We start from the raw sequence: 57,671 nt of genomic DNA, 5'->3' as shown, positions 1-57,671 counted from the left end.
ACGATCGAATTCGACGCGCTCAAGCCGCAGCAGGTGGTCGATCGCCTCAAGCCCCTCGCCGTCGAGGGTGCGCCCTGGTTCGGCAGCGCCGGCGAACTGGTTGCCATCGCCTATATGAAGATGCGCAAGCCCGAACTGGCCGGCCCGATGTTCGCGGCCATGGCCAAGGACGAGAATGTGCCCCAGTCGATCCGTTCACGTGCGCGACAGATGGCGGGGCTATTGGGAATTGATGCGGTCGAAACGCCCGCCGAACCGGTACAGGGATAAGCAAGCGCATGGCTAAGCACAGCATCACGAAAATCGGCCCGATGGGCCGTACCCTGACCACCGTCGCCCTGGTTGCGATGCTCGCGGGCTGCGGCGTGGTCGGCGGCAAGAAGGGCGGCCCCAAGACCCCGGTGGTCGGCAATCGCACCTCGATCCTGTCGAACGAACAGGGGATCGAAGTCGATCCGACCCTGGCCGACGTGCCCGTCGCCCTGCCCGAATCCTACGCCAATGACCAATGGTCGCAGCCGGGCGGCGATCCGTCCAAGGCGATGGGTCATCTGGCGCTGGGCGCAGCGCCGCAGCAGGCCTGGACCGCATCGATCGAAGGCAGCACGCCGCAAGCGCGCCTGGCCTCCGCCCCCGTCGTGTCCGGCGGCAAGCTGTTCGTGATCGACGCCGGCGCCCATGTCATCGCGATGGATGCCAACACCGGCCAGAAGCTGTGGCAGACCAGCCTTCCGGCCGAAGGCAATGGCCGCGCCCTGTTCGGCGGTGGCGTCAGCGTCCTGGGCGACAAGCTGTTCGCCAGCACCGGCGTGGGCGACGTCGTGTCGATGAATGTCGCCGATGGCTCGATCGGGTGGAAGGTTCATCCCGGCGGTCCGCTGCGCGGCGCCCCGACGCTGGAAAATGGCCATGTCTATGTGATGGGCCAGGATAACCAGATCTTCGCCCTCAACCAGAGCGACGGCGCCACCCAGTGGACCGACAGCGGCACGCTGCAGGTGACCGGCATTTTCGGCGTGGCCGCCCCGGCCGCCGCGCAGGGCACGGTGATCGCGGGCTACAGCTCGGGCGAGATCAACGCCTATCGCTATGAAAATGGCCGCACCCTGTGGGGCGATGCGCTGTCACGCACCAGCATCTCCACCGCCGTCGCCTCGCTGACCGACATCGACGCCGATCCGGTGATCGACCGCGGCCGCGTCTTCGCGATCGGCCAGGGCGGCCGCATGGCCTCCTATGAACTCACCAGCGGCCAGCGCCTGTGGGAAATCAACATCGCCGGCATCTCCACCCCCTGGATCGCGGGTGAGTGGGTGTTTGCCGTCACCAGCGATGCCAAGCTGCTCTGCGTCGCCCGCGCGACCGGCAAGATCCGCTGGATCAGCCAGCTGCGCCGCTGGCAGAAGGAAAAGAAGAAGGACAAGGCGATCCGCTGGACCGGCCCGGTCCTTGCCGGTGGCCGCCTGATTCTGGTATCGACCCATGGTGATCTGAACTATGTCGATCCGGCGACCGGCACCATCCAGCAGGCAGTGGACATGAACAAGTCCATGTCGCTCTCGCCGGTGGTCGCCAACAACATGCTCTACATCCTTGCCGATGACGGCAAGCTGACGGCGCTGCGTTAAGGGCAGCGATAGAAAGGAAACGGGCCCACATCATGCTGCCCACAGTTGCCATTGTCGGGCGGCCCAATGTGGGCAAGTCCACCCTTTTCAACCGCCTGGTCGGCAAGAAGCTGGCGCTGGTCGATGACCAGCCCGGCGTCACCCGCGACCGGCGCGAGGGCGAGGCTCATCTTCTGGGCCTCGACTTCACCATCATCGACACTGCCGGCTATGAGGATGAGGATCCCCACAGCCTGCCCGGCCGCATGCGCATGCAGACCCAGGCCGCGGTCGAGAATTGCGACGTCGCCCTGTTCATGGTCGATGCCCGCGCCGGCATCACCCCGCTGGACGAGGAAATCGCCCGCTGGCTGCGCGAGGGCGACGCCCCGGTGATCCTGGTCGCCAACAAGGCCGAGGGCAAGGCGACCGAAGCCGGCGTCATGGAAGCCTTCATACTGGGTCTGGGCGAACCTATCCCCTTCTCCGCCGAACATGGCCAGGGTCTGGCCGACCTGTTCCAGGCGCTGCTCCCCTATCTCGAACGCGAGGATGGCGAGGAGCATGAGAAGGAATTTTACGAGGACGAGGAGAGCGCGCCGCTCAAGCTCGCCATCGTTGGCCGTCCCAATGCCGGCAAGTCGACTCTCATCAACCGGCTGCTTGGCGAAAACCGCCTGCTGACCGGACCGGAAGCCGGCATCACCCGCGACAGCATCGCCGTCGACTGGATGTGGACCAGCTATGAGGGCGAGGAACGCCCCGTCCGCCTGATCGACACCGCCGGCATGCGCAAGCGCGCCAAGGTGCAGGACAAGCTGGAAAAGCTAGCCGTGTCCGATGGCCTGAACGCCGTGAACTTCGCCGAAGTCGTGGTGCTGCTGCTCGACGCCACCCGCGGCCTGGAGGCGCAGGATCTGCGCATTGCTGACAAGGTGCTGGAAGAAGGCCGCGCCCTCATCGTCGCCCTCAACAAATGGGATACGGTGGAACATGGCTCGGCCCTCTATCAGGGCATCAAGCAGGCACTGTTCGACGGCCTGGCGCAGGTCCGTGGCGTGCCGATCATGACCGTGTCGGCCGCCACCGGAAAGGGCCTTGATGACCTGATCAAGGTCGCGTTCGAAACCCGCACCGCCTGGTCGCAGCGCATTTCGACCGGCGTGCTCAACCGCTGGTTCGAAGCCGCGCTGGAGGCCAACCCGCCGCCAGCGCCGGGTGGCAAGCGGATCAAGCTGCGCTACATCACCCAGAACAAGACGCGCCCGCCGACGTTCGTCCTGTTCGGCACGCGGCTCGACGAACTGCCCGAAAGCTATCGTCGCTATCTGGTGAACGGCATCCGCAAGGAACTGGGCTTCGGCGCCGTGCCGGTACGCCTGACGCTGCGCAGCGCCAAGAACCCCTATGCCAAATGAGGCGGGCGGCCCCGATGCCGCCCCCTTTCATGTCGACGCCAGGGGCATGAAATGTCCCTGGCCCGTCCTGCGCGCCGCCCGAGCGATGCGTGACGCAGATCATGTGACGATCGATGCCGATGACGCTATCGCCCCGCGCGAACTGGCAGCGCTGGCGCAGCAGCATGGATGGCAATTTTCCGCCCTTTCCCCGCAGCGTTTCGCGCTCAGCAAGGTGCCGGCTTAACCGGCTGTTTACGCCCGCCGGCTAATCTCGCGAGCGTCAGGAAAGGAGTGCGCAGGTGCCCGAACACGCTACCGAACTGGTGGACTGGAACGATTTTGCCCGGACCCGCACGGAGCTGGGTACGGCCTTCATGCGCATTCTGGGCTATTTCCGCGAGGATGGTGAAAAGGCGATCGGCACCATCGAGCAGGCCTTTCGGGACCGCAATGCCGTCTCCCTCGTCCGTCCGGCCCATACGCTGAAGGGCGAATCGGCCCAGTTCGGCGCCCATCGGCTCAGTGCCATGGCCGAAGAGATCGAAATGGTCGCGCGCCGCTGCGTCGAATTTCGCGAGAGCCCGGACGAACTGATCGAGACCGTGGTGGCGCTGCGCCCCTGCTTTACCGAGACCATGGCCCTGCTCGATCGCGACGCCAATCCGCTGGTCGCGCGCCGTCCCACCTTCGGCCGCCGCGTCGAACCACAGGGCTTTGGCCGCGCCGGCTGATATTCGGTATTGAAATAAAACTGACCATGGCCCCATATGGCGGCCATGACCCGCTTCTCCGTCCTTGATCTCGTCCCTGTCCGCGAAGGCAGCGACGTGTCCGCCGCCCTTGCCGACGCTGCCGATCTGGCCGCCCATGTCGAAGCATTGGGCTATCACCGCCTCTGGGTGGCCGAACATCATGGCATGCCCGGCATCGCATCGGCCGCCACGGCCGTCGTGCTCGCCCATATCGGCCAGGCGACATCGTCCATCCGCATCGGCGCTGGCGGCATCATGCTGCCCAACCACGCGCCGCTGCTGATTGCCGAACAGTTCGGCACGCTCGACGCGCTGTTCCCCGGCCGCATCGACCTGGGCCTGGGCCGCGCGCCCGGTTCCGACCAGAAAGTGTCGCAAGCCATCCGCCGCAGCCTCAGCGGCGGAGCAGACCAGTTCCCTCGCGACGTGCTCGAACTCCAGGCCTATTTCGCCGGCGACGATCGGCTGGGCATTCAGGCCACGCCGGGCGAAGGCGCCAATGTGCCGCTCTGGATTCTCGGCTCCAGCCTCTACGGCGCGCAACTGGCGGCCGCGCTCGGGCTGCCCTACGCCTTTGCCTCCCATTTCGCCCCGGCCGCGCTGGACGAGGCGCTGGCCATCTATCGCCGCGACTTCCGCCCTTCGGCCCAGCTTGACCGCCCCTATGCCATGGCCGGCTATAATATCTTCGCCGCCGACAGTGCGGCGGAGGCCGAACTGGTCGCCAGTTCGATGCAGCAGGCCTTCGTGCGGCTGCGCACTGGCCAGCCCGGCAAGCTGCAACCGCCATTGGCGGGCTATTATGAAAGCCTGCCGATGCAGGCACGCGCCATGCTGTCCGATGTCCTGAGCGCCTCCAGCATCGGCACCCAGGCAGATGTCGAGCGCGACCTGGCCGCCTTCATCGACCGCACCGGCGTGAATGAGGTGATCATCGCCGCCCAGATCTTCGATCCGGCGGCGCGCAAGCGCAGCTATGAAATCGCCATGGCAGCGGCGCAGGCGATCGCCGCCCGCGAACTGGCCTGATGCCTCAGGTGGCGGCCAGCCGGCCGCCACTCATCAGCCCGGCCATCGTCGGCGACAGGCGCTGCATCAGGTTGCCGATCAGGATCACCACCGCCAGCACCAGGAAGGGCTGGGCGATCAGATAGAGCGGATAGAGCGGCGATCCGAGCGGACCGAACAATTGCCCCAGTAGCGGCCCGCCCAGCCAAATCAGGATCAGATGGGCGCAGAAGAGGAAGAAGGCATAGGGCTCGACCCGCATCAGCAAGCCCCGCGCCGGGCTTTCTGCCAGCGCCCAGGCCAACCGCCAGAAGCAGAGCGATGCCGCCATGCGCACCGCCATGTCGAGGCTCGCCAGGGCCAGCGGCGCGAGCCCCGCCCCGCCCTTGAGCGAAACATAGAGCTGCGCGCCCATCAGCAGGCCAAAGGGCAATGAAGCTGCCAGCACCGGCACCGCCGCGGCCCGGTCCGCCCAGCCCTCGCGCCGGGCCAATATGCCGATGGTGAAGAAGAAGAGGATCGACGGGCGCATCAGCACCGGCGGCCCCAGCCCCGCAATCTGGCATGATAGCGCCGCCAGCGCGACCGCCATCAGCATCCAGTTGGGCAACCGCACCAGCAAGGGCGCGGCCACCATGCACAGGAACAGGTCGCGCAGGAACGGCATCTGGACATTGATGTCCGGATTGCGGTTGATGATGAACAATTCCTCGGCGATCCAGCCGCCCGACTGCGGCACCGGCGCCGACAGACCCAGCAGCCAGGCCGCGCCCGACACCAGCAGGATCGCCACCGCATTCCACAACAGCATCGGCAGCAGGATCGTCCGCGCCTTGCGCCCGACATGATCGAACCAGTTGCGCGTGCGCACCGAGCCGCCGACCAGCCAGCCGGAGATCAGGCCCAGCAGCGGCACCGCGCTGCGGCCGAAAATCTCCATCAGCACCCAGCGCAGCCCTTCCTGCGGGGAGCCACGCAGCAATTCCAGATCCTGGCCATTCCGTCCGGTCCAGGCATGGACATAGACGACACCCAGAATGCAGATCACACGCGCAATCGCGATCGCGTCGGAACGGCGCGTCGCATTGGCCAAGACGATATCGGGCAAGCAAAAATCCTGATTGTGGCAGGTTTCCAATGCCCGAAACCGGCTCCTGTTCCCCCTCCCTCGCGACGGAGCGAGCCGGAAGCGGGATCATGGGACGCATCGGCGCGGATTTCCGCGCTCCATGGGCCGCTCCGCAAAGGGCATTTCGGCCCGTGGGTAATCCAATATTTACCTCCCCCCGATAGCAATCTGGTCGATTGCCGGACGCGTGCCGGCTGCGGGGGACAATAGAGGCTCATGACCCAGATGCCGGGCGCACATCAATTTTCGCACGACACGGGCGCTGCCGCATCGTCTGCCGGCCTGCACCAGGCGCTGGGCATGGTGTTCCAGATCGCCGGGTCGAGTTCGAAGATCCTAGTCGATCCCAACAGCCTCGCGGCGCTGGCCCATGATCCCGACACCTGCCTCGCCATGGCCGGCCAGGTCGGCAGCCAGGTGAAGATGCGGGTCGGCGATCGCTGGCTGATCGCCAATATCCGGTCGCTGATGCTCGACCGGCGCGATGGTGGCGCGATCATCGCCGATATCGATTTTCTGGGCGAAGGCGATGAGGAAAAGCTGACCGGCCGCATCTACGGCTTCCGGCGCGGCGTCACCCGCTATCCCACGCCCGGCACCGACATCTATCCGGTGTCCAGCTATGACATGCAGCAAATCTATGCCGCCGACGACCGGCCGCATGTCCAGATCGGCACGGTCTATCCGACGATGGACACGCGCGCGGCGCTCTATGTCGATTCGATGCTGGGCAAGCATTTTGCGCTGCTCGGCTCCACCGGTACCGGCAAGTCGACCAGCGCAGCGCTGATCCTGCACCGCATCTGCGACCTGTCGCCCCAGGGCCATATCGTCATGATCGACCCGCATGGCGAATATGGCGCGGCCTTCCAGCAGAATGGCGCGGTGTTCGACGTGAACAATCTCGCCCTGCCCTATTGGCTGATGAATTTCGAGGAACATTGCGAGGTGTTCGTCACCTCCGAAGGCGCCGAACGCACCCAGGATTGCGACATCCTCGCGAAATGCCTGCTCGCCGCGCGGATGAAGAACCGTCTGGCCGAAAGCATCGGCCGCCTGACTGTGGATTCGCCCGTCCCCTATCTGCTGTCCGATCTCACCGCGATCCTGCAGAACGAGATGGGCAAGCTCGACAAGGGCACCGGGTCGCTCCCCTATTTGCGCCTCAAGTCCAAGGTCGACGAGATCAAGGGCGACCCGCGCTATTCCTTCATGTTCTCCGGCATGCTGGTGGCCGATTCGATGCAGGCCTTCCTCGCGAAGGTCTTCCGCCTGCCTTCTGGCGGCAAGCCGATCTCGATCATCGACGTGTCCTCCATGCCCTCGGACATCACCTCGGTGGTGGTCTCGGTGCTGTCCCGGCTGGTGTTCGACTATGCGCTATGGGCACGCGACGAACCGCAACGGCCGATCCTGCTCGTATGCGAGGAAGCCCATCGCTACATTCCCGCCAGCACCGCCGGCGGCGGTCAGGCGGTGCGCCGCATCCTGGAGCGGATCGCCAAGGAAGGCCGTAAATATGGCGTCTCGCTGGGCCTCATCACCCAGCGTCCGTCGGACCTTGCCGAAGGCGTGCTGTCGCAGTGCGGCACCATCATCTCGATGCGCCTCAACAATGATCGCGACCAGGCCTTCGTGAAGGCGGCGATGCCCGAAGGCGCGCGCGGTTTCCTCGATTCGATCCCTGCCCTGCGCAACCGCGAGGCCATCATCTGCGGCGAAGGTGTCGCCGTGCCGATCCGCGTCGCGCTCGACAATCTGGAAGAAGCGCGGCGCCCGGCTTCCGGCGATCCCAGCTTCACCCAGCTCTGGCGCCAGGCCGGCGGCGAGGACGATATCCTCACCCGCACCATCACCCGCTGGCGCAACCAGGGCCGCTGATCGGCGTATCGGCCTCAGCCGGTCGGCGCGATCCGGCCGGCCGGTTCGGTCTCGCTATGCACCGCCTCGCGGCATTCCTCTTCGTGCATCGGCACCATCAGCTTGGCCTTGCGCCAGCCGCCCTGCCAATACACCAGCGCCGCGAGCGTCAGGGACACCGCCGACCCCACCGGGAAGCTCAGCCACAGCGCATCCGCGCCAATCCGGGGATAGGCGAGATAATAGAAGCCCAGCCGCACCGCGAAGAGGGTGAAGACCAGGATCAGCAGCGGCGCCACCACCACGCCATTGGCGCGCATCACCCCGAACAGGATCATCGTGCAGCCAAACAACATGAAGCTCCAACTTGCGAGCAACTGCATGTTCCAGGCCGCATCGATCACCGCCTGGTTATGGCTCAGGAACAGCGCCAACAGCGCTTCATGGAAGATCAGGATGACGACCACCATCGCGCCGGTGATGGCCAGCAGATAGGATATGCCATAGCCGGTGATCCGGCTGATCCGGTCCCACCGACCCGCGCCGATATTCTGCGCCGCCATGGCGCTGACCGCCGCGCCCATCGCCATTGCCGGCATCTGCAGATAGGTCCAGATCTGCTGCGCCGCGCCATAGGCGGCGGTCACCAGAAACCCCTCGCGATTGACCAGGCCAATCATCACCAGGCCGGACGTCGACATGACGATCATCTGCAGGCCCATCGGCAGGCCCTTGGTCGACAGCACCCGCATCTCGTCCATCGCGGGCCTGAGATAGCCAAGCTCCGCGCCGCGAAGCCGCAACGGCAGATCCTTGGCATAGGTATAGATGACGAGCGCGATCAGGCTGACGAAGCCGGCCGCCGCCGTTGCCGCTGCCGAACCGCCAATGCCCATCGCCGGGATCGGCCCCAGCCCCAGGATCAGCACCGGATTGAGCACCAGGTCGATCGCCACCGACAGGATCATGAAGATCAGCGGCGTGCGCGCGTCGCCGGTGCCGCGCAGCCCCATCATCATCATGACGCTCAGCAGCGACGCCGGCATCGCGACGAAGATGACGCGCAAATAGGTCAGCGCCATGTCGAACGCTTCGGGCGGGGTCGCCAGCAGATGGAGCAGCGCCGGCCCACCGAACCAGCCCGCCACCGCCACGCCCATGGCCAGCAGGAAGCAGAAGCCGACCGCCGAGCCGAAGGCGCGCCGCGCCGCGTCCATGTCGCGCGCGCCGACCGCCTGCGCGATCATCACCGTCGACGCCATACCGAAGCCGAACACGACGGAGAACATCAGGAACATGATGATATTGGCGTTCGCCGTCGCGGCGAGCGCCTGCGGCCCCAGGAAGCGTCCGACCCAGATCGCGTTGATCGATCCGTTCAGCGACTGGAGGATATTGGACGCCAGCGTCGGGATGGCGAATGTCAGCAAGGTGGAGGCGATCGGCCCCTGTGTCAGGTCCCGCGCCCCTTGTGCCCCTGCTGCCATTCGCCCTTACCCCTTATCCCCGATTGCGGCGCAGGCTAGGCGGCTCAGCCCAGCCGGTCCAGTGCCGCCTTAAGCCTTTCCGCCTCGGCGGTCTTTTCGGCATGGTCCTCGCGCGCCTTGGCCACGGCCTCGGGCTTGGCCTTCTCGACAAAGGCCGGGTTGGACAGGCGACCGCCCAGCGAATCCCGTTCCTTGGCCGCCGCTGCCAGCGCCTTTTCGAGGCGGGTCTTTTCCGCCGCAATGTCGATCACGCCTTCCAGCGGCAGGATGAAGGTCGCCTCGTCGACGACGATCTGTGCCGCGCCGCCGGCGACATCCTCGCCAAAGGCCAGACTCTCGATCCGGCCCAGACGCGCCAGCGCCGCGCCTTGGCGATCCAGGCGGCCACGGGTTGCGTCCGCCGCATCGCGCACGACCATGCGCAGCTTGGCGCCCGGCGGCACGTTGAGTTCGGTCCGCGCGGTGCGGATCGCGCTCACCAGACGGATCAGCCAGTCGATCTCGCCCTGCGCATCGGTGTCGACCTCATAAAGGGCGACCGGCCATTCCGCGACGATCAGTTCCTGCGCGCGCTGCCCGGTCAGCTGCCACAATTCTTCGGTGATGAAGGGCATGAAGGGGTGCAGCATCACCAGGATCTGGTCGAACGCCCAGCCGGCAACGGCCTTTGTCTCGTCGTCCATCGAACCCTTGGTGAGTTCGATATACCAGTCGCAATACTGGTCCCAGACGAAGTGATAGATGGCGTTGGCGCCCGCGTCGAAGCGCAGTTCAGCCATGGCGGTGTCGATCGCCTGCACTGTCGCCACCGTTTCGGCGATGATCCAGCGATTGACCGGCAGCGTCGCATGCGGCGCTTCGCGGCTGGTCGAGGCGGTGACGCCATTGGCCTGCAGGAAGCGCGCCGCGTTCCACAGCTTGGTCGCGAAGTTGCGATAACCCTCGACCCGCTTCTCATCCATCTTCACGTCGCGGCCCTGGCTTTCCATCGCCGCCATGAAGAAGCGCAGCGCGTCCGCGCCGAACTTGTCGATCAGGCCCAGCGGATCGACCACATTGCCCTTGGACTTGGACATTTTCTGCCCGTCGGCCGCGCGGACCAGGCCATGGAGATAGAGCTTCTTCCACGGCACATCGCCCATGAACTCCATGCCCTGCATCGCCATGCGCGCATCCCAGAAGAACAGGATGTCGAAGCCGGAGATCAGCAGGTCATTGGGATAATGGCGGCTGAGCGTCTCGCTCTGTTCCGGCCAGCCCAGCGTGCCGAACGGCCACAAGGCGGACGAGAACCAGGTGTCGAGCACGTCAGTCTCTCGGTAGAGATCAAACTCCCATGTTTCATCGTCAATCTGGCGAGATCGGCGGCCGTCAAAGCTCCACGATGGGTCATCTTGGTCGACTATTCGGATACGGATATCGAGATTGGTTATTGCAGCATATTTAAGCTTTGCCGCTTCAATAGCCTCTTCTTCCGTTTCGTAAATAAAATCAAACCATGCGTCGTCGTTTGCAGAACCACTCGCGACTTGGGTAACAGAAAACCCATCTTCGGTTTCAATACACTTCGGGCCATACCACGCTGGAATTCGATGGCCCCACCACAGCTGGCGCGACACGCACCAGGGCTGGATATTCTCCATCCAGTTGAAGAAGGTCTTTTCCCAGCTCTTGGGGACGATTTCGATCCGGCCGTCGCGCACCGCCTGCATCGGCGCCACCGCCAGCTTGCCGGCGTCGACATACCATTGGTCGGTCAGCCAGGGTTCGATCACCACGCCAGAACGGTCGCCATAGGGGGTCTGGATCGTGCGCGGCTCGAAATCGGCGGCGACGTCCTCGCCTTCCTTGTTCTTGGTGACATGCGGCACCAGCAGGCCCAGCGCCTTCATCTCGGCGACGACGATCTCGCGCGCGCCGTCCACGCCGTCCTTCTTGAAGCGGTGCAGCCCTAGGAAGCGATCGGGAATCAGCCCATCGGCGGTCTGCACGACATTGGCGTCAGCATCGAACATGTTGAGCATGTCCGCGGCCTTCATGCCGGCGCGCTTGCCGACCTCGAAATCGTTGAAGTCATGGCCCGGCGTGATCTTGACCGCGCCTGAACCCAGCTCCGGATCGGCATGTTCGTCGGCGACCACCTTGAAGCGGCGACCGGTGATCGGCTGGAGAATCTCCTTGTCGATGACCGCCTGATAGCGGGCATCGTCGGGATGCACGGCGATCGCCATGTCGGCCAGCATGGTTTCCGGGCGGGTGGTGGCGACGACGATATGGTCGCTGCCATCGGCCAGGGTCACGCCGTCCGCCAGCGGATAGCGGAAGCGCCAGAAGCCGCCCTGCGTTTCCTTGGTCTCGACCTCCAGATCGGAAATGGCCGATCGGAAATGCGGGTCCCAGTTGACCAGACGCTTGTCGCGATAGAGCAGGCCACGCTGGTGCAGTTCCACGAACACCTTGATGACGGCTTTGGAAAAGCCCTCGTCCATGGTGAAGCGTTCATTGGCCCAGTCCATCGAACAGCCCAGACGGCGCAGCTGGCTGGTGATCGCGCCGCCGCTTTCCGCCTTCCATTCCCACACCTTGGCGACGAAATCGTCGCGGCTGAAATCGGTGCGCTTCTGCCCGGTCGCGTTCAGCTGCCGCTCGACCACCATCTGGGTCGCGATGCCCGCATGGTCGGTGCCGACCACCCACAAAGCATCCTTGCCGCGCAGCCGCTCATAGCGCACGACGATGTCCTGCAGCGTATTGTCGAGCGCATGGCCGACATGCAGGCTGCCGGTCACGTTCGGCGGCGGATTGACGATGGTGAAGGGTTCTGCGCCCGGACGGTCCGGACGGAACAGGCCATTGGCCTCCCAATGCTGGTACCAGCGGGTCTCGATGGCGGCGGGGTCAAAGGTTTTGGGCAGTTCGGTCATGATCGCGCTTTAACGCCTGCCGCACGACACGCAAGGCATGGCGCGCGTCAGATCAGGCTATCCATGACTTCGGACGGCAGGCCAGCGCGGATCGTGATGCCGCCATCCCCCTTTCGGGCGACCAGTTGCGGTTCGCTCAGGCTGTTGTCGAACACCCAGGCCCGATCTGCCTGGTCGAAGAACCAGCGCAGTTGCGCAAAGGATCTTATGCGCCGCGCCGCCACCTTGTCGGCCGGCACATCATGCCCGCCCTTCGCCACGCGATAGGCGATCCGCTCCAGTTGGCGCTCCACCGAATCCAGATAGACATAGATCAGCCGTATCTCGAAGCCGCGCGCCCGCGCCTTCTCCACCAACCGCCGATATTTGGGACTGGATAGCACGGTCTCCACGCCGATGGTCTGATGCACGTCGATCGACGCATCAAGCCAGGCCTCGATCCTCTGCACAGCCGCCAGATTGGCGGCGTCCTGCCCCAATCCTTCGCTTTCCCGCAACCGGGCGGTCAGGAGATCGGGATTGATGATCCAGACCGAACCATCAAATTCGGCCACGTCGCTGCGGCCATAGGCCGAGCTTTTGCCGCAGCCATTGGGCCCCGCGACGATCCAAAGGCGCGGCCGCGCATGCCCCTTGCCGATCAAATCTTGTCCCTGATCGCCTTATTCTCTTCCCGCGCCTTGCGAACGCTGGCGCGGAAGGAGGCGAGGAATTCGGCCTCGAACTGCGGGCTGTCGGCATCGACCACCCGCAGCTTCACGACCTTGCCGTCCTTGTGGACGGTCCGGTATCTGGGCTTGCCCGGCTTGCCGAGGTCGATGGGACCATCGACGATATCGACCTTCATCTTTGCCATGGGGTCAATATAGCAGGCCGGGCCAGACCCTTAAAGGCTCATTTCCCCTTGGCCGCGCCGGTCCACTGGTCCAGCCAGCCCAGCGCCTCGTCATACCATTGCAGCGAATTCTTGGGCTTCAGCACCCAGTGATTCTCGTCAGGGAAGACGACCAGGCGCGACGGGATCTCGCGCCGCTGCAACGCGGTGAAGGCGGCCAGCCCCTGGGTATAGGGAATGCGGAAATCCTTCTCGCCGGTCACGACCAGCATCGGCGTCTTCCACTGGGCGACATGATTGACCGGGTTCCATTTCTCGAACTCCTCCGGCTTCTCATAATAGGGGCCGCCATGCTCCCATTCGTCGAACCACAGTTCCTCGGTCTCATAAGCCATGGCGCGGGCGTCGAACACGCCGTCATGCTGGACGATGCACTTGAAGCCGTCGGCCCACTGTCCCTCGATCCAGTTCATCATATAGCCGCCATAGCTGGCGCCAAGCGCACAGGCATTGCCCGCATCGACATTGACGTCCTTCGCCGCAGCCGCCGCCAGGCCCAGCTTCAGATCCTCCAGCGGCTTGCCACCCCAATCCTGGTTGATCGCATCGGTGAAGGCCTGGCCATAGCCGGTTGAGCCATGGAAATCGACGATCACCGCAGCATAGCCATGGGCGGCGAACGCCTTGGGGTTCCAGCGATAGGACCAGCTGTCGTTGAAGCTGCCCTGCGGCCCGCCATGGACCAGGAAGGCGACCGGCAGCTTGCCCTTGGCAGCCATGGGCTTGACGATCTGTCCCCACACCGTGTCGCCATTGGCGCCCTTGAAACTGAAGCGCTGGACCGAGACATCGTCCACCCCGGCCAGCTTCTGCGCGTTGACATTCGTCAGGCGCACCGGCTTTCCTTTCGCCGGCATCTTCCAGAAATCGGCCGGCGACTGGATGCTGTCGAGCGCATAGACGAAACCGCCATCGGGCAGCGGCACGACGCTACCGGCATGGCCCTTTTCGGTGAGGCGCGTCACCTTGCCCGATGCGGCGTCCACCCGGAACACCGGATTGTCGAGCACGTCATTGGCGGTGACCAGCAGCCCCTTGCCATGCGTTTCCCAGGCGATCGACCCGATCGAACGATCCCAGCCCTCGGTCAGCGCGCGCGTCTCGCCAGTAGCGATGTTGCGCAGCATCAGGACCAGCCGATCAGCCTCATAACCCGGCCACTTCATCGCGGCATAGGCCAGCCATTTGCCGTCGGGCGACACTAGCGGCATCGTGTCGGTCGCGTCATTGGCGTCGGTCAGGTTGACCGGCTTGGCGCTGCCGTCGGCCGGCACGCTGAAAATGTCGAGGTTGGTCGACAGCGGTTCGATCCGCCCGGCCTCGCGCAGGGTGAAGAACAGCGTCTTGCCATCCGCGCTCCAGGCCAGTTCCTCGGCCCCGCCAAAGGGCTTGGACGGGCTGTCGCCGACCAGGCCGCCCATCACCGACACCGCCTTGCCGCCCGCGACCGGCATGACGGAAATCTGCGAACGCTGGCCGTCGCTCCACGTATCCCAGTGGCGCACGAACAGCTGGTCATAGACCCGGCCGCTGCCCGCGCTTGGCGGGGTCGGCGCCTTCACATCGTCGATCGTGCGCGCACCGACCGGCCGGTCGGCCCACAGCGCCACCTTGTCACCCTGGGGGTTCAGCAGGAAACCGGAAATGCCGCCGGGCGCCTTGCTGATCTGCACCGGCTGACCGCCTGCGATCGGCGCGCGCCACAGCTGATCGTCGCCGCTGGCGTTGGATACATAATAAAGCGCGCTGCCGTCAGCCGAAAAGACCGGCGATGCCTCATTCTTGTCGGGCACCGACGCGATCAGCCGGGGCGCCTGCCCCGCCTTGTCGATTGCCAGCAGATAGAGGTCGGTGCGGCCGCGATTATTGGCGAGATCCGTGCTGCGCAGTTGATAGGCCATCCACTTGCCGTCCGGCGACACGGTCGGCGACGACACCCGGTCCAGCGACACCATGTCATTGGGCGTGAAAGGACGGGCAGCCGCCGGCGCCACCAGCACAGACGACAGCATCGGCGACAGGGCCAGTGCGCCAAGGCCGGCAAGCAGGATATGTTTCATGGAAAAATCACCCTCGGATCGAAAACACGGCGTGCCGGCGCATGCAATGCACGGCCGGGCGCGTCGATGAGATGATCCGTGGTCTAGGCGCGCCTTACGCCCCCGGCAAGAGGCCGGCGCGCGATCGCCGGCCTGTCGGCCTCAGCGGCCGGTGATGCGGGAGATTTCCTTGGCGACCATGTCCTCGACCAGCGCGGGCAGTCGCGCGTCGAGCCATTCCTTAAGCATCGGCCGCAGCATCGAGCGGACCAGAGCTTCAAGCGTATTGTCCTCGCCCTCGCGCGGGCTGACCAGCATGGTGGACAGGGCCGAAAGCGAATGACGCGCGGCCACTTCGCTTTCCACCGACAGGATCGAGTCGCCGTCCGATTCGGACGGGGCCACGGCCTTCACGGCGCGGGTCGACTTGGGCGCGGGCATCACTTCCTCCACCGGAATCTCGTCGGTCAGTTCCAGCACTTCCTCGACCTCGGCCGACATCACCGCATGGGACGCGGCGCTCAGGTCGATCGGGGTCTTCTGGCGGCGCTGCGGCGCGGCCTGAACGGCGTCCTCGCCCTCTTCGGCGATGATCCGCTTGATGGACGAGAGTATCTCTTCCATCGAGGGTTCCTTGGTCATGTCACCCATGGATAATTCCCGTCCAAATTTCATTCCGCACCTATTCCGCCAAGATTACCTGTTCAGGTTAACAAGCGGTTAAGGCTGCGCGGCATCGACTTTGGCGTTTTGAGCCGGCGTGTCAACGGTACGTGTCGAAACCGCCTGGGGCTTGCCGTCATAGTCCCAGTCGAACCACTTGCCCTCGACCCGGTCATAATTGACCATCGGGTCATAGAGGGTGCCGCTTTCCAGGCCCAGATCGTCGGCCTCGGCATGGCCCATGGCCGCCAGCAGGGTGAAGCCGGCGACATAGGCATTGCGGCGCGCGGTCACCAGTTCGACCTTGGCGTTGAGCGATTCCTGCTCGGCATTGAGGATGTCGAGGATGGTGCGGCTGCCGACCGAATTTTCCGCCCGCACACCTTCCAGCGACAGTTCGGCGGCATCGACCGCCTTCTGGCTCGACTGGATCGTGCGCAGCGACGCCTGCAACGCGGCATAGGCGGCGCGCGCCTGCGAGATCACGCCGCGCTCGACCTCGATCTGCCGCTCGATCGCCTGCGACTCGAGCGCCTGGTTCTGGCGCACCTGTGCGGCCGGGCGACCGCCCTGGTAGAAGGGAATGGTCAGGGTCGCACCGACGGCCGCCTGCTTGTTGGCCGCAATGTCCTTGTCCATATAGTCGGTATAGCTGCCCTGGCTGAAACCGCTCAGGGTCGGCAGCGTGGCGCCCTTGGCCGCCTTCACGTCATAACGCGCCGCCTCACGCGACTTCTGCGCAGCCAGGATATCGGGATTATCGGCCAGCGCGACGCGCACGGCGCTGTCGGGATCGGCCGGCAGGCCCGGCAGAGCGGGCGGCGATTCCAGATCGACCGGCGCCTCGCCGACCATCGCGATATAATTTTCGCGGCTGGTGATCAGGTTGGATTCGGCGCGCTGCAGGTCGGAGCGGGCCAGTTCCAGACGCGATTCGGACTGGGCGACGTCGGTGCGAGTGACATCGCCGACCTCGAACCGGTCGTTGGTCGCCTGGAGATTGACCTCCAGCACCTTCACATTCGCGGCATTGAGCGACACCAGCGCGATATCGCGGATCACATCCATATAGGCGGCGACCGTCTGCGAGAACACGCTCGCCTCGGTCCCGCGCAGATTCGCCTGGCCCGATTCGACGCGCGTTTCCGCCGCCTTCACGCTGTTGCGCACAGTGCCGCCGGAATAGATGGGCACATCGATGCTGCCGCTGGCGCTGGCGGACCGATGCGGCGCCAGGAAGCTGTTCGACGGGCGGATGACCAGTTCCTGGAACTGGAGTTGCGAATTGGCCGTGGGCCGCCCCGCTGCCTTCTGGATCGGGACATTCTCGTCCGTCGCCCGCTGACCGGCGCGTGCGGCGGTCAGGGTCGGGTTGGTGCGATAGGCCTTGGCCAGCGCGCCCTGCAGGGTTTCGGCATGCGCCACCCCTGCCATGGAGGAGGATAGCAACAGCAAGGCTGTAGCGGCTTGGCGCCGAAGGGTCATACGCTTTGCTGTCATCTATCCTGTCTCAAAAAACGAACTGCTCCGGCGCGGCGAAACCGGGAAGCACGACCATTTCCATGTCGGTAAGGCTGGCGAGACCCAGCACGCCCGCCACCGCGCGGCCGCTGCACAGGCGAGCGACACCGCGTTCGACGACGCCCGTCACCACCCGTCCCCCATCGACTAGCTGCTGGACGAGCGCAGCGGGGACTTCCTCCACCGCGCCGTCAATGAAAAGAACATCATAGGGCGCACCGGCCGATGCGCCGGCGGCCAGCGGGCCACGCACCACGGTCACGCCGGGCACCGCGATCTCCGCGCCACCCTCGACCTCGACTGCCGTCACCTGCGCACCCAGCTCGGCGAGCAGCGCCGCGCTGTAGCCGGTCGCGGCGCCGATCAGCAGCACCTTCTCGCCGGCCTGGACATCGGCTTCCTTGAGCAGACGGCCAGTGACCAGCGGCGGGTTCAGCGCACGGTCGCCGTCCAGCGGGATCGGGCGATCGACATAGGTCATGGCCCGGCGCTCGGCGGGGACATAGTCCTCGCGCGGCACCTTCGCCATCACAGCGATCACGCGCTGATCGTCCACGGCGCTGGTGCGCAGCTGGCTCTCGACCATGGCGGTCCGCATCGAAGAAAAGTTCTGCTCGGTCACGATAGTTCCTCGCTTGGCACAACTGTATTGGCAATGCAATACACTTAGGGGATTACCGGACCTCTAAATCAGCATTTCCCCCGCGCCAAGCGGCTTTCCACGATGGAGAGCGAGATTCTTGGGATTGTTCGCCTTCCCGCGCTTGACTTTGCGATCAAAGGCGGACATTTGCCGCCTCCACCGCACGGAAGGCCCGATGGCGGAGTGGTGACGCAGAGGACTGCAAATCCTTGCACGCCGGTTCGATTCCGGCTCGGGCCTCCATTTTCCAGACAGATGCAATTCCTGCCGATTCCAAGGCAGCAGCCCTGTTCAGGCTGTGTTGCGACGCATCGCCTGCCGCCAACGCCAATAGCCCAGTACCGCCAACCCGATCATCGCGGCATAGAGGCCGGCGGTCAGCCACAATCCCTTGAACATGAACATGCCGACATAGAAAATGTCGACCGCGATCCACAGCAGCCAGCTCGCCGCATGGCGCCGCGCCGTCCAATATTGGGCGACCAGGCTGAAACTGCTCAGCGCCGAGTCCATCCAGGGCAGCGCCGCATCGGTATAATGATGGGTGAACCAGCCGATCGCGCCGGCACAGATCGCGCCTAGCGCCAGTCCCTTGGCGGCCCGCATCGGCGGCAGCGGCACCACCCGCACCTCGCCCTCGTCGCGCTTGCCCCGCGCCCAGCCGATCCAGCCATAGATGATGGCGATGCCGAACAACGCCTGCAGCACCATGTCGGCATAGAGGCGCACGTCCAGGAACAGCTTGGCATACAGGGCGCAGGCCATCAGGTTGACTGGCCAGCACAGCAGATGCCGCCGCGCCGTCAGCCAGATGCCGAGGAAGCTGATGATGACGGCAATGATCTCCAGCATCGACATCAGCCCGCCACTCCCTCGCGAAGTTGCGCCAGAAAGCCCTGCCCCGCCCCCGACAGGAACCAGTCGGCATGGCCGACCAGATAAGCCTGCCAGGCCAGCATCGCGCCTTCGCGATCGGCCAATATGCCGAAGAAATAGTCGATCTCGGTCAGGGCGAATTCGATATGGACCAGCGGCAGCAGGCGCAGCAGCGTATCGATCTCGGCAGGCGCCAGCGGCAGGACACTGCGATAGCCCGCCAGCAAGGCCAGCGCCCCCTCCACATCCGCCGACTCGGCCAGCCGGCCCTGATCCAGCGTCAGCCAGGGAATCGCCGTCCGCTCGATCGCGGTGGCCAGATCATGCAGTGCGCTGCTGCGGGTCGACAGGCCGAAATCGAAGATGCTGCTGACCGCCCCTTCCGCCGACCAGAGCAGGTTGGAGGGGTGCCAGTCATTATGGGTCCAGAGCGCAGGCTGCTCCGCCAGCCGCGGCGCCAGCCCCTCCCCCAGCGCCGCGAACAGCCGCGCCAGTTCCGACCGCCAGGGCATATCCGCCAGGAAGGCCGCCACCGCCGGTCGCGCCGCGACATAGGCGTCCGCTGCGACCAGCGGATCGACGGCAGGCAATATGGTGAAGCTCGACACCAGCGGATGCGGCCCGCGTGCCGGCGCGGCGAAGCCGGCCGCCGCCCGATGCAGTTGCGCCAGCGCGACGCCGGCCGCAAAGGCATGATCGGGCGACAGGAAGGGCGTCCAGGACTGGCGATCGCGATAAAGATCGATACCCGGCGCCTGGCGATGCAGCTCATAGCTCCATTCGCCCAGGGCAATCGCGCCGGCGCCATCGGCGGCGCGCAGCACATCGGGCACCGCCAGCCCGGCACCGCGCAGATGCGCCATATAGCCATGCTCCTCGGCCAGCGCCGCCGGCATCCGCAAGCGCTGGTGATGCCGCTTCAGGAACAGCGGGCCACGATCCGTCTCGACCAGCGCCGCCGCCGAAAATGGGCGCGGCGAATGCCAGGCCAGCGCCGCCAGCCGGCCTGCGTCAGGGAAGTGGGCCAGCACCGCCGCGGCCTCATCCGCCGTGATCGCCGGCCAGGCCGGCGCCTCCAGCGCCAGCCCCATGCCATGGACCAGATGCGGAGCGGCGGCGCTCATCGTCAGAAGGCGCGCGACAGCGTCGCCACCACGGCGCGCCCGCTGCCGACATAATAGGTCGGCGCCGAACCGGCGATCAGCGTGCCGTTACGCCCGACCGTGTCCTGCGCATTGGTGCTGATCGAATAGACGCCCGACAGGACGCGCGGATTGGTGACGTTGATCGCGTTGATGCGCAGGTCCATCACCTGCGCGTCGATCAGCCCGGCCAGATGCACGCCGACCGACAGGTCCAGCGTGGCATAGCCCTTGATGCTCTCGTCATTCATGAAGGTCGCATATTGGCGGCCGACATATTTGAGCGCGCTGCTGCCGAACAGCCGGCCATCATCATAGGTGCTGCCCAGCGCGAACTGGAAGCTGGGGGCCGATACCGCCCGCTTGCCCCTGGTCGGCAGATAATCGCCGTTGATCGCCAGATCGTCGTTCAGCCGCGTGTGCAGATATTCGGCCGAGGCATAGATGCTCATCCCCTTGGCCGGGCGATAGTCGATCTCGCCGTCCAGGCCATAGCTGTTCTGGCTGCCGGCATTGATGGTCGAATTGACCAGCGCGCCGCCGCTGTCGATCACCGTCGCCACCTGGCGGTTGCGGAAATGATAATGGAAACCGGTCAGCGAAAAAGACAGGCTGGGGCCGATATAGCGATAGCCCAGTTCCTGCGAGATCGAATATTCATTCTTCAGGCCGTTGGTGCCCTGGCTCACCAGTTCGCCGCCATAATAGCTGTTGTAGAGCGCGAACTCGTTGGGCGTGCGGAAATTGGTGGTGATGTTGGCGAACAGCTGCTGCCGGTCGTCCAGCTGATAATGGATCGCCGCCCGCGGCAGCGCGGCAAAGCTGTCGATCCGCACCGTCGACTGCGGGCCCGGCAGATAATTGCGGCCGTTGCGCAGCAGGTTGACGCCCTTGAAGCCGATGTCGATGCCCAGCTTGGGCGTCACCGCAATGCTGTCGGACAGGAAGAAGCCCTTGGTGACCGTCTTGGTGCGCTGATTCTCATAGGCGAGCAGCCGCCCGTCGGCGGTGCGGATCGCCTTGTCCTGATAGCCCCACTGGTCGACCGGCCGACCATCGGCATCGATCGACGTATAGGATTGCGTCACCCGGTCGGTGCCATAGTCGAACCACAGGCCAGCCACGATCCGATGCGCGCCGGCCTGCAGCGTCAGCTTGCTGACGTCGCCGACGCGGAACTGCTTGCCGGTCCAGTTGCCCAGCACCGTTGCGACGCCATCGACCGCACCGGGCAGGTCGATCGGCTGGGTCAGTTCCTCGGTGCCCAGATAATTGCCGGTGGTGGCGAGCTGCGTGCCATAGGGCGAATTGCCATGCCCCATCTGCAGATAGGCGCTGCTGTCGAAGCTCAGCGTGTCACTCAGCTTCAGGTGGACGGGCGCCGCGACATAGAAATTGCGGAACGGCGCGCGATAGAGGCGCCAGTAGTTGGTGTTCCCCTCGCTATAGGTCTCGTCGAAATTATAGCCGCGGCCAGAGGCTTCCCAGTCCGTCTTGCTGGGGCTGGGATAGGTCGATGTCTTGGCGTCGTTGAAGGAAAAGGCGATGCTCGCCCGGTTGCCCTCGCCCCATTCGTTCAGCAGCTTCGCGTCGATATGCTGGCGCTGATCATGGCCCGCCCCGCGCCAGTTGTCGGCACGGTTGTTGGAATAGGAAATGAAGGCCTTCAGCCCGGTCGATCCGATCCGTCCCGTGTCGATCCGCGCAAAGACGCGCCGCTCGTCATAGGAACCGACCGACAGGTTGACGAGGCCGCCCGCCTCCGCCCTGGGATCATCCAGCGTCAGCGACAACAGGCCGCCGGCCGCCGCGACCACCGGCGAGTCAATATCTGCCGCGCCCTGTGCCAGCATCACCTGCCGCACATTCTCCGCATCGGCGAATTGGGAGGGATAGGCATAATAATAGCCGATGTCGTTCTGCGGCGCGCCTTCCATCAATACGCCGATCTGGTCCTGGCCCAGGCCGCGCAGCGTCAGGCTGGACGATGCCGACAGGCCATAGGGGTCGCTGGACGACACATTGGCGCCGGGCAGCAGGTTGACCAGCTGGAAGGCGTTGAGCGTCGGCGCCTGCTTGATGATGAAGTCGGTGGAGATCGCGCTGACCGCCTTGGGCGCGCTCTGATCGGGCAGCAAGCCTTCGGGGTCTGGATGGCCGACGACCTGGATATTGGTCGACTGGTCCAGTTCATCCTCCGCCATCGCGGGCGATGCGATCATCAACAGGGCCAGCGTCAGGCAGGCGCTTCCAACATGGGGCAATCGGGCAGTCTTCATTTCACGTCCACTCCACAGGAGGGACGACGGACCTGCCGCCTTGCCCTCCCTACGCCGGTATCAGCCGGATCAGGTTCAGCGGGTCGTGGTCTGCTGACCACCTCTCAGCCGCGCATGAGCGGCCCCCCGGGGATGCCCGCCCCTTAGGCGGTTCGACGCGAAGTGGAAAGCCCTCTCTATCGGCTCTCGACTTATCGAAGCCCGCCCGGCTAAGACATGGCCATGATGAAGCTGTTCATTGGCAACAAGGCCTATTCGAGCTGGTCGCTGCGCGGCTGGCTGGCGTGCAAGCTCTCCGGCCTTCCGTTCGAGGAAGTGGTGGTCCCTCTCTATGACGAGGAATGGGAAAAGCGTCGCGAGGGCGATGAGTTCGCCCCCTCCTCCGGCAAGGTGCCGATCCTGTGGGATGGCGACGACATCGTCGTGTGGGACAGCCTGGCCATCGTCGAATATCTCAATGAAAAGACCGGGGGCGACCAGTTCTGGCCGACCGATCCGGGTGCCCGCGCCATGGCCCGCTCGATGGCGGCCGAAATGCACAGCAGCTTCGCCGCGCTCCGCCGCGAGCACAGCATGAACATCCGCCAGATCTATGACCCGGTCCCGCCGTCGGAGGCCGTTGCTCACGACATCAGCCGGATCATGCAGCTCTGGGCCCAGGCCCGCGCCCGCTATGGTGGTGAGGGCGACTTCCTGTTCGGCGAGTTCGGCGCCGTAGACCTGATGTTCGCGCCCGTCGTGACCCGCTTCATCACCTATCAGCTGCCCGTCGCCCGCTTTGCCGAAGCCTATATGCGCGCGATCATCGCCCATCCCTGGATGCAGGAATGGATCGGCGAGGCGCAGGCGGAGGAATGGGTGATCGACAAGTTCGAAGTCCCGCCACAGACGGCCTGACCCGATGAGCGACAGCCCCGAGGCCAAGCAGGAGACCCGCAAGGAGGAAGCCGCCCGCATCCGCCGGCGCTGGATTACGCTGGGCGAATTGCTGGCGGTGGCGGCGGTGCTGATCTCCGCCCTCACCCTCTATCTCAACTGGGCCGACAAGAAGGACGAACGCGCCAGCAAGGCCGCCGAAAGCAGCAAGGCATCCGCCCGCGCCGCCCGGCTGGTGCTCAACGCCGCAGCCGATGGCGACAGCCGCCTGACGCTCAAGCCCGCCGATCCCGATCAGCTGGTGCAGAGCCAGACCATCCATTTCCCCAAGGCGCTCGGCATCGCCCCGGTCGACACGACCGGCGAACCGCGGATCGAGGCCGGCTGGTTCGAGGATGCGCTGAAAAAGGCGCGCAATGCCGCCAAGCTGCCCGACGACAGCATCGGCGACGAGAAACTGCCGGTGACCATCGTCACCCAGTTCGTCGTCAATGGCGACACCCACAGCGATTCCGCCGTCTACGACATCGGCTATGGCATCGCCGGCAAATGGCTGTCCGGCCACAAACTGACCCTGCGCGGCCTCTCCCTGGTCAGTCACGCCCAGGGCGCCAGCGCCCAGGCCAAGATCGACACCCGCTGGGCCCGTCAGACGAAACGCTAGAGCCGCACGGCCACGTTCAGGCAGGCCGCAAGCGACCAAGTGCGGACGTTTCCTACTCCCCTCCCTTCCAGGGAGGGGCCGGGGGTGGGTGCGCCGCGTAGCGGCGGTCTACGGTCGATAGGGCAGAAGCTCGCTGCGCTCGCAACCCACCCCAACCCCTCCCTGGAAGGGAGGGGCTATGTCTTGTTCCCACCCAAATCCGTCATCCCCAACCACAAAAAACCCGGCCGCTCCTTGCGGGAGCGCCGGGCCTTTTGCTCGTCCGGGGACGGGTGTCGGGTTTAGCCGACGATTTCTTCGGGCTTGAAGAAATAGGCGATCTCGATCGCGGCATTTTCTTCGCTGTCCGAACCATGGACCGAATTGGCTTCGATCGATTCGGCCAGTTCCTTGCGAATGGTGCCGGCGTCGGCATTGGCCGGGTTGGTGGCGCCCATGATGTCGCGGTTGCGGGTCACGGCGTTTTCGCCTTCCAGAACCTGGACGACGACCGGGCCCGAGATCATGAAGGCGACCAGGTCAGCAAAGAAGGGGCGTTCCTTGTGAACGGCATAGAAGCCTTCGGCCTGCTCGCGGCTCATGCGGATGCGCTTGGAAGCGACGACGCGCAGGCCGGCTTCTTCCAGCATCTTGGTGACGGCGCCGGTCAGGTTGCGACGGGTTGCGTCGGGCTTGATGATCGAAAAAGTGCGCGTGACGGCCATGGCCCTCATAACTCCGGATTGTTGGAATAAAGTTGCGCGCCCTTTAGACCGGGCCGGATCACTTCGCAAGAGGGGCGCGAGAGGGCTTGGTAGAAGTCCCTATTTCCGGGCGTTCACGGCCCCTGCACCCATTTGCGGCCTTCCTGCCGCCAGAAGCGCGGGGTCACGCCCTCGCGCTTGCTGAGCGCCCGCCAGCTGGCCCGCGCGCCGTCGATCGTGTCCGCATCGAAGAAATAGAAGGCGCGATCGAAGCCCAGCGCCTCCTCGCGCCATACACCGTCCGCCAGCGCAACATGCCTGGCGCCATTGGCAGCGTCACAGCTCTGCGCCAACAGCACCGGCTGGGCGGCGTCCACCCCGTCGCCTGCCAGGCCATTGGCCAGGAAGCTTTCGGGTGGCCCCGCCCACAGGCCCGCCGATATGCGGGCCAGCCGCTCCGGCTCGTCGGCCACCACCAGCAGCCGCGCGCCCATGTCCAGGATGCGTGCCGCGATCGCGGGCAGCACCCCTTCCACAGGATCGCGGCTCAGCTGGTAGAAGTCGACCTGCACCGGCTTCAGCGCTCGAACTTGTCGGCCACCAGCTGGTCGATCAGGCGCACGCCATAGCCGGTCGCGCCCTTGTCGGCGGTGGCGCCGGGCTTGTCCGACCAGACCATGCCGGCAATGTCGAGATGCGCCCACTTCACGCCTTCGTTGACGAAGCGCTTGATGAACTGGGCAGCGGTGATCGAGCCGGCGAAGCGCGGACCGATATTCTTCATGTCGGCGATCGGGCTGTCGATCAGCTTGTCATAGGCCTCCGACAGCGGGAAGCGCCACAGCTTCTCGCCGCTGGTCTTGCCCGCCGCCAGCAGGTCGTCGGCCAGCGCGTCGTCGTTGGCGAACAGGCCGCCATGCTCGCTGCCGAGCGCGATCATCATCGCGCCGGTCAGGGTGGCAAGGTCGATCACCACTTCGGGTTCATAGGTCTTCTGTGCCCAGGTCACCGCGTCGCACAGCACCAGACGGCCTTCGGCGTCGGTGTTCAGCACCTCGATCGTCTGGCCCGACATCGACGTCACGATGTCGCCGGGGCGCTGGGCATTGGCGTCGGGCATATTCTCGACCAGGCCACAAATGCCGACGACACGCGCCTTGGCCTTGCGACCGGCCAGCGCCTTCATCGCGCCCGCCACGGCACCGGCGCCGCCCATGTCCCACTTCATGTCTTCCATGCCGGGGCCGGGCTTGAGCGAGATACCGCCGGTGTCGAAGGTCACGCCCTTGCCGATGAACACCACCGGCTTTTCGGCGGCCCCATCGGTGCCGTCCCATTCCATCGCCAGCAGCCGCGCCTCGCGCGCCGACCCCTGCGCCACGCCCAGCAGCGCGCCCATGCCCAGCTCCGTCATCGCCGCGCGGTCCAGCACGGTGATCTTGACGCCGAGATCAGCCAGGTGCTGGCAGCGCGCGACGAAGCTTTCGGGATAGAGGATGTTGGCCGGTTCCGACACCAGCTCGCGGGTGAAGGCGACACCGGCGGCGACCGCCGACAGCTTGGCCCATTCGGCCTCGGCGCCGTTTGCGACGATCGTCACGGTCGCCAGCGTCGGCTTGGCCTTTTCGGGCTGACGCGTGCGATAAGTGTCGATCCGCCAGCTGCGCAGCAGTGCGCCCAGGCCCAGCCGGGCGGCATCCTCGCCACTGACGCCGGCCGGGAATTCGACCGCTGCGTGGGTCGCGCCGCTGGTCGACAGCTTGGCGGTCAGCGCGCCGCCGGCCCGCTCCAGGTCGGCCGCACTGCCATTGCCGATGCCCAGCAGCAGGACGCGCAGCACCGCGCCACCTTCCTCGACGAAGCTCTCGACGCTGCCACCCGCCTCACCGGCGAAGCGCGCGGCGGCGGCGCCGGCGACCAGCGTGGCCGATGCGGTAAGCGGCAGGCTGTCGACAGTCCCCTTCGCCACGGCAAGGACCAACGTGTCGACCTGGGGGCGCGTGGGGCTGAATTGGATGTCCATCTGGGGGCCTTTTCTCTGGAATGCCGTGTCGTTCTTGTTTCAGCCAGATAGTGCGGCTTTGCCGCTCTGCAAAGCCATTCGGCGGATTTCCGCCGTCCCGAATGCGAGCAGCGATTGCGGCGCGGGCCAAGCAGTGCGATAGGCAGGGACCAGAAGTGCCCACAAAGAGGCCCCTACGCTTGCAGATTTCCGTGTTTCCCCTGTCGTTCAAACAGGCGCTGCTTGCCGGCGCTGCCTCGTCCTGCCTGCTCGCGGCGCCGCTGGCCCATGCGCAACAGGCGCCCGAGCCCAAGCTGAATGAGCCCCAGACGCCGATCAGCGCGCCCGACGCGCCGGTGCCCGACAATGACCAGGAAATCGGCTTCGCCGCCGATACGCTGGAATATGACACCAACAGCCAGGTCGTGACCGCCACCGGCAATGTCCAGTTGCTGCGCGACGGCAACCGGCTGCGCGCCGACAAGATCGTGTGGGACCGCAACACCGGCAAGGTGGAGGCGCAGGGCGCCGTCTCGGTGATCGATCCCGACGGCAACGTCGCCTATGGCGACCGCTTCGATGTCACCGATACGCTCAAGGATGGCGCGGTCGACAATATATTGCTGGTCCTCCAGAAGGGCGGCCGCATGGCCGCGACCAAGGGCGAGCGGGTCAATGGCGTCTATACGCTGCACCACGCCGCCTATACCGGCTGTCCGGTGGAGGGCAGCGACGGCTGCCCCAAGGAACCGACCTGGCAGATCAACGCAGTCAAGGTCGTGTATGACCCGACCAAGCAGCGCGTCTCCTATACCCGCGCCAATGTCGAGCTGTTCGGCCTGCCGCTGATCCCGGTGCCGGGCCTATCGCATCCGGTCGGCGACGATGGTGGCAGCGGCCTTCTGGTCCCCAATATCCGTTATGACCGGGTCAACGGCTTCGAGGTCGCGGTCCCCTATTATCTCAAGCTCGCACCCAATCGCGACCTGACCGTCACGCCGCACGTCTACAGCGATTCGCTGCCGATGATAGAAGGCAATTTCCGCCATCTCTACGATCGCGGTGCCTATCAGATCACCGGCTATGCCACCTATGGCAGCCGGTCGAGCGGCATCACGCCAACCGATTCGCAAAAGGATATTCGCGGCGCGATCGACGCCAGCGGCGGCATGCAGCTGTCGCCTGAATGGAGCGTCAACGGATCGATCCGGGTCGCCACCGACCGCACCTTCCTGCGCCGCTACGACATCAGCCGCGACGACCGGCTGCGTTCGACCCTGGGCGTCCAGCGGATCGGCGAGAACAGCTATTTCTCGCTCGCCGGCTGGGCGGTGCAGACGCTGCGTGTCGACGATCCCCAGGGTCAGATGCCGATCGCCCTGCCGGTCATGGATTATCGGCTGCGGATGAAGGATCCGCTGCTGGGCGGCCAGATGCAACTCCAGGCCAATACGCTGGCGATCACCCGGACCGAAGGGCAGGATACCCAGCGCGCCTTTGCCGCGTTCGAATGGAATCTGCGCAAGCTGACGGGCCTTGGCCAGGAAGTGAATTTCACCACCTATCTGCGCGGCGACGTCTATCACAGCAGCGACAATCTGCTGACCGACACGATCAGCTATGCCGGCGATCCGGGCTGGAAGGCGCGCGGCATCGCCGCCGCCGCGGTCGACATGCGCTGGCCCTTCATGGGTGAGGCCTTCGGCGGCGTGCAGCGTATCGCCCCACGCATCCAGATCGTCGCCTCGCCGCACCTCGCCAACCTGTCGGTGCCCAATGAGGATGCCCGGTCGGTCGATCTGGAGGACAGCAACCTCTTCGCGCTCAACCGCTTCGCGGGCTATGACCGGTTCGAGGATTCGAGCCGCATCACCTATGGCCTGGAATATAATCTGGCGCTGCCCGACTTCACGCTCGACGCCAATGTCGGCCAGAGCTACCGGCTCGACAACCGCGCCAGCATCCTGCCCGACGGCACCGGCCTGTCCGACCGCATGTCCGACATCGTCGGCCGCTGGACCATCCGCTACAAGGATTTCGTCAGCTTCACCCAGCGCTTCCGGGTCGACAAGGACAATCTGGCGGTCCGCCGGAACGAAGTCGACGCGACCGTGGGCAGCAAGAAGACCTATGCCCAGATCAGCTATCTGCGCCTCAACCGCAACGCCAATATCACGCTGGAGGATCTGCAGGACCGCGAGGAACTGCGCCTGGGCGGCCGCATCCAGTTCGCTCGCTTCTGGTCGGTGTTCGGCTCGACCGTCATCGATCTTACCGGCGCGCAGGAAGATCCGGGCACCACGGCCGACGGCTATGAGCCGGTGCGCCAGCGCCTCGGCGTTGCCTATGAGGATGATTGTTTGACGCTGGGCTTTACATGGCGGCGCGACTATCAGACCAACGGTGACGCGCGCGCCGGCAACAGCTTCCAGCTGCGGCTGGCTTTTCGCAATATTGGCATATAAGGAACTGCCTTCCCGCCGTCCGCTCAGGACCGGTTAAGGCGGAACGGGGCATTGGCTCCCGACCGTATTGGAGATTTTTGCCGACGATGCTTTCTGTCGTTTTCTCGCCCAAATCCGTTCGCTCGGGCCTGCGCACCCTGTTCCTGTCCACCGCCCTTCTGGGCATGGCGGCACAGACCGTGTCGGCCCAGGCCGTCGACGATGACGCCGATCAGGGCCTAAACCTGCCCAAGGATGTCACCATCTTCGGCAAGAATGATCCCAATGTCCGCAAGGCGACGGCGATCGTGAACGGCCGCATCATCACCGGCACCGATGTCGATCAGCGCCTGGCCCTCATCATCACCGCCAATGGCGGCAAGGTGTCGGCCGAGGAAAAGGAACGGCTGCGCGTCCAGGTTCTGCGCAACCTGATCGACGAAACGCTGCAGATTCAGGAAGCGGCGGCGAACGACATCAAGATCGATCCGGCCGAAGTGAACCAGAGCTACGAGCGCGTCGCGGCCAATTTCCGCAAGTCGCCCGACCAGTTCAACCAGTATCTGCGCGAACAGGGCAGCTCGGCCAGCAGCATCAAGCGTCAGATCGAGGGCGAACTGGCCTGGAGCCGCCTGCTCCGCCGCAACATCCAGCCCTTCGTCAACGTCTCCGAAGACGAAGTGAAGTCGGTGGTCGATCGCCTCAATGCCGCCAAGGGCAGCGACGAAGTGCGGATCAGCGAAATCTATTTGTCCTCGACGCCGGAAAACCGTGACCAGATCACGGCCAACGCCCGCAACATCATCGAACAGATCAAACAGGGCGGCAGCTTCGCCGCCTATGCCCGCCAGTTCTCCGAAGCCTCGACCGCCGTCGTCGGCGGCGATCTCGGCTGGGTCCGCCCCAGCCAGCTGCCGACCGAACTGGCGCAGGCCGCCACCGAATTGCAGGTCGGCCAGCTCGCCGGCCCGATCGAGACGGTGGGCGGCATGTCGATCATCTATGTGATGGATAAGCGCAAGGTGCTGACCGCCGATCCGCGCGATTCGCTGCTCAGCCTCAAGCAGCTGTCGGTCCTCTTCCCGGCCGGCACCAGCAAGGAAGCCGCCAGCCAGAAGGCCGCGACCTTCGCCGCCGCGGTCAAGGAGATCAAGGGCTGCGGTCAGGCGAACGAGATCGGCGCCCGCATCGGCGCCGACGTGGTCGACAATGACAATGTGAAGCTGCGCGACCTGCCGCCCCAGCTGCAGGACATTCTGGTCAATCTGCAGGTCGGCGAATCCACCCCGCCCTTCGGTTCGATCAACGATGGCGTCCGCGTCCTGATCGTCTGCGGCCGCGACGAGCCGCAGTCGGCCAACGCCCCCAATCCCGAACAGATCCAGGCCCAGCTGGAAGAGGAACGCGTCAACAAGCGCGCCCGCATCTATCTGCGCGATCTTCGCCGCGATGCCGTTATCGAATATAACTGATCCGGTCAGCCTGCCGCCCTTCGCCGTCTCGCTCGGCGACCCGGCAGGCATCGGACCGGAAATCGTGGCCAAGGCGTGGGTCATGCGCGAAGCGCGTGGCCTGCCCGCCTTCTTCGCCGTCGGCGATGCTGCATCGCTGCGCGCGGTGTGGCTCGGCCCGGTCGAGATCGTCGGATCGCCCGAGGAAGCCGCGCAGGTGTTCGAGCGCGCCCTGCCTTGCATGCAGGTGGCCGAAGCGGGCGAGATAGTGCCCGGCACGCCCAGCATCGACGGCGCCCGTACCGCTTTCCAGGCACTGGAGGTCGCGGTCGGCCTTGCCCGCACCGGATCGGCCGCCGGCATCGTCACCGCGCCGGTCGGCAAGGAACAGCTTTACGGCGTCGGCTTCACCCATCCGGGCCAGACCGAATTCGTCGCCGAACGCTGCGGCGTCTCGGCCCAGAACGCGGTCATGATGCTCGCCGGCCCGTCGCTCAAGGTGGTACCGATCACCATCCATATCGCGCTGGCCGATGTGCCCTCGGCGCTGACCATCGATCTGATCCGCGCGCGCGTCCTCACCACGGTGAAGGGGTTGCAGCGCAATTTCGGCATCGCCCGCCCCCGTCTCGCCGTCGCCGGCCTCAACCCGCATGCCGGGGAGAATGGCGCACTCGGCCGCGAGGAGATCGAGGTGATCCGCCCGGCGATCGAAGCGCTGCGCGCCGAAGGGATCGACATTGTCGGCCCGCTGGCGGCCGATGGCATGTTCCATGCCCGCGCCCGCGAAGCCTATGACGCGGCGCTCTGCATGTATCATGATCAGGCGCTGATCCCGATCAAGACGCTGAACTTCGACGATGGCGTCAACATCACGCTGGGCCTGCCGATCGTGCGCACCTCGCCCGATCATGGCACCGCCTTCGGCATTGCCGGCACCGACAGCGCCAATCCCGGCGCGATGATCGCCGCCCTCAAGATGGCGGCCGAAGCCGCCCGCGCACGGATTGCCTATGCCGGCTGACGCCCGCCCCACTCTGCCGCCGCTGCGCGACGTGATCGCCGCCCATGGGCTTCAGGCCAGCAAGGCGCTCGGCCAGAATTTCCTGCTCGACGAACAGTTGCTCGACCGGATCGCCGCCATTCCCGGCGGCATCCAGGATCAGCCCGCGTTCGAAGTCGGCCCCGGCCCCGGCGGCCTGACCCGCGCAATCCTGCGCGCCGGCGGACGGCTGGTCGCGGTCGAGCGTGATCGGCGCTGCCTGCCGGCGCTCGCCGAACTGGAGCTGGCCTTCCCCGGCCAGTTGCGCGTCATTTCCGGCGACGCGATGGAGGTGGATGCCCGTGCCGAGGCCGGCGATGGCGCCCATATCATCGCCAACCTGCCCTATAATGTCGGCACCGCCCTGCTGGTCGGCTGGCTGTCTGCGCTATGGGCGCCGCTGCCCTGGTGGTCCAGCCTGACCTTGATGTTCCAGATGGAAGTGGCCGAACGCATCGTCGCGAAACCGGGCACCGACCATTATGGCCGCCTCGCCGTCCTCGCCCAGTGGCGCAGCGACGCGCGCATCGCCATGAAGGTGCATCGCAGCGCCTTCACCCCGCCGCCCAAGGTGATGTCGGCCGTGGTCCATATCACCCCCAAGCCGGCGCCCGAAGGCGTGCAGCTCAAGATCCTCGAACGCCTGACCGCCGCAGCCTTCGGCCAGCGCCGCAAGATGCTGCGCCAGAGCCTCAAGTCCGTCCCCGGCGCGCTAGATGCACTGGAAGCGATCGGCATCGACCCGCAACGCCGCGCCGAAACCGTCAGCGTCGAAGAATTCGTCACCCTCGCCCGCCAGCTCGGCCAGGCAACGACCAGCGCCTGATTCCGCTACGCCCCCCCAGCAAGGCCCAGAGACGGAGCCGCGATCGAACGTTTCTTGGGTCAGGACTCGTTGATCAAAGCCAAAAGATGACGGTGGCAGCGGGGGCGATGGCGGAGAAGAAGGCTGTCGGGCATCGATCGTAGCGGGTAGCAACCCGGCGCCAATCCTTGAGGCGTCCGATCAGGCGGCCAGCATCCCCTTTTTTACCCGCAGGCTTGATGCCGTGCGGTGCGCCTTAAGATAGGTCGCGTCGATCATCACCGTCTTGCGTTCGGAAGACTGAGGCGCAGCCAAACCTTCCATCATCCGCAGGAACACGCCCTTATCGCTCCACCGCTTCCAGCGATTGTAGAGCGTCTTGTGCGGACCATAATCCTTCGGTGCATCCCGCCAGCGCAGCCCGTTACGGTTCACAAAGATGATCCCGCTCAACACCCGTCGATCATCAACCCGGGGCTTGCCATGGCTCTTGGGGAAATACGGCTCAAGCCGCGCCATCTGGTCGTCCGTCAGCCAATACAGGTCACTCAATTCCAGTCTCCTCACGGAGCATGAATCAGATCGCAACGCCTATATCAATGGGTCCTGACCCTAGGCGGAGACGTCTCACCTGACGAAACAGCTTGGGAGCATGTCGGCCCTATCTGGTTGTGGCGCGGGAAAGGCAAGGATGGTCAGCCTTCATCGATGTCGTGGCATTTTCTAACGATCGACGGCGAGGTCGCCGAAGCCATTCGTGTAGCATCGTCGGGCCAATCAGCGGCTTGGGGATCGGTCTACGTAGAGGCCGGCATCGGCAAAACGTATTGGCGCACATCGGTTTTTCCGAGCAAGGCCATCCAGGGCTACATGCTGCCCATCAAGGCGAGCGTGAGAAAAGCAGAAAAGCTGGCGGATGGTGACGTTATCACGGTTCGTATTACCCTATCCAAGGGACCATCACGCTAGAAATGAGCGCTCGGCCTGAGGGAAGTTGGTCGGGAGCTGTCAGGAAAGCGGAACGTCCGCTGCTGGGGATCGAAAATTTGGCTCGGAGCGTCCGGCGTGGGTCGCCCCCAGAAACGACTGCTATGCGTCCAAGGCTGAACCACTGTGCCTCATCCGCAAGGTCAATCATTTCAATCGACAGTGGCAGAAGGAGAATGCGGGCGCGCTGTCATTGTCAGCCGATGCGCGCTGCGCCGCCGACCGATCGATCTTGGCTTCAACATAGGTGGATCGTGAACGGCCACAGCTGCGACGGCGGTTATGCGCCGTGGCTCGCTAAGAAGCCGTTCCTGCAGCTGGTTGCTATCGAGCCGGAAGCAACGCCTTGTCGATGCGCGCAGCCACGCCAACACTTCGGCCTGCGAGGTTCGGGATTGAATAGCGCACTGCGCTTCCCAACACCTTTGCCGCGTCGGACAGGCTCAACCCATAATCCTGCTGCAGCCATTGTATCAAACCTGTGGTTGCGGCCCTCGTGGCTTCGTCGAGCGAGCCGGCCTGCCCCAATGCCATGATTGCATCTGGCGATTCGACCCTTGGCATCATGATCGCGCTTCCCTTGATGATCTCGACCGAGAATTCGCCGTCCATCGACGTTTCGAGCGCATATTGGGAGGTTTCGCCGTCCCCTTGGAGCGCGTGTGCGTCACCCAGATACAGCAACGCGCCGGGTTGCTGTACTGGCAAAAAGACGGTGTTGCCCGCAACCACCTCGGGAAAGTCCATGTTGCCGCCTGCACGACCGGTATCCCCTGTCGAGAGTGGAGGCGAAGCAAAGCCACTCGCCAGGCCGACGCCGCCGAGCATTGGTCGCAATGGGACGCGATAGTCTTTCAATCGATCTCCAGGCTCCTCGAGCGTTGCAAATCCGCTCTCCCGATCGAGGCGCCATCGCACTGGCCGGCCAAGATCGGACGCTTTTGCACTCAAGCCCGCCCCCAGTACGCGTGTCACGATCGTGTCGAGGCTCTCTGCCCAATCTCGATTGGGCGTCAGCTTGCGGATGTGTATCGCGAGCGTGTCGCCTTGCTGTGCTCCCGCAACAAAGAAGGGGCCAGTCTGCGGATTGCCGAACAATGCGCGCGTGACGCCATTTGCATCAATGCCGCCGGAATCGATTGTCGAGGTTCGAACGATATCGCCAGGCCAGATCGTCAGGACCGGATCGCGGTCAGCCGAGAAGCTGTTTGCAAAGGATTGCGGGGCATATTCTATCACGCGCGGCTGAGCCGTCGGACGCTCGGGCACTGGTCTGGCGGAAAAGGCAAATGTCTGCCGCCTATCCGGGAAATTATTATCAGGGTAATTGGCGGTACCAGACAGCCGGCCTTTTTCGAGACGCGCCTCGAACCGATATTCGGCTCCGCGCTTGTCGGTCACCGAAAAATGCAAAGCCTTGCCAGCAATCGTCCCTGCTACACGATCGCCGTCCCAGTCGCCGGAAACCGCATCCTGCAGGATCGACAGGTTGAGTGTCGAATACTCCGGATTTCCCCATCGATCGACCACCAACACCCACTGGCCATTCATCTTGGGCGAGGCCGACGCCACTGTCGTCAGCATGCACAACGCGCCAGCGGCTATCACGGTACGCAACATAACCCCTCCTCATCAATTGACTACAGATGTAGTCAATTGATGAGCGCTGGCAATGCTGTTGGTCGAAGAGTTGGTTATGGAAAGGCGATCGACGTTCTCCTCCTTCCTGACGCTCAAAATCCACATGCCGGCCATCAGCAATATGATCGAGAACAACGCAAAAGCAGACCGACAGGAAATGTTAGACGAAAAATCGCGACTGAGTGACCGGGAAGGGGCGTCATTTCATTGCAGGCATGCCCAGCAAACCCGCGATATCGACCGAGATGCGCAAGCCGAAGGCCAATATGTCGCCTGATTGTTTTCTGGCGCGCGGCTGCAGGAAATTGTCGGGATTGACGACATATTGGATATTGGGGCTGATCCGCACATTGCGGCCGACCGCCATGCCATAGTTGAGTTCGAAGATCGCCTCTCCTCGGCGAACGCGGTCGGTGCCGCCGGCTGCGATACGGGACGCCTGAAGATAATCGATCTGCCGGTCGCCGATCCGGATATAGCTGCCTACGAGGCCAAGCGTATCGCGCGGGCGTCCGGCAAGCGGGCCAGTGACGATGACACCGGCAATCGCCTGTCCCTTGAACGGGACATAGTTTTCCGTCGAACCGATCATTCCGCCAAACACCGTCACCGGCCGTTTGACGTCGCCATGGAGGTGGCCCGTGACAGCGTCGCCCATGACGTACCAGCCGGCCTGGCCATCATGCTGGAGCGGAGTCCCCCCAGCGGTAAGGCGAGGTTGATGATCGCTGTTGAGATAGGGATCCGCAACATCCGACGTGTTGTGATAGCCGCCAATGCGCAGGTGCCAGGGATAGTGCGCCTTGGGCGAGGCAGACTGGAAGCCCAGCTCCACCGCGGTCTGATGCCCGGTCGATCCCTGGGTCGACCAGTCGAACCCGTTGGTTGGATTGAGCGAGGGATTGGCTTCGAACAGCCCGGCCTGGACATAGATACCTTTGGCCGGCGCCAGCTTTATCCGGCCACCCCAGGTGCCATAGGGAAAGAAGCCGAGCGCCCGGTCCTGGATCGGCACGACCGCCGGGTTGAAGCAGACCGAATTATTCTGGAAGGTGCAATAGATGTTGGACTGGTTGAAATAGGTCAGCGGCGACACGCGCCCACCTGAAATGTTGAGCTTGCCGTCGAACAGATTCTGCTCGACCGCGAGCGCGGCCAGCCGCAAATTCTGGAAGGCCTTGTAACGTGTCTGGAAGCTGATCGCATTACCGGCATGATCTGCGGAGAGCGACGTGCCCTTCGAGACATTCATCGACACATGGATGAAGCTGCCCTTGAGACCGATCATCCGATCAAGGTCTAGATCGGTGCCGAACGGCAGGGCATAGGAGTTGCCGACGCCGCGCTCCTGTCCACCGCTGACGCTGCCGGCAAATTCGTCGACCGCCAGGAACCGAAGATAGATGCCCTTGTCGGCCAGCGATCGGCCGAGCGGGGCGAGAGGTCCGGTCAGAGACTTGCCCTCGGGCAAGGGAACTTGTGGGAACTGGACCTGCGGTTTGGGATAATTGGCCGATGCCATTGTCGTTACTACGGGCGGCGGGAGCATAGTCTGCTCCCGCGTCTGCCGATCGGTCGGGACTGTGACGATCTGTGCATGGGCGCAAGACGGAGATGTAAAGGGTAGCGCTGCAAGGGCGCATGCCAGGAACCTGTAGGCCATGGAACATCCTCTCGACGGACCGGCAATCTTCGCGCGCGTGCCCTGATGTGACGGGAAAAGGGCCGCCGGCGCGTCAGGGCGCCAGCGGCGAGACAGAGACGCTCAGGGAGAGAGCTCTTCCAAAGACTTGCCGCTGGTCTCCGGTGCCCAGCGCAGCACCGCACAGCCGGTCAGGACAGCGACCGCAGCGAAGGCCAGAAATACGGGGGCGATCGAACCGCCCGACATGACGAGGCCGATCACCCAGGGCCCCGCGATCGATCCTGCGCGCAACCATGCTGATCCCAGCCCAGCCCCCAGCGACCGCAATCGGGTCGGATAGAGCTCACCCGAATAGAGGTAGAGCGAATAGGTAACGGTCTGGAGCGCCGCAAAGGCCGGCGTTGCCAGGGCAAAGACCATCAGTGGCGTCGATGCGCCGAGCAGATAAAGAGCCGTCAGCGGTACGGCGGCGAACAGCAGCGCGCCGGTGTACCAGCGACGGCGACCGACCCGGTCAATCGTCAGGGCGCAAATGAAGGATGCGACCAGCGCAACCCCGGTCATGGCAAAGCCATAGCCGATGGCCTGATCGATTGGCAGATCAAACACCGTGCGGTAGAGGGTTGGCAGCCAGGTCAGCAGGCCGTTGTTGATCATATAGGCGCCAAACCACATGCCCCAGAGCAAAAGCGTACGCGGGCCATAAAGCGGGCCGAACATCTCGCGGACAGAACCGGCCGGCTTGGCCTGCACCAAAATGGCGGTTGCCGGGCGCGGTTCGGGCAGCGGCTGACCATGGCGAATGGCGCTATCCTCCAGACGGCGGATCACCTTGTCGGCTTCAGCGAAGCGGCCGCGATTGATTAGCCAGCGCGGACTCTCCGACAGGAAGAAACGCAGCGGGATCACCAGCGCCACCGGCACCATGCCGACGATGAACATAGACTGCCAGCCAAGGCTGGGCACCATGATATAACCGATTGCGCCGGCGGCGGTCAGGCCGACCAGAAACAGGAGTTCGTAAAGCAGGAAGAAACGCCCGCGCTTCTTGGCGCCGGACAGCTCATTGACATAAGCGCTGGCGACCGGAACCTCACCGCCCGTGCCTATCCCCTGCAGGAACCGGAACAGGATCAACGACTGCGGCCCCCAGGCGAAGATGCAGGCCGCACTCATCGCCGCGAAAATGCCGATAGCGATAGCCAGTACCGGCAGGCGCCCGATCCGTTCGGCCAGCCAACCAAAGAAGATCGCGCCGATCAATTGCCCCAGATAGCCTGAAGAGATGATTGCCGCCGTCATCGACGGAGCGAGATCCCATTCCTTGGCCAGGATCGGCATCGCATAGGCGAGCGCGATCGTGGTGTATCCGTCGAAGAAGGTGGCCATGCCGACGCAGCCGCGTGCCCATAGCACGGGGCGGGTTACCGGCAGGCGCTCAAGTCGCGCGATCAGCGCTGCACCGCTGTCGCTGGCAATGGCTGTCGCGCCAGTGCGATCGGCCGTCATGGTAGATGCAATCGAAGCATTCATCTGAGCCTCTCCCATTTGCGCGCTTATCCGGGCCTTGGAAAGCCCGCGCGTCTGTTCTGTTGGGTTGATGGCGATAGGCGGTCCGCCCCTGAGGGCGGCGCGCGCCTATGCCGTGATATGGCCTTTCGGCCGGGGCGAAACGACTTCCTTCCATTTCAGTCGGCCCGCCCCGGACCGAAAGGACGTCCAGCGGCAGCTTCAGACGATGCCGGCTTCCTTCATCGCAGCTTCGATTTCCTGTTCGGCCTGGCTCGACAGGTCGATCAGCGGCGACCGCACGGTGGCGTTCTTCAGCACGCCACGAGCGCGCAGCGCGATCTTGAGCGCGACGGTGCCCTCCATGTGCGAGCCACGGTGATAGACATTCTTCGTCACCGGCAGCAGCTGGTCATGGATGGCACGGGCCTTGGCATAATCCCCGGCTTTGCCCGCCTGGATCAGCGCGAACAGCAGTTCAGGCGCGATATTGCCATAGCCGACCAGCGCGCCGTCGACGTCGAACATAGTGTGCAGCAGATATTCGTCATGGCAGGTCAGGATCTGCAGGTCCGGGAATTCCTTGCGCAGGACGGGAATTTCCGTGTCCCAGCGCTTCATGCTCCGTACGCCATTCTTGGTGGCGACGACGCCCGGCTGCGCTGCGATTTCGAGCTGGGTCTTGAGGTTGTAGGTCGCCTTGGTGGCGTCGGGATATTGGAACAGGATGCACTGCAGGCCCGATTCCTCGTAGATCGCCTTATAGCGATCCTGCGGGGCACCGTCCTGATAGCCAAAGCGCAGCCAGCCATGCGAGGGATAGACCAGCGCGCCGATCGCTCCGGCGTCGGCCGCACGCTTGGCTTCCTTGGCAGCGACCTCGGTTCCTTCACCGGTGATGCCGGCGATGACGGGGATCTTGCCGTCCAGCGCCTCGACATAGACTTCGATCAGGCGGACCTGCTCCTCGGTGGTGAGGAAAGTGCCTTCCCCGGCATGGCCCAGGATGACGAGGCTCTTCACGCCTTCTTTGCCGGCCAGCCATTTGGCGAGGTCGGCATTGGCCGCCCAGTCCACCTTGCCTTCGCTGTCGAACACGGTGACGGGCGCCGGATTGAGACCGCGCAGGTCCATGACATTGGCGGGGGCAGGACGCTTGTTGGGCGCAGGATCGTAAAGGCTCATGAAACTCTCCTATATGAAAACGTTGCTGGGAACGTTCCCGTTATCGTTTCGAATCTGCGCTGGTGTCAAGGTGGATTTTGCGGCAAGGTGCAAAGCAGGCTATCGGAACGGTGAAGAGAGCGAGCGATATCAAGGCGGAATGGCAGGAATGAGCAGGGATTTGGAAGGGCGCGGCGGCCGGGTCACGCTGCACGATGTTGCCGCGGCGGCGGGCGTGTCGAAATCGACGGTATCGCGCATTCTCGATGAACGGCTACCCCAGTCTGACAACGACACCGCGCGCCGGGTGCGGCAGGTGGCGGCCGATCTTGGCTATATCCGTGATATTTCCGCTTCGAGCCTGCGGCGGGGCAAGACGATGGCGATCGGCGTGATCGTCCCGCGCCTGACCGACACGGTCATGGCGATGCTGTACGAAGCGATCGCCAAGGCCTGCGCAAAGAACGGGCGGATCGCGCTCGTCGCGACGACCGACGACAATATCGATGCCGATGAGCGGGCAGCTGAGACCCTGATCCAGCGTGGGGTCGATGGCCTGATTCTGGCCACGGCGCGCACCGGTGACGATCTGCCCGACAAGCTCGAAAGGCGGGGTGTGCCGCATGTCCTGGCGTTGCGCACGGATGGCCACAGCCCGTCAGCGATCGGCGATGATCGACTTGGGGGCTATCTCGCGACCCGGCATCTTATCGATCTTGGACATCAGCGGATCGCCATCATCGCTGGTCCCTCCTTTGCTTCAAGCAGCCGGGAGCGATTGGCTGGTTACAAACAGGCGTTGGAAGAAGCATCGATCGCCCTCGATCCATCGCTCATCATGGAATCCAGCTTCAGCATCGAGGCTGGGGCAGAAGCGGCTGAAGCAATCATGGCTCTGGATCAGCGCCCCACCGCCATATTTGCAGTGAACGACAATACCGCCATCGGCGCACTCTCGAAGCTCACCAATATGGGGATCACGGTGCCCGGCGACATCTCGCTCGTTGGCTACAATGATATCCCGATCGTCAGCCATTTGCCGACGCCGCTCACGACGATGCGGGTCCCGTTTGATCAGATCGCGGCAGCGGCGCTTGAGCTACTGGATACGCCACTAGCGGCAGGCAATTCGGCCACAATGCTCGTGGCGCCAACACTGATCCCACGCCGGTCTTCTGGTCGGGTCGCAGAATAGCTGCCTGTCCGGAATGGGGAATTAAGAATTGGACCCTGAACGGCAGAAATGGGTCGATGACGACCGCACGACCAACCGATCACCCCGCGCACTTCCTAACGGCCAAAGGCACGACACACGCCCCTTCCTTATGCTCATCCAGATAGTCACTCCATCACTGAGACATTTGGACCCGCTCATCCCAATGCTGGCCCCTTGCGTATGCACCACGCACAGCATTGCTATGCCCGTGCGCCAATGCGCGTTCGATCGCGTCAGGATGCCACTTCCCACTCTCGTTTAGCAGAGTGCTAGCCGTGGCTCTGAAGCCATGGGCCGTCACCGTCTCACGATCGAACCCCATTCTGCGGAAGGCGGTGTTGATCGCATTCTCGCACATCGGCTTGAGATGGCTCCGCTCTCCAGGGAACATCCAGTCCATCCATCCGGTGTGGCGCCGCAATTCATTGAAGAGAGCAAGCGATTGTACTGACAGAGGGACACTGTGTGGTCGACGAAGCTTTGTGCGCTCTGCAGGAATGCGCCATATCTTCTCGTCCCAGTCGATCTCCTTCCATTTGGCGAGGCGCAACTCCCCTGGCCGCACGAAGACATGCGGCAAAAGTTGCATCGCGATCTTGACGCTCTCGCTACCGCCGTAATCGTCAATTGCCCGCAACAGCGCGCCAAGCTTGCGCGGTTCCAATATGGCAGCTCGATGCGTGACGATCGGTGACATCAAAGCGTCGCCCAGCAAGGCAGCCGGGTCCGACTTGCAAAGCGACATCGCGACACCGTGACGAAACACACGGCTGGCGAAGGCGCGCGTGCGAACCGCAGTCTCCCGTTTACCGGCCTTTTCGATCTTCTTCAAAACGACCATCAGTTCGGCTGGCTCGATTTCGCTGACCGGCCGTCCACCGATCGGATCAGTTAAATGAGAGAGGTACCAGCGTGCCTTCTCGATTGTTGCGGCCGCCTTTTGCCCGCCCACGAATTTCACCTCGATGAAATCTTCGGCGACCGACTGGAAGCTGTTCCCAGCAGCAAGCCTTGCCATCGTCTTTTCCCGCTTGCGCTCATGTAGCGGGTCGCCCCCCTCTCTCACAGCCCGCCGCGCTTCGTCCCGCAGTTCGCGCGCCTGGACTAGCGAAACTTCAGGCCAGTCTCCAAGCGTGAGGCGCTTCTCGCTTCCTAGGCCGTAAACTCATAAAAGCCTTGAGGATTGGCGATTGACGTGATTCAGAGGCCTCGAGAGTTGGAGGGCTTGATGGCACGGCGGCGGTACGAACTGACAGATCGGGAATGGGCGATTATCGAGCCGTTGCTGCCCAACAAACCACGGGGCGTGGCGCGGGTGGATGATCGCCGGGTTCTCAACGGGATTATGTGGCGCTTTCGCTCAGGAGCGACGTGGGCCGAAGTGCCCGAGCGCTACGGCCCCTCGACGACCTGCTACAACCGGTTTGTCCGCTGGCGCAAAGCCGGGGTCTGGGACCGGCTTCTGGCAGCGGTTTCCGCCGGATATAATGGTGAACTGGTGATGATCGATTCCACCTGCATGCGCGTCCACCAGAATGGTGCGACGGGCAAAAAGGGGGAAGCTGCGATCGTGGCATGGGACGTTCCCGGGGCGGTCTCACCAGCAAACTCCATGCTCTTGTCGATGCTGACGGACGCCCTGTCGGCCTGAGACTGACCGGCGGGCAAGTCCATGATGCCTGTGAAGCCGAAGCGCTGATTGAGGCCATTCCCGAGGGCGCAACCCTGCTGGGGGACAAAGGATATGACAGCAACGCCATCCGTCAGGCCGCTGCTGCCAGAAACGTTTGGGCCAACATTCCCAATCGATCCAACCGCAAGCAACCCTTCGCCTTCTCGCCGTGGCTCTACAAACAGCGAAACCTCGTCGAACGATTCTTCAACCGCATCAAGCAGTTCCGGGGCATCGCCACCCGCTATGACAAAGACCCTGCCAACTTCCTCGCAGCCATCAAGCTCATCTGCGTGCGCATCTGGTGCAGTGCGTAATGAGTCTACGCGCTAGTACACGATATTTGAAAAACCATCGCTTCGCGCCATTGGGGCGAATCTCAAGATAGAGTCCTTTTTCGTCTGTTTTGCGATAAGCTGAGACGAGTGCCGGAAAAGCACGGATTTCTGCGGCTTTGAGAGCCATTTGGGGGCATTCCTCTTTTTCCCACCGCAGTGCCCCCAACTCTGCCCCCAATTTAACGAAATCTGGGGGCATTTCTTGGAACAAAGCGAGACCACCGAGAAAGATAGAATCTCTCGGAACCCGCAGAAAATCAACGTTTTTGGACGTTATGGGAAGAAGGCCTGGTGCCGCTTACGTGACTCGAACACGTGACCCTCGCATTACGAATGCGATGCTCTACCAACTGAGCTAAAGCGGCACTGGCGCGGGCAGATAACAGCGGTCGGGCGATTGGACAAGCGCCCAAATGCACTTTCTTGCCCCCTGCCCCGTCCTCGTCGCACAATCGACCGATATTGCGCGCCATCCATCCGCTTTTGCGCGCGAATTTACGGCATGTTTACCATCCCCATGGCACAGCCTTGCGCAAAGTCGCTTATTCTCTGTTCCAAGGACCGACCGGATGGACATTCTGCGGGGGCATGACGTCGCCAACGACCAGGACGATTTCGAATATCCCGGTGATGCCGCGATCGACCGTCCGCTCGCCGTGGGATATGAGGAACGGCGCATGCAGGTGCGCGCCTATAATTATTGGGCGTCGCTGCTGGGTGATCGCGCCCTGCCCCTGATCGAGGATCTTTCGCCCGATCGATTGGACGATTTCGGTCCCTATAGCGTGCTGCTCGATTTCACCGCCGGCATCGAGAATCCCGCAATCGTCTATCTCGGCACGGCACTGCGCGAGGAATGCGAGATCGAGGGGCCGATCGGCCATATCGGCGATGTCCCGCCACGTTCGCTGCTGTCGCGCCTGACCGATCATTATCTCCAGATCATCGCCAACGCCGCGCCGATCGGATTCGAGGCGGAGTTCATCAACCAGCGCGGCCGCGAGATTCTCTATCGCGGCATCCTGATGCCCTTTTCCGCGCAGGGCGATTCGATCGACTTCGTGTTCGGCGTGATCAACTGGAAGGAAATGGCCAGCCACGCTTTGTCGGTCGCGATCGAGCGCGAGGTCGACACCAATTTGCTGCACAATCCCCCGGCGCGCAGCGATGCGCCGATCTGGGCCGATGGTCCGGGCGCGGACGAGGATGACGACGTGCTGGACCTGGCCGGCATGGAGATGCCGACCGAGGATGCGCCGCTTGCCGACTGGCTGGCGCTCGCCCGCGAAGGCGCGGAAAAGGCCCGCACCAGCGAGGCGCGCAGCCACGCCGCCCTCTATCGCGCGATCGGCCTTGCCTATGATTTCGCGCTGGTGACCCGCCGTTCGGCCGAGGAATATGCCGAACTGCTGGAAGATTATGGCATCAAGGCGCAGGCGCGCAGCCCGATGACCGCCGTCATCAAGCTGGTCTTCGGCGCCACCTATGACAAGACGCGCATCACCGAATATGCAACCGCGCTCGATCATGCCGCGACCGCCCGCCTGTCGGTCGGCAGCTTCGCCGCCTATCTGGCCGGTTATGATGGTGGCCTCAAGGCCCTGGTCCGCGACGAGCGTGCCGCCCGCCGGGCGGACATGCCCGCCCGCCCCGACAAGCGCCAGACCGCCCGCGACACGATGAAATGCGCCACCGCGCTCGATCCGCTGGCCGTCGCCACCGACAATGATGGTCTGGCCGTCGTCGTCGCCCGGCGCGAGGCCGATGGCACGCTGGCGATCGTCGGCGCGCTGCCGGAAGGGTCGGACCTCGGCCAGCGCGTGATCCTGGCCGCCGCCGACTGAGATCTTGCCTCGGCGCCGGCCCTCACTCCCAGCCGTGCCGCAAACGCGCCATCTTGGGGTGACATCGCGGCTTTCCAAGTGCATAGGGACATGCCCACTCTTCGGGCCATGCCTTCCGGACATCGATATCCGCCAGTAACGGGCGGCCCGACCATGCTGCGCTGCATCATAATATTTCACGCGCGCGAAATTTTATTTCGACCAATACTTGAGACGATCCGGTGAGAGGGGCATATAGATGCCCCTAGGACAAGGAGTCGTCTGGCGGTGTTCCAGCGCCTCCTCCGTTTCGGCAACGGCGGGACATTTCCCCGCGGCTAAGAGGTAGGCGAATGACGGCGCTGGCTGATCCCAATATCAAGGAAGTCGATTCAACTGTTCGCGCGGCGCTGGAAGGCGTCCTGGCAAAGGGCGCCCTGCCCGGCGAGAGCGAGGGATTTGATCAGGCGGCGATCGCTGCCGCCGCCGCGTTCCTTGGCCGCACCGCCAATGCGCGCAAGGCCGGCCAGCCCGGTATCGCGATCGAGACGCTGGGCGAAGGCGCCACCGGCCGCTTCATGCGGATCGCGCTGATCAACGACGACATGCCCTTCCTGGTCGATTCGATCGCCACCACGCTCGCGGCGGCCGACATCAGCATCCACCGGCTGCTGCACCCCGTCCTGTCGATATCGCGCGGCGCTGATGGCACCCTGTCCGCGATCCTGGACGATGATGCGCCGGGCGCGCTGCGGGAATCGATGATCTATATCGAGGCCGACCGTGCCGACGCAAAGGCCCGCCGCGCGCTCGAAAAGGCGCTGGAAGACACGCTGGCCGACGTCCGCGTCGCCGTGCGCGACTGGCCGCGCATGCAGGAAGCCATGTCGGCCGACGCCAATGCCGTCACCGACGATGAAGGCGCCGCGCTGCTGCGCTGGTTCCTCGCGGGGCATTTCACCCAGATCGGCCATGAACTGTGCAGCCGGGTCGGCACCTCGGAAGAGCGGCTTGGCATCTGCGCGCTGCGCGACAAGCCGATGATCGCGCCGGCCTCGCGCGAGGCCGCCTTCACCTGGTTCGAGGAAGGCAAGCGCAGCCCGCTCATCATCAAGTCCAACATCCTCTCGCGCGTTCACCGTGGCGTGCTGCTGGATCTCATCATCCTGCCGGTGCGCGAGGGCAAGAGCGTCACCGGCCTGTCGATCCACGCCGGCATGTGGACCAGCGCGGCGCTCGCCGCCTCGCCGGAAAAGGTGCCGCTGCTGCGCTCGGCCCTGTCGGCGCTGATGGACAAATATGGCTTCGATCCGGCCGGCCATGCCGGCAAGACGCTGGCTCATGCGCTCACCACCCTGCCGCATGACATATTGATCGGCTTCGAGCGCGACACGCTGGAGCATCTGGCGCTGACCTTCATGTCGCTGACCGACCGGCCGCGCCCCAAGCTGGTGCTGGCCACCAGCGCGCTCGCCCGTCACCTCTATGCCTTTGTCTGGCTGCCGCGCGACGAACTGTCGACTGCGCGCCGCGTCGCGATCCAGGACATGCTGGCCAAGGCAGCGAATGGCCCGGTATTGAGCTGGTCGATCGCGCTGGAGGAAGGCGGCCTGGCGCTGCTGCGCATCACCCTCGACCTGCGCGACGGCGGCGTGGTGCCCGATGATGCCGCGCTCGATCGCCAGCTCAAGCAGATGGTGCGCGGCTGGCTGCCCGCCGTCGAGGAAGCGCTGGCCGAAAGCGAGGAAGCCGGCCGCGCCGCGGCGCTGGCCCAGCGCTTCGCCCCCGGCTTCCCGATGGCCTATCGCAACGGCGCCGGCCCGGTCGAGGCGGCGGTCGATATCCGCCTGATCCACGGCCTGTCGGGTCCGGGCGACAAGTCGATCCGCATCTATCGCAATCCGGAAGACAGCGCCGAACGGCTGCGCCTCAAGCTCTACAGCCATGACGCCATCGCCCTGTCCGAAGTCGTCCCCGCCTTCGAGAATTTCGGTTTCCGCGTGATCGACGAGATGACCACGGCGATCGACGGCGGCACACTCGGCCATGTCCAGCGTTTCGTGCTGGAACTGCCGGCCGGCGGCGATGCCCAGGCAGTGGTCGACCGCGCCGAAGTGGTGACCGAGGCGATCGCCCAGGTGATCGAAGGCGTCGCCGAAAATGACAGGTTCAACGAACTGATCGTCACCGCCGGCTTCGCGCCGCGCGCGGTGGTGCTGTTCCGCGCGCTGTTCCGCTATCTGCGCCAGACCGGCACCGCCTTTGGCATGGCGACCTTCGCCGACACGCTGCGTCGTGAACAGGGCGTCGCCCGCAATCTTGTCGCCCTGTTCGAAGCGCTGCACGATCCCGCCGCGCAGGACGGCAGCGACAAGGCGACCGCCATCCAGGCGGAGATCGACGCGGGCCTGGAACAGGTCAGCTCGATCGACGAGGATCGCGTGCTGCGCCTGATCCGCGCCGTCATCACCGCGACGCTGCGCACCAACTTCTATGCCCCGGCTGCGGCCGAGGCGCTGGCGTTCAAGATCGACAGCGCCCTCGTCCCCGGCCTGCCGGCGCCGCTGCCCTGGCGGGAAATCTGGGTCTACAGCCCGCGCGTCGAGGGCATCCATCTGCGCGCCGGCCCGGTCGCCCGTGGCGGCCTGCGCTGGTCCGACCGCCGCGACGATTTCCGCACCGAAATCCTGGGCCTGATGAAGGCGCAACGTGTCAAGAACGCTGTCATCGTGCCGACCGGCGCGAAGGGCGGCTTCTACCCCAAGCAACTGCCCAATCCGCAGGTCGACCGTGATGCCTGGTTCGCCGAAGGCACGGAAAGCTATCGCATCTTCATCCGCACCTTGCTGTCGATCACCGACAATATCGTGAAGAACAAGGTGAAGCACCCCGCCCAGGTGGTGGTGCGCGATGGCGACGATCCCTATTTCGTGGTCGCCGCCGACAAGGGCACCGCGACCTTCAGCGACGTCGCCAATGCGATCGCGCTGGAGCGGGACTTCTGGCTGGGCGACGCCTTCGCCAGCGGCGGCTCCAACGGCTATGACCACAAGGCGATGGGCATCACCGCCAAGGGCGCCTGGATCAGCGTCCAGCGTCACTTCGCCGAAATGGGCGTCGATGTGCAGAGCGAACCGGTCAAGGTCGTGGGCTGTGGCGACATGTCGGGCGACGTGTTCGGCAACGGCATGCTGCTCAGCAAGGCGATCAAGCTGGTCGCCGCCTTCGACCATCGCCATATCTTCCTCGACCCCAATCCCGATCCGGCCAAGAGCTGGGAAGAGCGCAACCGCATGTTCGCCCTGCCCCGCTCCAGCTGGGAGGATTATGACAAGGGCCTGATCTCCGAGGGCGGCGGCGTGTTCGCCCGCAGCCTCAAGAAGATCCCGCTCACCCCGCAGGTTCAGGAAATCCTGGGCGTGACCGAGAGCGAGATGGAGCCGACCGCGCTCATCTCCGCCATCCTCAAGAGCCCCAACGACCTGCTGTGGTTCGGCGGCATCGGCACCTATGTGAAGGCCGCCGCGCAGAGCCATGGCGATGTCGGCGACCCGGCCAATGACCGGCTGCGCGTCAATGCCGAACAGCTGCGCGTCAAGGTGGTGGGCGAAGGCGCGAACCTTGGCACCACGCAGGCCGGGCGCATCGCCTTCTCGCTCCATGGCGGGCGGATCAACACCGACTTCATCGACAATAGTGCCGGCGTCGACTGCTCGGATAATGAGGTCAACATCAAGATCGCGCTGAACAAGGAAATGGCGGAAGGCCGCCTGCCCTTCGACAAGCGCAATGCCCTGCTCGAAAGCATGACCGATGCGGTCGGCGCGATCGTGCTGGAGGATAACCGGCTTCAGGCGCTCGGCCTGTCGATCGCCGAAAGCGGCGGCGCGGCGGACCTTGCCTCCTATGTCCGGCTGATCGAGACGTTCGAGGAAACCGGCCGTCTCGACCGCCAGGTCGAGGGGCTGGCCGCCAATGACCAGTTGCTGCGGCGTGGTCAGGATGGCCAGGGCCTCACCCGCCCCGAACTCGCCGTGCTGCTCTCCACCGCCAAGCTGGCGCTGCAGGACGCGATCGAACATGGCGACCTTGCCACCGATCCCAGCATGGGCGCGGAACTGGCCGCCGCCTTCCCTGCCGCCATGCAGGAGAAGGAAGCCGATGCGATCGCGGCCCATGCGCTCAAGAAGGAGATCATCGCCACCAAGGTTGCGAACCGCATCGTCAACCGCCTCGGCATCATCCATCCGTTTGAACTGGCCGAGGAAGAGGGCTGCTCGCTCGCCGATCTCGCCAGCGCCTTCCTGATTGCGGAACGCCTCTACGACATCCGCACCCTGTGGGCGGATATCGACGCGGCCGACATGTCGGAAGCCGCCCGCCTGGCCCTGTTCGGCGACATCGCCAGCGGCATGCGCGCGCAGATCGCCGATATCCTGCGCAGCGTGCCGGCCGGCACCCTGCCGGACGCCGGACATGCGATCCTGGCCAAGGGCGTCGAAACGCTCGCCAACCAGGTCGATGACCTGCTCACCAGCGAAGCCCTGCGTCGCGTCACGGCCGTCACCGATCGCCTGCTCTCGCTCGGCGCGCCGGACATGCTGGCCGTGCGCACCGCCGGCCTGTTCAAGCTGGACGGCGCGGTCGGCATCGCCGCGCTCGCCGGTCGCCTGAAGATGGACGAGATCGCGCTGACCCGCGCCTTCACCCATCTGGGCGAGGCTGTCGGCATCGACTGGGTCCAGTCGGCCGCCGCCCGCATGGAACCGACCGATCCGTGGGAGCGCCTGCTCATCTCCGGCGTCGCGCGCGACATGCAGCAGGTGCGGCTCGACTTCCTGGCCCAGGGCAAGGGCAAGGATGTGTCCGACCATGTCGAGAAATGGCTGATCGAGCGCGGTGCGCGCATCCAGCAGTTCCGCGCCCTGGTGCAGCGCGCCAAGGCAGCGGCATCGCCCAATGTCGCGATGCTCGCGGAAATCGCCGGCCAGGCCCGCGGCCTGCTCGGCCGCTGAGGCCATCGCCCCTTCCCTTCACCGGGAAGGGGTTTCAGTCGCCCATGAAAAAAGGCGCCCGATCCAGTGATCGGGCGCCTTTTTCTTTTCCGTGCCTTTGATGCGATCAGCGCGGGTCGGCGGGCAGCGGCTGCACCATCAACGGCTTGGGCGCCGGTGCGGGGGCCGGTTCGGGTGCCGGCGCAGCAGCAGGCGCCGGTGCCGACTCCGCAGCAACCGGGGCCGCAGCCTCCGGCGCATCGGCTGCCGGCTTGTCCTTGCCCGGCACGCGCAGCCCCGGACCATAGACCGGCGTCACGCCCGGCGTGTAGCGACCGTGCAGCGCCTCGATCTCCGCCTTGCGCTGGTTGAGATAGAGGTCGCGATAGCTGCCATAGGGATTGTCGTCGGAACGGATCGCCTGGATGCGCTCGTCGAACGCCGCGCGCTCGCCCAGCTGGTCCAGCACCGCCATCGGGATGACGACCGTGGGCTGGGTGAAGGGCTTGCCCACCGCGAAGGGCAGGATCATCTTGTCGACCGTGTCGCCGATGATGTCGCGCAGCGTCGTCGGGCCGACCAGCGGCAGATACATGTACGGCCCCGTCCCCACGCCATAGAAGCCCAGCGTGTTCGCGAGGCCATTGGGGCGATAGGGTAGGCTGAACGGCTTGCGCTTGGCAACGTCGAACAGGCCGACAAAGCCCAGCGTCGTGTTGATCGCGAAGCGACCGGCCGTCTCGAACGCCTTGCCCGGCTTAAACTGCAGCATATAGGCCGCGAACACGACCGGCTCGCCCAGGTTCGAGAAGAAGTTGCGCAGCCCCTTGCGCACCGGACGCGGCAGACCCTTGTTATAGGCCTTGGCCACCGGCTCGATCAGCGCCTTGTCGACCGCCTGGACCGCTTCGAAAGACTGTTCGTTGATCGCGGCGAAGGGATCGCGCTTGCGCAGCCCGGTATCGCCGGTCACGACGATCGCATTGGGATCGACCGGAACCTCTTCCTTGGGCTGCTCCGCAATCGGGCTCAGCGTCGGCAGCACGACCGGCGGCGGATAGGGACTGTCGGGTGACGGCGCCTGTGCCGGCGCCGGTGCGGGCTGGAGCGGATCGGCAGGACCAGTCTGGGGCGTTTCCGCCGGCGCAGGTGCCACGGCCGCAGCCGGCACCACCGGAGTGCCGCTGTCCACGACCTCCCCCTGTCCCGCCATCAGCATCATTCCAGTGGCGGCAACCGAAAGCAGCATAAATCGTCCCTTGTCACGGCCCCGTCTGGACGACGGGCCCAACGGCCAGCAACGGCCTGGATAAGGGCCGATAAACAGACATCGCATCCCCGCGACATCGCTGTCCAAGCTGATTTCGCTAGGGGGGCGTGCCGCACCCGTCAAGTATGGTGGTCAAGCAGGAGACGGCAGGCGGAGACGCCCGTGCGGCGCTTTGGTTCCCGAACGCTTACATTTTGATACATTTTTCCTGTTGCGAGCGGTTTGCAATTGCGAGTCGTTCGCGTTATTCGGGCCACCTCATTTCCCACAGGACTCGCCGTTCTCTCGATGCACGCTCCCGCCCGCGCCCAGCCCAAGAAAAAGAAGAGCGCCAAGGCATTCTGGCTGAAGCAGCTGCATACCTGGCATTGGGTGAGTTCGGCGATCAGCCTGATCGGCCTGCTGCTCTTCGCCTTCACCGGCATCACCCTCAACCACGCCGCCGATGTCGAAGGGTCGCCCCGGACCGTCGAGAAGAGCGCCACCCTGCCCGCGCCGCTGTTGAAGCTGGTCGCGGCCGATGACGCGCCCGATGCCAAGAAGCCCCTGCCCGCCCCGATCGCCCAATGGGTCGAAAAGGAAATCGACCAGAGCGGCGCGGGCGAGGCGGAATGGTCGGCGGACGAAGTCTATCTCGCCCTGCCGCGTCCGGGCGGCGATGGCTGGGTGTCGATCGACCGGCATGACGGCAAGGTCACCAGCGAAGCGACCAGCCGCGGCTGGGTCAGCTATCTCAACGACCTGCACAAGGGCCGCAATGCCGGCACCGTGTGGAAATGGTTCATCGATATCTTCGCCGTCGCCTGCTTCCTGTTCGCGCTGACCGGCCTGCTGCTGCTCCAGTTGCACGCCGCCAAGCGGCCCAGCACCTGGCCGCTGGTCGCGATCGGGCTTGCGCTGCCGGCGCTGCTCGCCATCCTCTTCATCCACTAACGGGGGTCCATCTTTCCATGCAGATCAGTCCCAAGCTCATCCTGTCCGGCGGCGCCGCACTCGGCGTCACCGGCGCACTGGCCGCGCCGGCAGCCGCGCAGACCATGACCGTCACGGTCAATATCCCGCGCCTGTCGGTCGCCGAATATCATCGCCCCTATGTCGCCATCTGGCTGGAGAAGGAGGGCGCCGCCCCCCGCACGCTCGCGGTCTGGTATGATGTCGACAAGGCCAAGGGCGAAGGCACCAAATGGCTGCGCGACATCCGCCAGTGGTGGCGCGTGTCGGGCCGCACGATGAGCTTCCCGGCCGATGGCGTATCGGGCGCGACCCGCGCGCCGGGCGACCAGAAGATCGCCTTCACCGCCGGCAAGGGGCCGCTCGGCGCCCTGGGTCCGGGCAAATATACGCTGGTGGTGGAAGCCGCCCGTGAAGTCGGCGGCCGCGAACTGCTCCGCCTGCCCTTCACCTGGCCGGCCAAGCCCGGCGTCGCCGCCAAGGCGCAGGGCAGCAGCGAACTCGGCGCCGTCAGCGTCAGCTTCGGCAAGTAACAGGGGACAAAGACCATGAAAGCCAAATATCTGATCGCGGGCGCGCTTGCCGCCCTGATGCTCTCTGGCGCGGCCCAGGCCCACCGCCAGTGGATGCTGCCCTCCTCCACCACCCTGTCGGGCACCGACAGTTGGGTGACGGTCGACGCGGCGGTCTCCAACGACCTCTTCTATTTCGAACATTTCCCGATGCGCACCGACGGCATCGCCGTGACCGAGCCGGATGGTACCACCGGCAAGATCGAAAATGCCGCCACCGGCAAATATCGTTCGACCTTCGACGTGCATCTGACCAAGCCCGGTACCTATCGCATCGCCAATGTCTCGACCATGGTGATGGGCAGCTACACCCTGAACGGCAAGCAGGAGCGCCTGCCGCGCGGCACCACCAAGGCCAATCTGGCGCAGGCGATCCCCGCCGGCGCCACCAATGTCCAGACCGCCGAGGCGAGCAACCGCAACGAGATCTTCGTGACGCTGGGCGCGCCGACCACCACCATCTTCAAGCCGACCGGCACCGGCATCGAACTGGTCCCGGTGACCCATCCCAATGACCTGGTGTCGGGCGAGACCGCGACCTTCCAGTTCCTGCTCGACGGCAAGCCCGCCGCCGACCTCAAGGTCACCGTCATTCCCGGCGGCATCCGCTATCGCGATGCGCTGGGCCAGATGGACCTCGTCACCGACAAGGATGGCAAGCTGGCCGTCAAATGGGGCGCCCCCGGCATGTACTGGCTGAACGCCAGCACCGGTGGCGGCCGCGAAGGTGGCCCCGGCGGTCCTGGTGGTCCGGGCGCGCAGGGCGGCAAGCCGCAGGGCGCACCGCCCGCGCCGCCGGCCGGCCCGCCGCAGAAGCGCGCCTCCTACATCACCACGCTGGAAGTGCTGGCGCCCTGACCCGGCCCGCCGGCAATCCCGTCCGGATCGCGATAGCGCCCGACCTGTCGCCCGAGCAATTTGCCGGGCGCCAGCGTCAGGGCGCTATCGTCACTTTGGGCGGGCCGACCATGGGCACCACATGGTCGGCCCGCATCGTCGATCCGCCCGCCGACTGCCAGACCCATGTCGAGGCCGTGCTGGCCGCCGTCATCGGCGAGATGAGCAATTGGGAAGCCGGCTCCGACATCAGCCGCTTCAACCGCAGCCCGATCGGCCAATGGACCCGCCTGCCGCCCGCGATGATGGGCGTGCTGCGCGCGGGCCTGTCCATGGCTCGTCTGTCGAACGGCGCCTTCGACCCGGCGATCGGCGGCATCGTCGCGCGCTGGGGCTTCGGCCCGGCCCTCGCCGGCGGCAGCGCCACCGCCTCGGTCGCGCCCTGGACCTGCATCGAACTCAATGGCGACCGCGCCCGGCGCACCGCCGACGTCGCGCTCGATTTTTCCGGCATTGCCAAGGGCTATGCCGTCGACGCGGTCGCGGCCTGCCTGCGCAGCCTCGGCCTCCCCAACTTCCTGGTGGAGATTGGCGGCGAACTACGCGGCGAAGGGGTGAAACCCGATATCCAGCCCTGGTGGGTCGATGCCGAAGTGCCGCCGGGCCTCGACCTCCCGACGCTGCGGGTCGCGCTCTGCGGCCTTTCCATGGCCAGTTCGGGCGATTATCGCCGCTACCGGATGGAGGGCGATCGCCGCCTGTCGCACAGCATCGATCCCGCGACCGGCACGCCCATTGCGGAGGGCGTGGCTGCCGTCACCGTGCTCCATGCCTCGGCCATGCTGGCCGACGCCTGGGCGACCGCGATCACCGTGCTGGGCGCCGATCGCGGCATGGCCCTCGCCACCCGCCACAACCTCGCCGCCCGCCTCATCCTGCGCACCGAAACCGGCGGCCAGGAATATATGACCCCCACCCTCGCCGCCATGCTGGCCGACTGAGGCCGACTTTGGGCAAGGTGGCGCCCCAGAGGGCGGGAATGGGTGGTAAGCGGACAGGCGGCTATTGAAGAGATGACCGGCAATAGCTGCCGCTTGGCGAAGAAAAATTGTCCGGCAACAATCGCCCCCTTGCGGACATCGACGACTTGCTCTCAAACTACCCGCAAAACCGCACGGGGCTTCTATGGTGCTGTTGTTTAATACCGTCGCGACCGACACGGCGACCATCTGCATTTTTGACGTTGGCGCGATGAAGCACCGGGTCAACGATGTCGGTGATTGGTGGTCGATCCCCGCCAACGAATTGGCCGAGGTTCAAAACGGAAATGCCTTGTTCCTCAATCTTGGGACTGACGGAACCTATCAACTTGAGATTGCGGATGAGATTGACCTGAACGCGGTTAGTTTCAATTTGAATACTCCGTCAGGTCGAGTCTTCATTGGGGCTGGGGAGGAGATGTCTGGCGGCGGTTTCGAACCCGAAGGCATCTCCGGTTTTTTGTCGAAGTGCGTGAGCCCAATTATAGAGTTTTCGTCTCGCGCGACGGGCAAAGGATAAGTGTGAAGTTCGTCGCGGCCCCCGCTTCGAGAAACGAGGTCTCGCAATTGATACGGCTGTAATTGGGAACGGCAGCTATCCACCCGATTTGGTCGTTCGTCCTTCGATTTGCCATCTGAATAAGTGGCCGGTTTCAGGGAGGCGAATACAATCGCCGAACGATGAAGAATGGTCGTTAGCCGCCCTACCCACATCCGTCATGCCGGGCTTGACCCGGCATCCCACTTTTCTATGCAACAGATAAAGAAGCGGGACCCCGGCTCAAGGCCGGGGTGACGATGGCAGCTTCTGGTCGCTTCCAATCCGTCCTTAATAGACGTCGCGCTTGTAGCGGCCGGCCTCGGCCAGGTCATTGAGCATCGCCTCGCCCAGGATCGCGATCAGCGCCTCATGGACGCTCTGCGCCATGCCTTCCAGGCTGCCGCAGACCAGGATGGTCGCGCCCTGGCCGATCCGTTCGCGCAGTTCCGCGCCGGCGTCCGCCAGCAGATGCTGGACATAGCGGCCGCAATCCGCATCGCGCGAGAAGCTGCGATCCAGCCGTGCCAGCGTGCCGTCCGCCAGCCAGGTCGACAGTTCCGCATCGAAATAACGCTCATGCGCCCGGCTGCGCTCGCCGAACAGCAGCCAGTGGCCGCCCATCCCGTCATGGGCGGCGGCGCGCAGATGGGCGCGCAGCCCGGCGATGCCGGTGCCATTGCCGATCAGGATCATTGCGCCGCGCGCCACCGGATCGGTGCGGAAGCCCGGATTGGGCCGCACCCGCATCATCGTCGTCTCGCCCGGCGCCATATGCGCGGTCAGCCAGCCCGAGCCGATGCCCAGCCGCCCGTCCCCATCGCGCACCTGCCGCACGACCAGGTCCAGCACGCCATCGGCCATGATCGATGCCGCCGAATATTCGCGCGCCGGCAGCGGGCGCAGCGCCCGCGCCGCCGCCATGGTGAGCGGGGTTCCGGCTTCGGGCAGCATCGCGCGTGCCAGTTCCGCCCGCAACTCCGCCGGCACCGCGATCAAGTCGCCCTCGGGCGCCTGGCTGGCCAGCAGCGCCTCGACCGCCTCGGGCGCGTTGCAGGGGTGCAGTTCCACGATATCGCCCGCCTGCCATTCGGGCACGTCCGTGCCGACCGGCTCGAACTGCAGATGATAGGCGGTGAGCGCCGGACTGTCGGGATTGAGCGCATGGCGCGCCACCAGTCGCCACGGCGTGAACGGGATCACCATCTGGCCCCGATCGCCCTCGCCCGCGCCCAGATCATGCAGCGCATCATGCCAGGCCCGCTCTGCCGCTTCATCTTCATGCCCCATGGCGATCAGCGGGAAGAGCGGCTGCGCGCCCGCCCCCGCCATCCAGCCGTCGACCGCGATGCCGAAGGCACAGAAATCGGGATATTCCCGGTCGCCGATCGCCAGCACGCCATAATGGAGATGACCAAGATCGATCGGGCCGCCGCGCAGCAACCGGCTGGCAAAGCCGCGCGCCATATCCGGCGGCTCGCCCTCGCCATAGGTCGAAACGACGAACAGGATTCGCTGCGCCCCCGCCAGCATATCGCGGGTCAGCCGGCCGACCGGCACCACCTGTGCCCGCACCCCGCCATGGGCCAGCGCCTGCGCCGCATTGCGCGCGCGGATCTCGGCCGTCCCGGTCTGGCTGGCATAGGCGATCAGCAGGTCGCCGCCGCCCATGTCGCCGCCCGCAACCGCCGCGGCATCGCCGGCCAGCGCCCGCGCCGCCTGCTTGCGCTTGCGGCGCGACAGATAGAGCAGGAAGCCGGTCACCGTGAACAGCGGCATGGTGAGGCTGGTCAGCATCATGATGATGCGGCCGGGCAGCCCGAAAAAGGCGCCGCGGTGCAGTTCATAGACGCTCTGGGTGATGATCACGCCCAGCGGCCGGCGATCATAGAGGTCGCGCTTCTCCAGCGCATAGCTGGCCGGATCATAGCTATATTTGTCGGTCTGGCGCAGATGGCGCGCCCCTTCGGGCCGGGCGTCGAAGCTGATCGTCTTCATCGGCTGCGACGGCGCCGGCTGGGTGATGCGCACCCAGATATAGTCATTGCCGGTGGCGCGGCGGAAGGCGGTCCAGGCCGGATCGATCGACGGGCGCGGCGCGATCCCCTCGCGCTTTTCCGTCCGCCGCCCTTCTTCGCCCGGCGCCTTGCCGGTCAGGCTGTATATCACCCCCTGCCGATACCAGTCATAGCTCCACCACAGGCCAGTGAGCGCGCTCAGCAGATAGAAGAGCAACACCCAGGTGCCGATCACGACATGCAGCGCGCGCCACAGGTTGCGCCCGGTCTTGCGCAGGTCCAGCACCAGCCAGGCGCGCCAGTCCAGCGCCTGCCGCGGCCAGCGCAGATAGAGGCCGGACAAGGCGAAGAAGATCAGCGAGATCGCGCTGAAGGCGGTGATCTGCCGGCCGATGCCATTGCCGCCGCCCGGCAGCGCCAGCCAGCGATGCAGATCGTCCATCAGGTGGAAAAAGCCTTCGCCCGCCGGCGCACCCAGCCAGGCGCCGGTGGCCCGATCGACCTGCCCCTGCTTGCGGCCGCGCCCTTCGCTCGACGACAGGCGCACGCTGTGCGACCGGTCGCGCGCCATTTCCCAGTCCAGCCGCGCGATATAATAGCCCGGATGGTCGGCCTGCACCCTGGCGATCAACTGGTCGGGCGACAGGTCCGGCCCAGCCGGCACGCCGGGCGCATAGAGGCGCGGCGACAGCGCCTCGCTGATCTCATCCTCGAAGCTCATGGTCGCGCCGGTCACGCCCATCAGCGCCAGCACCAGGCCGGCGGTGATCCCCAGGAACCAGTGGATCTGGAACAATATGCGCTTGGTCACCTAGGCTCCGTTGGCTGTCATCCGAAAGCCCAGCCTATTACGCATCTGCAATATGAATGCAATTGCGACTTAGTTTCAAGCAGACCGGGTCAAGATCCGCCCTAAAGCGCGGTGTAGAGGCAGGTCGCGCCCAGGATGATACCGGGCACATTGGCGACGATGATCGGCCAGTCCTTGTCCTTGTGCAGCCAGCCATAGGCCGCCCACAGACAGGTATTGAGCACGGTCGCCAGCGGCTGGATCACCGATCCCTTGTCCCCGGCAAGGTTCATCCGGATCTGGTCCAGATAGGAACCATACATGAGGATGGCGGTGACGGTCGCGATCCAGCCGACCACCCGCAACGTCCGCTCGTCGAGATGCCGTGCCATCCTGCCCCCATGCCTGTCGTCGGCGGCACTTAGCCACCGACCGCCGCCCGCGCGCAAGACCGCAATTACCCGGAGACGCGCA

At 64.8% G+C, this 57,671-nt stretch carries 47 protein-coding genes, 2 tRNA genes, 1 pseudogene and 1 riboswitch (1 of these 51 running past the window's edge); of the genes and pseudogenes, 24 read left to right on the top strand and 26 right to left on the bottom strand.

The window, feature by feature from the left end; all coding sequences use genetic code 11:
• The 6 genes in view from DIZ22_RS00825 to DIZ22_RS00800 are tightly spaced (at most 55 nt apart) and all read left to right on the top strand, a layout consistent with a single transcriptional unit that may run on beyond the window.
• A protein-coding gene (locus DIZ22_RS00825; RefSeq protein ID WP_004210734.1) for a tetratricopeptide repeat protein crosses the window boundary here: on the top strand, positions 1-270 show its 3' portion. 429 nt of this gene lie to the left of the window's left edge; 270 of the gene's 699 nt are visible here — the last part of the coding sequence; its start codon lies off the left edge, out of view; it ends in the stop codon at positions 268-270.
• A gap of 8 nt (positions 271-278) precedes the next feature.
• The gene (locus tag DIZ22_RS00820) at positions 279-1,628 is read left to right on the top strand and encodes a PQQ-binding-like beta-propeller repeat protein (RefSeq protein ID WP_170978469.1); all 1,350 of its coding nucleotides are present in this window, start codon (positions 279-281) and stop codon (positions 1,626-1,628) included.
• Positions 1,629-1,660: 32 nt separating this feature from the next.
• Positions 1,661-3,025, top strand: a complete 1,365-nt coding sequence (gene der, locus DIZ22_RS00815) for a ribosome biogenesis GTPase Der (protein ID WP_010338561.1) — start codon at positions 1,661-1,663, stop codon at positions 3,023-3,025.
• Positions 3,015-3,251: a sulfurtransferase TusA family protein gene (locus tag DIZ22_RS00810; protein WP_026109037.1), complete on the top strand. Its 237-nt coding sequence runs from the start codon at positions 3,015-3,017 to the stop codon at positions 3,249-3,251. Before der ends, DIZ22_RS00810 begins: the two co-directional genes overlap by 11 nt.
• A 55-nt stretch (positions 3,252-3,306) precedes the next feature.
• The gene (locus DIZ22_RS00805; RefSeq protein ID WP_048938583.1) at positions 3,307-3,738 is read left to right on the top strand and encodes an Hpt domain-containing protein; all 432 of its coding nucleotides are present in this window, start codon (positions 3,307-3,309) and stop codon (positions 3,736-3,738) included.
• 45 nt (positions 3,739-3,783) lie between these two features.
• Entirely contained in the window at positions 3,784-4,788 is a 1,005-nt protein-coding gene (locus tag DIZ22_RS00800; protein ID WP_048938612.1) for an LLM class flavin-dependent oxidoreductase, read from the top strand.
• A gap of 4 nt (positions 4,789-4,792) precedes the next feature.
• Here DIZ22_RS00800 and DIZ22_RS00795 read toward each other — a convergent pair whose 3' ends face one another.
• Positions 4,793-5,875: an acyltransferase gene (locus DIZ22_RS00795; protein WP_048938611.1), complete on the bottom strand. Its 1,083-nt coding sequence runs from the start codon at positions 5,873-5,875 to the stop codon at positions 4,793-4,795.
• 237 nt (positions 5,876-6,112) lie between these two features.
• On the opposite strand from DIZ22_RS00795, the gene DIZ22_RS00790 reads away from it, so the two are divergent.
• Positions 6,113-7,777, top strand: a complete 1,665-nt coding sequence (locus DIZ22_RS00790) for an ATP-binding protein (RefSeq protein WP_037491025.1) — start codon at positions 6,113-6,115, stop codon at positions 7,775-7,777.
• A 14-nt stretch (positions 7,778-7,791) separates the two neighbouring features.
• Here DIZ22_RS00790 and DIZ22_RS00785 read toward each other — a convergent pair whose 3' ends face one another.
• The 8 genes from DIZ22_RS00785 to DIZ22_RS00750 form a co-directional block, all read right to left on the bottom strand.
• Complete coding sequence (locus DIZ22_RS00785) at positions 7,792-9,243, bottom strand: MATE family efflux transporter (RefSeq protein ID WP_048938582.1); 1,452 nt, start codon at positions 9,241-9,243, stop codon at positions 7,792-7,794.
• 44 nt (positions 9,244-9,287) lie between these two features.
• Complete coding sequence (locus tag DIZ22_RS00780) at positions 9,288-12,167, bottom strand: valine--tRNA ligase (protein ID WP_048938581.1); 2,880 nt, start codon at positions 12,165-12,167, stop codon at positions 9,288-9,290.
• Between the two features lie 47 nt (positions 12,168-12,214).
• Entirely contained in the window at positions 12,215-12,811 is a 597-nt protein-coding gene (locus tag DIZ22_RS00775) for a zeta toxin family protein (protein WP_048938580.1), read from the bottom strand.
• Positions 12,808-13,023, bottom strand: coding sequence for a hypothetical protein (locus DIZ22_RS00770; protein ID WP_048938579.1), 216 nt, complete (start codon positions 13,021-13,023; stop codon positions 12,808-12,810). Before DIZ22_RS00770 ends, DIZ22_RS00775 begins: the two co-directional genes overlap by 4 nt.
• Positions 13,024-13,061: 38 nt before the next feature.
• Positions 13,062-15,122: a S9 family peptidase gene (locus tag DIZ22_RS00765; RefSeq protein ID WP_048938578.1), complete on the bottom strand. Its 2,061-nt coding sequence runs from the start codon at positions 15,120-15,122 to the stop codon at positions 13,062-13,064.
• A 141-nt stretch (positions 15,123-15,263) separates the two neighbouring features.
• The gene (locus DIZ22_RS00760; protein ID WP_004210714.1) at positions 15,264-15,752 is read right to left on the bottom strand and encodes a DUF2497 domain-containing protein; all 489 of its coding nucleotides are present in this window, start codon (positions 15,750-15,752) and stop codon (positions 15,264-15,266) included.
• Positions 15,753-15,821: 69 nt separating this feature from the next.
• Positions 15,822-17,249 (bottom strand): TolC family outer membrane protein, encoded by a 1,428-nt coding sequence (locus tag DIZ22_RS00755; RefSeq protein ID WP_234415646.1) that lies wholly within the window; start codon positions 17,247-17,249, stop codon positions 15,822-15,824.
• A gap of 25 nt (positions 17,250-17,274) precedes the next feature.
• Positions 17,275-17,907 carry a protein-L-isoaspartate O-methyltransferase gene (locus DIZ22_RS00750; protein ID WP_004210712.1) on the bottom strand — a complete coding sequence of 211 codons (633 nt, stop codon included), beginning with the start codon at positions 17,905-17,907 and terminating at the stop codon, positions 17,275-17,277.
• A gap of 190 nt (positions 17,908-18,097) precedes the next feature.
• On the opposite strand from DIZ22_RS00750, the gene DIZ22_RS00745 reads away from it, so the two are divergent.
• Positions 18,098-18,171 (top strand) — tRNA-Cys (locus tag DIZ22_RS00745).
• Between the two features lie 48 nt (positions 18,172-18,219).
• On the opposite strand, the gene pnuC is transcribed toward DIZ22_RS00745, so the two are convergent.
• Genes pnuC through DIZ22_RS00730 form a run of 3 tightly spaced genes read right to left on the bottom strand, consistent with a single transcriptional unit; the run spans position 18,220 to position 22,225 of the window.
• Positions 18,220-18,786 (bottom strand): nicotinamide riboside transporter PnuC, encoded by a 567-nt coding sequence (pnuC, locus tag DIZ22_RS00740; protein ID WP_048938576.1) that lies wholly within the window; start codon positions 18,784-18,786, stop codon positions 18,220-18,222.
• Entirely contained in the window at positions 18,786-19,928 is a 1,143-nt protein-coding gene (locus DIZ22_RS00735) for a phosphotransferase (protein WP_048938575.1), read from the bottom strand. Before DIZ22_RS00735 ends, pnuC begins: the two co-directional genes overlap by 1 nt.
• Before the next feature lie 2 nt (positions 19,929-19,930).
• Positions 19,931-22,225: a TonB-dependent receptor gene (locus DIZ22_RS00730; RefSeq protein ID WP_048938574.1), complete on the bottom strand. Its 2,295-nt coding sequence runs from the start codon at positions 22,223-22,225 to the stop codon at positions 19,931-19,933.
• Positions 22,226-22,254: 29 nt separating this feature from the next.
• Positions 22,255-22,364, bottom strand: a riboswitch (TPP riboswitch).
• Positions 22,365-22,447: 83 nt separating this feature from the next.
• Here DIZ22_RS00730 and DIZ22_RS00725 point away from each other — a divergent pair.
• The gene (locus tag DIZ22_RS00725; protein ID WP_026109031.1) at positions 22,448-23,122 is read left to right on the top strand and encodes a glutathione S-transferase family protein; all 675 of its coding nucleotides are present in this window, start codon (positions 22,448-22,450) and stop codon (positions 23,120-23,122) included.
• A gap of 4 nt (positions 23,123-23,126) precedes the next feature.
• On the top strand, positions 23,127-23,765 hold the full coding sequence (locus DIZ22_RS00720; protein ID WP_048938573.1) for a hypothetical protein: 639 nt from the start codon (positions 23,127-23,129) through the stop codon (positions 23,763-23,765).
• A gap of 281 nt (positions 23,766-24,046) precedes the next feature.
• Here DIZ22_RS00720 and ndk read toward each other — a convergent pair whose 3' ends face one another.
• From ndk to DIZ22_RS00705, 3 genes are all read right to left on the bottom strand, one after another.
• Positions 24,047-24,469, bottom strand: a complete 423-nt coding sequence (gene ndk, locus DIZ22_RS00715; RefSeq protein ID WP_004210674.1) for a nucleoside-diphosphate kinase — start codon at positions 24,467-24,469, stop codon at positions 24,047-24,049.
• 113 nt (positions 24,470-24,582) lie between these two features.
• Positions 24,583-25,020: a DNA polymerase III subunit chi gene (locus DIZ22_RS00710; protein ID WP_048938572.1), complete on the bottom strand. Its 438-nt coding sequence runs from the start codon at positions 25,018-25,020 to the stop codon at positions 24,583-24,585.
• A 5-nt stretch (positions 25,021-25,025) separates the two neighbouring features.
• Positions 25,026-26,471, bottom strand: coding sequence for a leucyl aminopeptidase (locus DIZ22_RS00705; RefSeq protein ID WP_048938571.1), 1,446 nt, complete (start codon positions 26,469-26,471; stop codon positions 25,026-25,028).
• A 179-nt stretch (positions 26,472-26,650) separates the two neighbouring features.
• Between DIZ22_RS00705 and lptD the strand changes: the two genes are divergently transcribed.
• From lptD to rsmA, 4 genes are all read left to right on the top strand, one after another.
• Entirely contained in the window at positions 26,651-28,915 is a 2,265-nt protein-coding gene (gene lptD, locus DIZ22_RS00700; protein WP_048938570.1) for an LPS assembly protein LptD, read from the top strand.
• Between the two features lie 86 nt (positions 28,916-29,001).
• Positions 29,002-30,366, top strand: coding sequence for a peptidylprolyl isomerase (locus DIZ22_RS00695; RefSeq protein WP_048938569.1), 1,365 nt, complete (start codon positions 29,002-29,004; stop codon positions 30,364-30,366).
• A complete protein-coding gene (gene pdxA / locus DIZ22_RS00690; protein WP_048938568.1) occupies positions 30,344-31,369 on the top strand; it encodes a 4-hydroxythreonine-4-phosphate dehydrogenase PdxA in 1,026 nt (341 codons plus the stop codon). The genes DIZ22_RS00695 and pdxA overlap by 23 nt, the downstream gene beginning before the upstream one ends.
• Positions 31,359-32,213, top strand: a complete 855-nt coding sequence (gene rsmA, locus DIZ22_RS00685; RefSeq protein ID WP_048938567.1) for a 16S rRNA (adenine(1518)-N(6)/adenine(1519)-N(6))-dimethyltransferase RsmA — start codon at positions 31,359-31,361, stop codon at positions 32,211-32,213. The genes pdxA and rsmA overlap by 11 nt, the downstream gene beginning before the upstream one ends.
• A gap of 73 nt (positions 32,214-32,286) precedes the next feature.
• Here the strand turns inward: rsmA and DIZ22_RS00680 are convergent.
• Positions 32,287-32,744: pseudogene (locus DIZ22_RS00680) on the bottom strand (IS5 family transposase).
• Between the two features lie 117 nt (positions 32,745-32,861).
• On the opposite strand from DIZ22_RS00680, the gene DIZ22_RS00675 reads away from it, so the two are divergent.
• Positions 32,862-33,161, top strand: coding sequence for a DUF1905 domain-containing protein (locus DIZ22_RS00675; RefSeq protein WP_276309024.1), 300 nt, complete (start codon positions 32,862-32,864; stop codon positions 33,159-33,161).
• Positions 33,162-33,503: 342 nt separating this feature from the next.
• Here the strand turns inward: DIZ22_RS00675 and DIZ22_RS00670 are convergent, their stop codons facing one another.
• The 4 genes from DIZ22_RS00670 to DIZ22_RS00655 form a co-directional block, all read right to left on the bottom strand.
• Positions 33,504-34,799 (bottom strand): acetamidase/formamidase family protein, encoded by a 1,296-nt coding sequence (locus tag DIZ22_RS00670; RefSeq protein ID WP_053094361.1) that lies wholly within the window; start codon positions 34,797-34,799, stop codon positions 33,504-33,506.
• Between the two features lie 220 nt (positions 34,800-35,019).
• Entirely contained in the window at positions 35,020-36,342 is a 1,323-nt protein-coding gene (locus DIZ22_RS00665) for a carbohydrate porin (protein ID WP_048939601.1), read from the bottom strand.
• 243 nt (positions 36,343-36,585) lie between these two features.
• A complete protein-coding gene (locus DIZ22_RS00660; RefSeq protein ID WP_199909678.1) occupies positions 36,586-37,998 on the bottom strand; it encodes an MFS transporter in 1,413 nt (470 codons plus the stop codon).
• Positions 37,999-38,196: 198 nt separating this feature from the next.
• Complete coding sequence (locus DIZ22_RS00655; RefSeq protein WP_107917661.1) at positions 38,197-39,159, bottom strand: dihydrodipicolinate synthase family protein; 963 nt, start codon at positions 39,157-39,159, stop codon at positions 38,197-38,199.
• Here DIZ22_RS00655 and DIZ22_RS00650 point away from each other — a divergent pair.
• Positions 39,158-40,333, top strand: coding sequence for a LacI family DNA-binding transcriptional regulator (locus tag DIZ22_RS00650; RefSeq protein WP_199909679.1), 1,176 nt, complete (start codon positions 39,158-39,160; stop codon positions 40,331-40,333). The genes DIZ22_RS00655 and DIZ22_RS00650 overlap by 2 nt on opposite strands.
• 154 nt (positions 40,334-40,487) lie before the next feature.
• Here DIZ22_RS00650 and DIZ22_RS00645 read toward each other — a convergent pair whose 3' ends face one another.
• Complete coding sequence (locus tag DIZ22_RS00645) at positions 40,488-41,195, bottom strand: site-specific integrase (RefSeq protein ID WP_346427736.1); 708 nt, start codon at positions 41,193-41,195, stop codon at positions 40,488-40,490.
• A 387-nt stretch (positions 41,196-41,582) separates the two neighbouring features.
• Between DIZ22_RS00645 and DIZ22_RS00640 the strand changes: the two genes are divergently transcribed.
• A protein-coding gene (locus tag DIZ22_RS00640) for an IS5 family transposase (RefSeq protein WP_107917612.1) occupies positions 41,583-42,343 on the top strand; the annotation gives its coding sequence in 2 pieces (ribosomal slippage) (positions 41,583-41,919 and positions 41,919-42,343; 762 coding nt in all).
• Here the strand turns inward: DIZ22_RS00640 and DIZ22_RS22430 are convergent.
• Both DIZ22_RS22430 and DIZ22_RS00630 read right to left on the bottom strand, forming a co-directional pair.
• Positions 42,312-42,491 carry an Arm DNA-binding domain-containing protein gene (locus DIZ22_RS22430; protein ID WP_346427714.1) on the bottom strand — a complete coding sequence of 60 codons (180 nt, stop codon included), beginning with the start codon at positions 42,489-42,491 and terminating at the stop codon, positions 42,312-42,314. The genes DIZ22_RS00640 and DIZ22_RS22430 overlap by 32 nt on opposite strands.
• Before the next feature lie 162 nt (positions 42,492-42,653).
• Positions 42,654-42,729, bottom strand: a tRNA-Thr gene (locus DIZ22_RS00630).
• Between the two features lie 204 nt (positions 42,730-42,933).
• Between DIZ22_RS00630 and DIZ22_RS00625 the strand changes: the two genes are divergently transcribed.
• Both DIZ22_RS00625 and DIZ22_RS00620 read left to right on the top strand, forming a co-directional pair.
• Entirely contained in the window at positions 42,934-44,208 is a 1,275-nt protein-coding gene (locus DIZ22_RS00625) for a hypothetical protein (protein WP_048938350.1), read from the top strand.
• A 332-nt stretch (positions 44,209-44,540) separates the two neighbouring features.
• A complete protein-coding gene (locus DIZ22_RS00620) occupies positions 44,541-49,202 on the top strand; it encodes an NAD-glutamate dehydrogenase domain-containing protein (protein ID WP_048938351.1) in 4,662 nt (1,553 codons plus the stop codon).
• A 106-nt stretch (positions 49,203-49,308) separates the two neighbouring features.
• Here DIZ22_RS00620 and DIZ22_RS00615 read toward each other — a convergent pair whose 3' ends face one another.
• Positions 49,309-50,430 carry a VacJ family lipoprotein gene (locus DIZ22_RS00615; protein ID WP_048938352.1) on the bottom strand — a complete coding sequence of 374 codons (1,122 nt, stop codon included), beginning with the start codon at positions 50,428-50,430 and terminating at the stop codon, positions 49,309-49,311.
• A gap of 309 nt (positions 50,431-50,739) precedes the next feature.
• On the opposite strand from DIZ22_RS00615, the gene DIZ22_RS00610 reads away from it, so the two are divergent.
• The 5 genes from DIZ22_RS00610 (at position 50,740) to DIZ22_RS00590 (ending at position 54,371) form a co-directional block, all read left to right on the top strand.
• Complete coding sequence (locus DIZ22_RS00610; protein WP_048938353.1) at positions 50,740-51,384, top strand: PepSY-associated TM helix domain-containing protein; 645 nt, start codon at positions 50,740-50,742, stop codon at positions 51,382-51,384.
• Between the two features lie 17 nt (positions 51,385-51,401).
• Positions 51,402-51,935 carry a DUF2271 domain-containing protein gene (locus tag DIZ22_RS00605; RefSeq protein ID WP_048938354.1) on the top strand — a complete coding sequence of 178 codons (534 nt, stop codon included), beginning with the start codon at positions 51,402-51,404 and terminating at the stop codon, positions 51,933-51,935.
• Between the two features lie 15 nt (positions 51,936-51,950).
• Positions 51,951-52,832: a DUF4198 domain-containing protein gene (locus DIZ22_RS00600; protein WP_048938355.1), complete on the top strand. Its 882-nt coding sequence runs from the start codon at positions 51,951-51,953 to the stop codon at positions 52,830-52,832.
• A 110-nt stretch (positions 52,833-52,942) separates the two neighbouring features.
• Positions 52,943-53,812, top strand: coding sequence for an FAD:protein FMN transferase (locus DIZ22_RS00595; RefSeq protein WP_048938356.1), 870 nt, complete (start codon positions 52,943-52,945; stop codon positions 53,810-53,812).
• Between the two features lie 184 nt (positions 53,813-53,996).
• The gene (locus tag DIZ22_RS00590; RefSeq protein WP_206364612.1) at positions 53,997-54,371 is read left to right on the top strand and encodes a DUF6386 family protein; all 375 of its coding nucleotides are present in this window, start codon (positions 53,997-53,999) and stop codon (positions 54,369-54,371) included.
• A gap of 309 nt (positions 54,372-54,680) precedes the next feature.
• Here DIZ22_RS00590 and DIZ22_RS00585 read toward each other — a convergent pair whose 3' ends face one another.
• Together DIZ22_RS00585 and DIZ22_RS00580 are read right to left on the bottom strand one after the other, a co-directional pair.
• Entirely contained in the window at positions 54,681-57,218 is a 2,538-nt protein-coding gene (locus DIZ22_RS00585) for a sulfite reductase flavoprotein subunit alpha (RefSeq protein ID WP_048938357.1), read from the bottom strand.
• Positions 57,219-57,319: 101 nt separating this feature from the next.
• Entirely contained in the window at positions 57,320-57,589 is a 270-nt protein-coding gene (locus DIZ22_RS00580; protein WP_004210495.1) for a SemiSWEET family transporter, read from the bottom strand.
• Positions 57,590-57,671 lie beyond the last annotated feature (82 nt).

The sequence above is a fragment of the Sphingobium sp. LF-16 genome (assembly GCF_003711185.1).
GTDB classification, from domain to species: Bacteria; Pseudomonadota; Alphaproteobacteria; order Sphingomonadales; family Sphingomonadaceae; genus Sphingobium; species Sphingobium yanoikuyae_A.
The sequence above is the reverse complement of the archived record's forward strand: the minus strand, read 5'-3'. Positions and strand labels throughout refer to the sequence as shown.

What these genes read in the sequence shown, in the direction of transcription:
- DIZ22_RS00820 (WP_170978469.1), top strand. Translation starts at nt 279, where the DNA reads ATGGCTAAGCACAGCATCACGAAAATCGGCCCGATGGGCCGTACCCTG.
- der (WP_010338561.1), top strand. Translation starts at nt 1,661, where the DNA reads ATGCTGCCCACAGTTGCCATTGTCGGGCGGCCCAATGTGGGCAAGTCC.
- DIZ22_RS00810 (WP_026109037.1), top strand. Translation starts at nt 3,015, where the DNA reads ATGCCAAATGAGGCGGGCGGCCCCGATGCCGCCCCCTTTCATGTCGAC.
- DIZ22_RS00800 (WP_048938612.1), top strand. Translation starts at nt 3,784, where the DNA reads ATGACCCGCTTCTCCGTCCTTGATCTCGTCCCTGTCCGCGAAGGCAGC.
- DIZ22_RS00790 (WP_037491025.1), top strand. Translation starts at nt 6,113, where the DNA reads ATGACCCAGATGCCGGGCGCACATCAATTTTCGCACGACACGGGCGCT.
- DIZ22_RS00785 (WP_048938582.1), bottom strand. Translation starts at nt 9,243, where the DNA reads ATGGCAGCAGGGGCACAAGGGGCGCGGGACCTGACACAGGGGCCGATC.
- DIZ22_RS00780 (WP_048938581.1), bottom strand. Translation starts at nt 12,167, where the DNA reads ATGACCGAACTGCCCAAAACCTTTGACCCCGCCGCCATCGAGACCCGC.
- DIZ22_RS00770 (WP_048938579.1), bottom strand. Translation starts at nt 13,023, where the DNA reads ATGGCAAAGATGAAGGTCGATATCGTCGATGGTCCCATCGACCTCGGC.
- DIZ22_RS00765 (WP_048938578.1), bottom strand. Translation starts at nt 15,122, where the DNA reads ATGAAACATATCCTGCTTGCCGGCCTTGGCGCACTGGCCCTGTCGCCG.
- DIZ22_RS00760 (WP_004210714.1), bottom strand. Translation starts at nt 15,752, where the DNA reads ATGGGTGACATGACCAAGGAACCCTCGATGGAAGAGATACTCTCGTCC.
- DIZ22_RS00755 (WP_234415646.1), bottom strand. Translation starts at nt 17,249, where the DNA reads ATGACCCTTCGGCGCCAAGCCGCTACAGCCTTGCTGTTGCTATCCTCC.
- pnuC (WP_048938576.1), bottom strand. Translation starts at nt 18,786, where the DNA reads ATGTCGATGCTGGAGATCATTGCCGTCATCATCAGCTTCCTCGGCATC.
- DIZ22_RS00735 (WP_048938575.1), bottom strand. Translation starts at nt 19,928, where the DNA reads ATGAGCGCCGCCGCTCCGCATCTGGTCCATGGCATGGGGCTGGCGCTG.
- DIZ22_RS00730 (WP_048938574.1), bottom strand. Translation starts at nt 22,225, where the DNA reads ATGAAGACTGCCCGATTGCCCCATGTTGGAAGCGCCTGCCTGACGCTG.
- DIZ22_RS00725 (WP_026109031.1), top strand. Translation starts at nt 22,448, where the DNA reads ATGATGAAGCTGTTCATTGGCAACAAGGCCTATTCGAGCTGGTCGCTG.
- DIZ22_RS00720 (WP_048938573.1), top strand. Translation starts at nt 23,127, where the DNA reads ATGAGCGACAGCCCCGAGGCCAAGCAGGAGACCCGCAAGGAGGAAGCC.
- ndk (WP_004210674.1), bottom strand. Translation starts at nt 24,469, where the DNA reads ATGGCCGTCACGCGCACTTTTTCGATCATCAAGCCCGACGCAACCCGT.
- DIZ22_RS00705 (WP_048938571.1), bottom strand. Translation starts at nt 26,471, where the DNA reads ATGGACATCCAATTCAGCCCCACGCGCCCCCAGGTCGACACGTTGGTC.
- DIZ22_RS00695 (WP_048938569.1), top strand. Translation starts at nt 29,002, where the DNA reads ATGCTTTCTGTCGTTTTCTCGCCCAAATCCGTTCGCTCGGGCCTGCGC.
- pdxA (WP_048938568.1), top strand. Translation starts at nt 30,344, where the DNA reads ATGCCGTTATCGAATATAACTGATCCGGTCAGCCTGCCGCCCTTCGCC.
- rsmA (WP_048938567.1), top strand. Translation starts at nt 31,359, where the DNA reads ATGCCGGCTGACGCCCGCCCCACTCTGCCGCCGCTGCGCGACGTGATC.
- DIZ22_RS00670 (WP_053094361.1), bottom strand. Translation starts at nt 34,799, where the DNA reads ATGTTGCGTACCGTGATAGCCGCTGGCGCGTTGTGCATGCTGACGACA.
- DIZ22_RS00665 (WP_048939601.1), bottom strand. Translation starts at nt 36,342, where the DNA reads ATGGCATCGGCCAATTATCCCAAACCGCAGGTCCAGTTCCCACAAGTT.
- DIZ22_RS00660 (WP_199909678.1), bottom strand. Translation starts at nt 37,998, where the DNA reads ATGAATGCTTCGATTGCATCTACCATGACGGCCGATCGCACTGGCGCG.
- DIZ22_RS00650 (WP_199909679.1), top strand. Translation starts at nt 39,158, where the DNA reads ATGAAACTCTCCTATATGAAAACGTTGCTGGGAACGTTCCCGTTATCG.
- DIZ22_RS00655 (WP_107917661.1), bottom strand. Translation starts at nt 39,159, where the DNA reads ATGAGCCTTTACGATCCTGCGCCCAACAAGCGTCCTGCCCCCGCCAAT.
- DIZ22_RS00645 (WP_346427736.1), bottom strand. Translation starts at nt 41,195, where the DNA reads ATGGTCGTTTTGAAGAAGATCGAAAAGGCCGGTAAACGGGAGACTGCG.
- DIZ22_RS22430 (WP_346427714.1), bottom strand. Translation starts at nt 42,491, where the DNA reads ATGGCTCTCAAAGCCGCAGAAATCCGTGCTTTTCCGGCACTCGTCTCA.
- DIZ22_RS00625 (WP_048938350.1), top strand. Translation starts at nt 42,934, where the DNA reads ATGGACATTCTGCGGGGGCATGACGTCGCCAACGACCAGGACGATTTC.
- DIZ22_RS00620 (WP_048938351.1), top strand. Translation starts at nt 44,541, where the DNA reads ATGACGGCGCTGGCTGATCCCAATATCAAGGAAGTCGATTCAACTGTT.
- DIZ22_RS00615 (WP_048938352.1), bottom strand. Translation starts at nt 50,430, where the DNA reads ATGCTGCTTTCGGTTGCCGCCACTGGAATGATGCTGATGGCGGGACAG.
- DIZ22_RS00610 (WP_048938353.1), top strand. Translation starts at nt 50,740, where the DNA reads ATGCACGCTCCCGCCCGCGCCCAGCCCAAGAAAAAGAAGAGCGCCAAG.
- DIZ22_RS00605 (WP_048938354.1), top strand. Translation starts at nt 51,402, where the DNA reads ATGCAGATCAGTCCCAAGCTCATCCTGTCCGGCGGCGCCGCACTCGGC.
- DIZ22_RS00600 (WP_048938355.1), top strand. Translation starts at nt 51,951, where the DNA reads ATGAAAGCCAAATATCTGATCGCGGGCGCGCTTGCCGCCCTGATGCTC.
- DIZ22_RS00595 (WP_048938356.1), top strand. Translation starts at nt 52,943, where the DNA reads ATGGGCACCACATGGTCGGCCCGCATCGTCGATCCGCCCGCCGACTGC.
- DIZ22_RS00590 (WP_206364612.1), top strand. Translation starts at nt 53,997, where the DNA reads ATGGTGCTGTTGTTTAATACCGTCGCGACCGACACGGCGACCATCTGC.
- DIZ22_RS00580 (WP_004210495.1), bottom strand. Translation starts at nt 57,589, where the DNA reads ATGGCACGGCATCTCGACGAGCGGACGTTGCGGGTGGTCGGCTGGATC.